The sequence below is a fragment of the Serratia sp. ASV30 genome (genome assembly GCF_016428815.1).
In the GTDB taxonomy this organism is placed as follows: Bacteria; Pseudomonadota; Gammaproteobacteria; order Enterobacterales; family Enterobacteriaceae; genus Chania; species Chania fonticola_C.
In genome coordinates, this window is record NZ_JAELTL010000003.1 from 115343 (window position 1) to 155830 (window position 40488).

Sequence of the window (40488 nt, forward strand, 5' to 3'; positions counted from 1 at the left end):
CAGCAGCGTGATGCAGCCCTGTACCGCAATGGCGAACGGCACCGCCACGCCAATGGCCACCTTGGGATCGGCCTTGGTGAGGATGGCAAACGCCGTGCCGACCACCCCGCCGATCACCACGTTAGGCGGCTGCGCACCGGCCAATGGCACCATGCCCATCCACACTAGTTCCAACGTCCCGCCTACCAGCAAGCCGGTAGTGACATCCCCCAGGATCAGGCCAACCAGCGGCCCCATCACTACCGGGCGGTGGAAGTGGGTCAGGCCGTCAAACAGGTCGACCCCGGCCAGCCCCGCCAGTAATGCAATCAATAACGCGTCAGTTAACATGCTTCCCCCTGCGCTCAAGCGAGCAGTTTGCCTATCGCTTCACCGGCTTCATCCGGCACTCGGCGCACCTCGCAGGCTACGCCCAACGCCGCCAGCTCACGAAAGGCGGCAATATCATCGTCATCCACCGAGACCGTTTTGTGGATTTGCCGTTTTCCTGCGGCGAAGTGCATATTGCCAACGTTGACAAAAGTGATGGGCACTCCGCCCTGCACCAGTTTCAATACGTCCTGCGGCGTTTTGCACACCAGAAAAATCTTTTGCCGATCCGCCGCCTTATGGATCACGTCGATGGTTTTTTGCAGGGTGAAGTACCGAGTCTGCACGCCTTCCGCCACCACCATGTCCATCAGGTTTTGCTGTACCGGATCGGCGGCGGCGTCATCGTTGGCCACTACCACCAGATTGGCTCCCAGCGTGTTGGTCCAGGTCACCCCTACCTGGCCATGCACCAGGCGATTATCGATACGGGTCATCAGAATATTGGGCATATCAGCGCACCTCCGGGTAACAGGCTGAGTGGTAGTCGTCGAGCACCTGGGTAATTTTGTGGATCACCCAATCTTGCGGATCCTGGCTCAGCTCGCCGGCATTCAAGGCCCGTGCCTGATCGGGTAAATACTGGCTGAGTAAGGCCAGCGGGATTGGATTGCTCCGTAGATTGTCCATCAGCGCATCCACGGCCTGCTGGACCTGTGGCTGCGGCCAGTAATAGCGCACACGATCGCTCAGGCTGTAGTGCCGATCCAGATACTGTTGATGCGGGCTGCCGTGATAATAGCGGCTCCACTGCTGCGGCTGTTCGCGCATCACCTGTTCAAGCGTGGCGCACAGCTGGGCCGAACGATGCTCCCCTAACCATTCACGTTCGATACGATCGAGGGCAAACAGCGCCTCACGCAGCGCAAAAGTGAGCGCCGGGCCAACTTTCAGAATGGCGAAATGGTCACGCACCAGCTGCGAATAAGCCTTCGGTGCCTGGTAGTCGGTCGAGTGGGCCTCATACAGCAACCCCGGTTGGCGTTCGATAAAGCGGCTCAACGCCTGCGCCGCCTGCGGTTGGTAATGTTCGACGCTGTGATGGTCGAACTCGACGCCAGGTTGCACCACCAAGGCGATCACTCGTGACCACGCGCTGCTCAGTTCTGCCTGCTGCCAGGCATGACGGTGCGCCTCTAACGTGACGGAGACTGCCTGTGGCGTAGTCACCTGGATGCCTTGCAGCGTTTCCTGCGCACCGCCCGGCACTGGCACTTCGGTTCCGATCACATACACCGGAGCTTCACCACCCGCTTGCTGCCAGGCTCGTTCCGCCACTGCGCACAGGCGCGCCGCACGCTGCGCCACCACTTCATCTCCCAACGGGGTGGGATCGTCAGAGCAGGACATGGAGCAGTCGAGATGGATTTTGCGAAATCCGGCGCGCACATAGTCGTCAATCAGGGTTTCGGATAGCGCCATCGCCTCTTGTGCCGGGCGCTCTTGCCAGGCGTTAGGGCCAAGATGATCGCCCCCCAGCCAAATAGCGCTCCTTGGCAACCCGATGTCATCCGCCATCTGCCACAGCGCATCACGAAACTGTGCGGCGGTCTGGCCGGTGTAGCCGCCAAACTGGTTAACCTGGTTTGACGTCGCCTCGATCAATACCGGCGTGCCACGTGCCTTTGCTTGCCGCAAGGCGGCCTGCAATACCCAAGGATGCGCGGAGCAAACGGAAAATATCCCCACCGGCTGGCCGGCCTTGTGCTGTGCTACCAGTTGTAACCACTGCTGCATGAATCCCCCATGATGGCACCCTATTCGCGATCGGCTATCACCACATCTACGCCTAAATCGCTGAGCGCCTGCTGATAATCTTGTGGAAGACGGCTATCTGTGATCAGCCGATGAATTTGCCCGACTTCGCGGATCATGCAAAAGCTCTTGCGACCAAACTTGCTGGCATCCGCTACCGCGATAATTTCGCGCGCCACCTCGCACATCACACGATTGAGGTGTGCCTCACCGGGATGAGGCGTAGTGATCCCCGCAACCAGATCGAAACCGTCGACGCCCAGAAACAGTTTGTCGAAGCGGTACTGGCGCAATTGCTGCTCGGCAGCCGGGCCATAGAGCGAATAGGAGTTCTGCCGGACGCTTCCCCCCAACACCATCACTTCCACCCCGTCGTAGCCTGAAAGCTCATAGGCAATGTTCAGCGCATTGGTCATCACCACCAGATCGCGGCGCGGTTTCAACCAGGGCACGATCTGGGCCGTGGTGGAACCGGAGTCCAGGATCAGCGCATCACCGTCCCGCACGTAGCTTGCCGCTCGGCAGGCAATCTGTGATTTCACATCTCGGTTCAAGCGCCCCTTGTCGTGTAATGGGCGATCGAAGGCAAACTGCTGGTTGAGCATCGCCCCACCATAGGCACGCAGCGCACAGCCTTTGCGTTCCAGAAAGCGCAGATCGTTGCGGATCGTCACCGTGGAAACGGCAAACTGTTTGCTGAGCTGTTCCACCCGCACGCTTCCGTGCTCGCAGAGCAGATCGATAATGTGTTCACGTCGTTTAGCGGTGTTCACTGGCATGAGCAATAGGTCCTCAGGTTTCCGGTTATGGCCGGGAGATGATGGCTTTCGCTCTACTGCGGCGGTATTACAACAAAGCGAAAGCAATGAAATTGTGATCGGGGTTACAGGGCAGTTTTAGCAGCAAATGGGGGTAAAAAGCTTTCGGATCGAAATGAAATGAAACTATTTTCTCGGCGGGCGCGAGAAAAGTGAAATCTGCCGCAGGCCGATAGGGCGGCAGGTTAAGAGTATGTGAAAAATAGCACAGTGAAAGCGGCTTTGGCGGGCAGCAGCGAAAAGGCTTTTCTTTCCTTAGGTGATCAACTTCACAAAACTGTTAATTGGTTCAGTTTAGCCAACCGACACCCAGGTGGGTCACCAGACCGACAATCACCAAAATCACGATCACGGCGATGGTGTAAAGCACGATACGGCGGGGGCTGTAGAAAGAAGACATAGCGATTCCTCACAATAAGTTTACTGCCGTTACTATCCGTTATGGCGGGCAATGCTGCCAGCAATAATTTCCCTCGCGTTGATCAAAGCCACCTGGAGAGTGCCAAGTGCGGTTTCCTTAACCTCTTGTCAGGCGAGGCGATCTTTCCTAAACTGGCGCGTAGATACCGGCAGCCCTGCCAGTACGTAAGCGTTAACGTCAATCAACGCATCTCGTCACGCAGTAATGATTGGCTGCATGCCTGATGCGAGGATCCCATGCCCCAACCCGAACCATCCGCACATTGTGTTGTTAAACGCAGCCGTTTGACGCGTTTCTTATTGCTGGCCGGCATCATGCTGGTGGCAGCTAACCTGCGCGCCCCTTTAACCAGCGTAGGCCCGTTACTGGAACAGATCCAGCACCAACTGATGCTTTCTGCCACCGCCGCCGGGTTACTCAATTCCCTGCCGCTGATCCTGTTTGCGGTGTTATCGCCATTAACGCCGTCGCTGGCCAAACACATTGGGATTGAACGCACACTCGGGCTGGCGCTAATGCTGCTGGTCGCCGGGATCGTGCTACGTTCACAACCGTGGGATGGCATGCTGTGGCTGGGAACGGTGTTGATCGGCGCTGCCATCGCCTTTGCCAACGTGGTGCTACCAACGCTGGTAAAACGCGATTTTCCTCATCGGGCTGCGGTGATGATCAGTACCTATGCAGCCGTGATGTCACTGGTGGCCGCTATCGCCTCCGGCATGGCGGTGCCGTTAGCGGCATTCAACGATAACGGCTGGCGTTTTTCACTGCTGTGCTGGAGCCTGCCGGCGTTTATCGCGCTGGCGATCTGGCTACCCCAACTGAAGCGCAAACCCATCCCGGTTCCCCGAACCGGCACGCCGGTGGCTGCAGAAACCTTTCGCTCTCCCTGGAGCAGCGCCCTGGGTTGGCAGGTGGCCTTGTTCATGGGGCTGCAATCCATCACCTTCTACACCATTATCGGTTGGTTCAGCGCCTTTGCCGCCAGCCACGGCACCTCACCGCAGCAGGCGGGGTTCGAGCTGTTTGTTTATCAGATCGTGGCGATCGCCGCCAACTTTGTGATGGTGTTTGCACTACCACGCGCTCGCGACCAGCGGGGGATCGCACTGGTCAGTTCGCTGTTGATCTTTATTGGCGTCGGCGGATTGCTGTTGCTGCCTGCCCACTCGCTTATCTGGCTGATATTTGCCGGGCTGGGGGCGGGGAGTTCACTGGTGCTGGCGCTGTCCTTCTTTGGCTTGCGCAGCCAGCACCATCACCAGGCAACGGTGCTGTCAGGGATGGCACAATCCATCGGCTATCTGCTGGCCGCGCTGGGGCCGACCTTGTTTGGCCTGGTGCATGATTTGACCCAAGGCTGGACGGTGCCGTTGACGATTTTGCTCGGGTTAACGCTGCTACAGCTGCTGTTCGGCATCTTGGCCGGGCGTCGCAAGATTATCGGCTGAACCAGGCATGGCATGATCTTCTCCCAGCCAAAGATCCTCGATAAAGCGCTGTTGCCGCTCATTGAGTTGCCAGGATGGCGGAAATCTTAGCGTTTCCGCTAGTGGAACCTCTGTGGTGGGAATGAGTGATTGATTGTCCATCGGCGCGTTCCTGCTCCCCTGGCTACCCTGTTGCCAATTGAAATCGGTACCACGAGCGCAATGCCATGTACCGTTTTCCCCTAGACACAGAGTAAATCATTGGCGGCGATTTTGATTATCGGTATAAACAATCACTCCACAAGCCTAGGCCTATGGGACGACAGATATTCCTCAACCGACTCGTCATGTCGGGGCGAATATTAGCGCCCCGACAAATTCAGCAATTCAATCAAGCTGGCTAACGGAGTCCCGGCTCGCCTGGTGGCGCTCATCCCCAATCAGTTCGCTCAGATGCCCATCTCGCATTTGCAGCAGGCGATCGGCATGTTCAAAGTAATGGTCGTCATGGCTGATAGCAAACACGGTTTTTCCCATTTCGCGCAGTTGGGGCAGTAACTCACGGTAGAAAGTACGGCGGAACTGGGGATCCTGATCCGCCGCCCACTCATCCAGCAGTAAAATATCCCGCTTTTCAGCCACCGCTAACAACAGGGCCAGGCGCTTGCGCTGCCCTTGCGACAGTTGTGGATTGGTGACGCGCGTACCGTCGAACTCCAATTTGCTTTTCATCTTCAGGCGCTGCAACCAGGTTTCCACCAGTTCGGCGTCCGGTTGTTCTCCTTGCGGCCCCAACAGATGGTGAAACTGGTGGAAATCCGTAAAGATGGCAGAGAACAGGCGGCGATAATCTTCACGATCGGCAACCGTAATCGGTTGACCATCCAGCAGGATCTGCCCACTAACGGGCACATACAGCCCAGTGAGCAGCATGGCCAGCGTCGATTTACCGCTACCGTTGCCGCCAATCAGGAACACCAGTTCGCCACGCCGTAACGTCAAATTGATCGGCCCAACCGCAAACCCTGATTGCTGTTCACCCGCCGCATAGTGGAATGCAACGTCGCGTAGTTCCAGCGTTTGCCACGCGCGAGCCTTTGGAGCCGGAAATGCCGGATCATAGTCCGCCAGTTTGAGCGTCTTCACTTTATTGAAGGCCACTTCGGCCGCAATCAGCGTCGGGAATGCCCCAACCGCCTGTAATAAGGGGGTACGCAGGAACAATAAGGTCAGGGAATAGGTCGCCGCCACCGTGGTATTCGCCCAGCCCAGGCTGTTTGCCATATAGAACACCAGGCCGATGGCGCCCAACATCATGATATTCGACCAGTTCACGGCGCTAAGGTGGAAGGTATCTGCACGGATAATATGATAACGGTAGTCACCGGCATCGGGCTGGTAAGCCTGCTGGAATAGCATTTTTGCCCGATCGCGGTTCAGCGCCAACTCTTTACGCCCATCGATCGCCGCTTGATAATGCAGATAGAGCCGCTCTTCCGCTTCGCGCACGCTGCTCAGGTGGCTATAAACCCGCGAGACCAGATACCAACTCCCCAAAATGGTGACCGTCACCCATATCGCTGTCACGCCCAACATGGCAGGCGACAACCAGCCCAGATAGGCAGCCGATCCCAAGGTCAGGATCACCCCCTGAACCAACTCCGGTAGGCGGACAAAAGCAATGGTGATATTGCGAATATCGCTCGACAGGCTAGCCAGCAGTGAGGCACTACCCAACTGTTCCAACCGTTCAATATGGGTATCCAATATTCGCTTCACCAGTTGACCACGCAGCCGGTAAACAAAATAGTGCCCCAACGAGGTCAACGCCAACTGAGAGCCGAGCGTAACCGCCATCAATAGGGCCAACAGGCCGAGAAACTGCGGCAACACCACTAGCGGGTTACCCGCCGCGCCCATCAGTTGCACGTTAATAAATGCAATGATGCCAATCCCCAACGCCGCACTGGCCATGGTTAACGCCATTACCGCCAGAAACGGCCAGCGATACTGCTGGAACACCACCCGTAACAACTCCATCAGAAACCCTATTCAAAAATCATGCACTGGCGGGCATTGTAGTTGGCGAAAGCGTGATATCAATAACAATTCTCATTTTGTTGGGTGAGCAGATGATGCCCCTGGCCTGGCCGTGCAGGCCAAACGCGGGGCGATGACTAAAGAAAATAGAGGGCTAGCAGCTGCTTATCGGGCTAAAAAACATTATTAACGCAATAATAAAAATCTCAAAAATAGGCATAAACCCAAAGATGTTCAAGTCGCTTTAGATAAACAGCTAACCGGTTAGATTAGATAAATCATTTCTAAATATACGGTTTCCAAACCTATCCAACAGGGCTTCCTGATGATCAAGTGAGTTGATTTTTTCTTAATAAATAACCGTTAACCCCCCTTCAACCCTAGTAATAAGATAATGCTGTAGGATTAACCCCGCAGTAACACTGCTATTTTGTTTGCTGATAAGGGTATTCAATGTTTAAATGAATATACCATCCGTCATATTTGCTTTATTTAACTTAGGGATAAGAGAATGACAAAACGCAAATATCTCAGCCATATTGAAATTGAGAGAATGATCTCCGCCGTCCCGGACGGCGTCAACGGTTGCCGCGATCGTTGTATGCTGTTGATGTGCTTTATTCATGGATTACGCGTCAGCGAACTACGGGGACTGCGGCTGGAGGATATTGACCTGGCTACCAACCGCTTACACGTATCCCGCCTAAAGAACGGTTTTTCGGTCCAGCATCCTATTCAAATCCGTGAGCGCATCGCGCTGAGCCGCTGGCTGGCAAAGCGCCCGGGCTACCTGGAACCTGATAGCCCCTGGTTGTTTCTTTCTCGCCACGGTGGGCAAATTTCACGCCAACAGCTTTACCGATTAATAAAGTCCTACGGTGAATTAGCCGGTATCGACGTCCAGGTCCATCCCCATATGCTACGCCATTCCTGCGGCTATGCCCTGGCAGATAGAGGGATAGACACCAGACTCATTCAAGATTACCTGGGCCATCGCAACATTCAAAATACCGTTATTTATACTGCCAGCAATGTTGAACGCTTTCGGGTAATACATATTTAACCCAACGCAGGCCACCGATTAACACTGGCACCGCATTTTTTACTTCGCGGGTGTAGCTAGCTGTGTAACAGCCAATATTCTAACGTTATATATCATAGTCGATCACGATGGGATATCAGGGGCTGACCTTTATTGCCATAAGCCAAGCTTGGCGGCACGATCATCGTGATACTGCCGTGATTTGGCCGCTTGGAGATCGCCGGTCAGAATATCCATGGATAGCGGCTCAGTAACTGGATGATCGAGGTACCGTTCCGTCAGCTCTGCGGTATGCCCCGCCATACTTGATGACAGCACGGCGGGGCATCAAGCGATTTCCAGCCATCAATCACAGGCAAACTGCTGGCTAATGTTTTTTCTCAACGAGAACAGTTCGCTGTCGTTTTTAACCTGTAGTTTGCGCATGGCATTACATTTGTGCGCGCTGATGGTCTTGATGCTGCGTTGTTGCAGTTCAGCAATTTCCCGCAGGCTCATCCCGTTGAACAAGAACGACAGAACATCATTTTCGCAGCGGGTCAGATGATGCAGGCTTGAAACATCTTCAGGATCGCTACGCGCCAGGTAAGAGCCGATCAATGGACTCAATACGCGCTCACCGTTAAATACCCGGTGAAAGAACTCTCCGACCAGTGGCAATTCATCCCCACGGGACACCACGCTGATATTGGCCACATCAAGCAGCTTGCACAGATCCTCGCCTGTCTGGCTGCGGGTGTAAACAATGACCCGTAACTCAGGCTGCTGCGCACACAAATTCAGTAGAACTTCACGGCACTGCGCGATGGTTTCATTCAGGCCATTGAGTTCGGTGATGAGAATATCGACAGGTTGGTACAGCAACCTTTCGGCAACCGCAGCCATGCTGGTTTCCTGCACGATAATCTCATTGGCGACGTTAAGCGTGCCAATAAAGCAAGACAGCCCAGTAAGTGTGAGTGGGCTGCGATCCATTAATGCCAAGCCAAGCGGCTTTTGTGACAACGGTTGCATAGACGACTCCTGTATAAATATCTCGTTGATTCCATCCAGAGAATAAGTGCATAGCGATATCAAAGGTTAGCGGGCAAACACCGGGCCGGTCTTTGCCATCCACTTGCCTTGCAAATAAAGTTCACCATCATTCTGAAAGCCCAGCTTGTGCATCGCATTACGCTTGTGGGTGCTAACGGTGCGGACATCACGGTGCATCATCAACGCCGCGGTGGTCACGCTTTTGCCTGAAAACAGGTGTGTCAGCACATCCAGTTCACGGGACGTCAAGGCTTTGCCAATAGCAGACTGACTGCTCAACAATTGCCGCACCTTATGGCTATAGCTGCGACACCCCGACAAGACCTGCTTTACGCATTGCGCCAGCGCAACTCCAGGCTCCTGTTTGAGCACCAGCCCTTTGATGCCTGACGCGGTCAGCAATTGCAGCACCCGAGGATCGTCAAGAGCGGTACACACAATCATCGCCGTGGCTGGCCAATGCTCCAGGCACTGTGCAATCAGCCTTAAACCATCCAGAACCGACTCTTCTTCACCACACAGTTCCATAATCAACAGCCGGGCCGGGCGGTGGCGCATCAATCCAGGGATTTGCTCCAGATTACTGACCCGCTGTACCTCGTCCGTCAGGCCACAGGACTGGGCCAAAATATTACGCATTCCAAGTGCAGTGATGGGGCAAGATTCCATTACAATCACACCGTCCCCTTTTAACCCATTAGGGCTGGGGGAATGCGCACTCCCTCTCTGATAAGTATGAACCATTGTCATATTGAACCTCCCATTTCTGCTAAATACCCTTTTTTACTTCCTTGATAAATTGGTGTGCAAAAATGTCATTCCCTCTCATATATATGAGGGTTATCTCTTCTTATTTTTATTGATCAAACAACACATTGAAAATATAGCCAGCTATCAAAAATTAATAAGCCCCAGGCAATTAACTCAACAGACACAGGTAAAGCTAAAGGGCCATAAAAAAATGGGGCCAGGTTTTCTTATGGCTAGAGGGTATTACTGGTGATTACTGATAGGTAAGAGCTACCTGCACAACCCCCTCAATACTGCCTGGGGTTGCCCCACCGTTAGTGCTAAAAGCGCGCGCCTTCAGCGGGAAGCTCGCCTTGTTGGTGGAGTGATCGACAAGCACGGTCATATCACTGCCGCTGCCCAACCGGCGATTAGCTCCTGATGTACTCCCATCAACCATTTCAATCTGCACAGCACCGGCAGGATTGACCGCGGCGTTCTTATACAAATCCGCGCTTTCATCCGCTGCCGTACCGGTGAATGTCGCAGTAACGTCAGTGGTTGAAACAGGGCAATCACTCAGATCCAGGCTGAAACTCTCCCAATCGCTCCCCGCCCCCGCGGTCAGAGTATGTGCCTTAACTTCCCCCAGATCGACATTGACATCGCCCCCCACGGCATCGACCGTACACGGCGAAGCTTTAACCGTACCGGTAATCTTTATGCGTGCATCGACCGCCGAAGCCGAGCAACTGATCCCCATACCACCGAGAGCCAGGCACAATGCAGTCGTTTTAAAAATTGCTTTCATATCCATAATAAATATCCTTCTCCATTTTAATTAAACTTATTTTCGCAGAAAGTCCGAGCTTTCCGATGCAAACGGGATTATTCCATTTTTACCGTAATAGTCGCGGTTGCCTCAAAGTCTCCAACTTTCGGTGCTTTGCCGGTCGTGCTGATAGGGTAGATGTTCAATGTCGTCTGACTATCACTATCGATATTACCCAAGCCATTCATTTCCATAGACAGTTTGTCCCCAGGCGAAATAACCTGGGTATTTCCGCCACGTTTTTCTTCAATTCTGATCGCAATATCATCATTATCCGACGTCACCGAACCATTAGTGGTGGTGGTCTTCAGGGCAGTAGGATCATGAGGATTCACCTCCCCCTCAAACAGCAAGCTGATTTTTGCGCGTGTCGATAGGTTGGTGCACTCCAGATACAGGGTTTCTTCATGTATCTGGACGGTACTTGGCTTTTGGCCTTTATCTTTAAAATCGGTGGACATAATGCTGCCAAAGGGCACGGTAATCATTGGGTTTTTAAGTTCGCATTTTTGCGGCACGGTGATCTTACCGCTCATGCTCACTGACGCCGTTGGCCTGTTCCCCCGGCCTACATTGGGATCCGAATTAATATAGACATCCAACAAGGGAGAATGGGTTATTGTCGAGGTGCCAATGACCGCCTGTCTGAAATAGAGATGAACCAAGCCTTGTGCACCACTATCATAGAGTACGCCCTTACAATCCTGAGGCCGGTTAAAAAAACCGTTCCCCCTCCATCCGTTGCCGGGGAAAGGCACAGGGAAATATTTATTGACGGCACCGGCAATATACACGTCCATAGCTGCAGAAAAATCATCGCTACCGCTCAATGAATAGAACTGCCTGCTACCATCCCCATCCGGCAGAGGCGCCCCCCTAGGGACAGCCATAATAAACGACTCTTTCATCCGAGTTTCACTACCGCAGTCGCAGTTGACCAGATACCCGTCCCCCTCGTTCTGCCACACATTTTCGGCCTTATTCACCTCATAAAAAGTCTTGCCAGCCGTGTTCTTATCCGGATGGTCGAACAGCTGATTAAAGGTAAAGTGATAACCCATAGTCGAACCTGCAGGTTCGCACTGCCCGATGGCTGCCTGCGCCGACGGCAGGATCCCCAACCCTAAGGCGATAACTCCCCCGATTGCTGAATAATGCACTAACGATTTCCATTTATTCATCATTAAAGCCTTTATAAACATTGGCCATTCATCAGACGGATCCCGGCGCTATCTTTTTGCTCCGGCACACTGTAAGACACTTGGCATTGTTGCGACGCGGCGTTGCCCCATTTGACCAGCAACTTGCCACTACCAGCCATCCCTGAGAGGAATACCTGACCACCGTCACCGACGATGCTGCCGTTATCTCCCCCATTGCTATCGGTTACGGTGGCACCGAACGGTACTGGCGCACCGCCCTGCCTCAACAGGGTCATCAATACCCGTTGACCGATATTAGGTTTGAACTCGGCACGCACTATGGCACCACGGGTTGGGATCACCGTCTGACTGGTTATCGTCATATCGACATCATCCGGCAGAGTAGTGGTGTTTATCGCAATATTGTTTTTGCGATATACCGTGGCATAAGGCACTACGGCATAGCCACGCCAGTCGGTAGTCACCCCTGATTGGTTGGCTATATTGACACCCTTGGCTCCCGGTGCTTTCACCAGCACCGCCGTCTCATTCATCTGTTGCGAGAGTGTCAAACCGTCTTCGTGCAAGAGGATCCCGCCCTGTACCCCGTAGTTGAGGCGTTGATCGGAACGGTTATAGCCATACCCCACATTGACTCTGCCCAAGCCGCCACGATAGCCAAGGCTGCTATTGCCGTAAGCCCCGACTCCCTGGCTGGTGTAGCCCTGGCTGACGTTATAGCTCAGGTTATTACTGGGTAATGCGGTACCATTAAGGCCGACTGAGTTACTGGTGTTACCTTTGCGGCTGGTATTCAGGTTGTAACTTGCATAGCTGTCAGACAGCCTTCCGCCCAATGGCATGCTGATATTGAAGGCGAGAATATGGTCGTCGTAGTTGACGCGTTCGCCGCTGCTGTCATAACCATCTCTGCTGAAGGTATAGTTCAGGCCATAGCTGATGCTGTTCCAGCTATTGTTATAGCCAACGCTTACCGACTGGTTACGGCGCCGATCGTTCCAGTAATCCTCGTTGTACAGACTGAGCGACAGTGAACCTGCACCTTCCCATAGCGCCTGGCTCATCGACAGTTCAGCACGACTCTTCTTGTGATTCTGACTTTGTGAAGTTTTGCCGCCGGTATAGGTATTTAACGTTTCCTGCAGGGTATAGAACCCCGCCGTCGAGTAACGATAGCTGGCCAAGGTGAAGCTGGTACCCGTTTCGACAAAGTTCTTGCCGTAACGCATACGCCACGACTGGCCACGCTCTTTGGCAGCAAATTCAGGTTTAGACCAAGCCTGGGTAACATCGGTAGAAAACGCGCCGATAACCCCCATGTTTTGCCCCCAGCCGAAAGCCAGTGCCTGATATTTGCTGGCGGCCTGCACGCCGCCGTAGAGGGTGGCGCCCCTCGGCAAGCCGTAGATCGCCGTGCCTTGAGTAAACAGCGTATCATCCACGTTACTGTTGGATGAACGATATTGGCCGCTGGTCAGGCTATATTTGAAACGCCCTTGCCGCTGTAACACCGGGACGGAAGCAAACGGCACCACTAGCCTTTGCTCGCTGCCATCGCTCTCTTTAATGCTCACTTGCAGATCGCCGCTGCCCGCCGTCGGGTAGAGATCGCTGATTTCAAAGGCCCCTGGCGGCACATAGCTCTGATAAATGACATAGCCGTTCTGGCGAACGGTGACCTGAGCGTTACTGCGGGCAATACCGCGTACCGTCGGCGCATAACCCCTCAAACTCTCTGGCAGCATGTCATCATCCGAGGCTAACTGACCACCACGAAAAGGCACGCTGTCAAACACCTCACTTTGAGAGGAGCTGTCACCCAGTATCAACTGGCTCTTCAGCGCCACGATGTCGCGTTGTAAATAGGTATTGATGGAATCCCAGTGGCTTTCGCCATCAGAGTCACGATTCCAGGTTGAGTAGTTACGCAGACGCCAGGCGCCGAGGTTGACCCCTGAACGCAGGTTGAGATAATAGCTATTGCTGTCCGAGCTGTTACTGCTTCGTGCCCAGCTGTTGGCACCGCTAAAGTTATAGTTAACCAACAGCGCCGGTATTCCCTGATCCCATTGGTCTGGCGAAACATAGCCACGCACGGTCGAGTTCAATGCCGCCTGGGGAATACTGATATCCAGCCGCTGTTGATTAAAACGGAACGAGGCCGATGCCTGAGGAATGATCTGCGCCAGATTAACGCACTGCCCAGAGGCCGGAATAGCGGGGAAGGAAGCGATCTTCACGCCCATTGCCTCCAGCATATCGCTGCTTAAGCAAGGCTGCAGGCTGTCCTCACCTGCCGGGCTCCGCTGCAGGGAGAAATCAAGATCCTGGGTATCGATCATCCCCCCATTCAGATAGATATCAACCCGGTACGTACCTGGGGCTTGAGTCCGACCATCTTCAAAAACCGTCAGATCGGCCCCTCTCTGAGACGGATTATCAAGCTCCAGCAGTGCCGGGTTAAAGTAATCGCGGGCCTGTGCGCTACCGGACATTCCCATTAACATGGCAACCTGACATGAGATCAACCACGCCAACGGGGTACGGTTAAATCCGCGCGAGCCTATACGCTTCGGGTTTTTCATCCATTTAACTCCATTTATCAGCCGCGCCAGTAAATTCCGGCAAGCCGCGTCCCTTCCCTGAACTACCTGTGCAGGGATTAGCTGTATTTAATCTGGTGAATGCCTTATATATTCCCGATGAACGGTTTAGTAATACCGCCGTAATCGTTAATAACTTCCCAGCTCAATGCCCCACCAGAGCTACCGTCGGGTAACTCGAAGCGTGCACTGGATTTCGGCGCAACCATGCTGACATTTTTCAGCGGACTACCATTAACCTTGACTGAGAACAGAGTGATAAAGTAGGGCGATGCATTGGTCACCTGAACCGCGTTACCGCTACGCTGCCAGGTCAATGTCTTGGCAGCATCCTCTAACGTACCGGGTAACCCCTGAGGGCGATAAATCAGCTTGATACGCGTCTTGACCGCAATTTGTAAACTGTTTTCCTGCTTCTTGGCTGAAGGAATAGATTTGATGTTCAGCCAATAGAGAGATTCTTTATCGGTCGGCAAATTCCCCCCGGCACGCACTACGCGTAGGATATTATTCTGCTCACCATCCAAACGGAATAAAGGGGGGGTAATGATAAATGGCGCCTTGGAGGTGTCCCCTTCGTTTGTATCAACCCAGGATTGGATGAGATAGGGCACCTTATCCGGGTTATTGATCCCCAGGGAGGCTTCTTTTTTACCACCGTCATAAACCAGGCGCGTTCCGCCGACAATAATGCCCGCCTGTACCTGCGCACCAAAGGTTAGTAACAGCGCTGCGACTATTGTGCTCCGCCAGACTTTCATTTCTTATTCACCACTTCGCCCATTGAGAGAAAGGCCAGGGGGTGACTTTCGCTCCCCTGACCAGCCTTATACCGCCCGTATCAGCCGAGCGGATAAAACTTACTGATAGATAATGGTAAAGTTGCTCACTGCATTAGCCTTGCCAGCAGTTACGGTGGCTGAAGTCGCGTAGTAACGTGCAACAAACCCGAGCACGTTATCATCGGTGCTGCTCAGCGGGTAAACGCTTGAATCCGTGTGCAGGTTAATCACTTTGTTGTTGTTGTCAGCAATCTGAACACCAACACCCGTGGCCACACCCGGCTCTTCGGTCAGCGCCAGAACGGCATCGTTACCTGCGACCTGGATACCATCAAAACGCACTGTCGCCGCTGTAACCGTATCTGGGCAGTTTTGCAGGATCAGGGAGAAATCCTTAGAGGCAGCAGTTACGCCAGCGCCACCTTTGAATGCGCCGACATACACTTTACCCAAAGTAACGGTCTGGTTTTCTGAGTCAGAATGCACGGTACAAGCTTGATCGATGATCTCACCAGAGAAGTTTACTTTGCCGTCTGCAGCGAACGCAGCGGTAGAGAACGCGGAGGCAGCCAGTACAGCCACGGCGAGCAGATTCTTGTTCATATACTACTTTTCCTTTTAAATAATGCACTTCGAATGCGCGCATTTGTTTATTTTTGACATAACCCTATGTCATTCCTTTTTATTTAGTTCATCGACTGAAAGCCGCCTCCGCAAATAGCGATAGGGCAGTAATACCTTTCCAGCCAAACGATTCATTTTGAACTAAAGTGACTCCTTTGGTTTAACGTGCCAAGGATGGCCTTATAACAAACAATGTTCAGATCAATGCTCTGACAAGTTGAATAATAAAAGAATTATTAACTGGATATAAAACAGGCAGGTTTTGCACTTGGCTTTTTATAGGTGTTTAAGTAAGAAAACACTTAAGGCTGGATGGGATTTTTTTAGGGCAGCAATTATTTAAATCGTTGTTATTTAATGCATTTATCAATCAAGATGGATTATTGAATAGTTAGTGTTGACATTATTTTTGAGTATCCTTAGAGTATGTTGCAATTTAGTTCAAAGTGACTCATTAGACATATTTCCTCATACTTCAATCACCATACTTCCTTAAACCTTCTGGCATTACTTGCCGTATATAACACCGTATTCTGAATATTCCTATGGCCAAGAAAATCCTGAATCAAACGCGTATCAATTCCCCGGTCCGCCAAGGCAAAACCGCAGCCATGACGCAGCATATGAGGATGTGCATTGACCTCCAGATTGGCCGCCTCACTGTAATTACGAATTAGCCAATAAATACGTTGACGTGATAAACGAGATCCCCGGTTAGAAAGAAACAACCACTCGCTATCCGCACCACGATAATGTTTTCTCTTGGCCATCCAACGCTGTAAACACTTCCGCTCGCGCACATACAAAGGATGAACCGTTGAGAAGCCGTTTTTCAATCGATGAATATAAATATTGCCACCTTCAAGATCGATATCTGATAGCCGCCAGCTATTGATTTCACTCACGCGGCAACCATGGATAAAACACATATAAATCAAACAGTAGTCACGTTCTGGATTCTTGCCTTTCAGCGTTGCCTCTAGCAGTTTTTCCACTTCGGAAGGCGTTAAATGTTTACGACTGGTCATAATACCTCTTTGACTTTTCACCAAAAGTATGTGGATTTTTCCTCCCTTTTATTTCCACAACAACGCTCAGGAGCATTAGCCCCCAACCTTCGGATAACATCCTGGATCCTAAGTGGAGTATAGCCGATAAGTAATCACGAAACAGCCTGGTCATGGAACAATGCTAATTGCTTATGATCTAACGCAACTTAGCCAACAATGAGATTAAAATCAGTAGTTCAGTTCAGCTGTAGGTTAATAAAGCATCAAGGTTAAATTATGCAACATAATAACAACAGGATGAATTTAATAAATACAAAATATAAACACCCAGATGAAAAATTGAATAACACCCATCTCCAACAGCCAAATGGGACGTTGAGTAGAGAGGCTTCCTACAGCGGTTCCATTAGAGAATAATCCCAAAATAAAAACATATAAAATAAATGTCAAACATAAGCCAAAACTATACAAAGAGGCATATCTATCGGAAAATACGTATATGAGTGGGTTGAAAATCAAACGGACCTGAATATATTCGCGGGAATGTACGGCAATAAAAAAGGGCACCGATAGACAGTGCCCCAACATAATACAGGAGGTATTAACGCGTTCAGACGGTAAAACCTCCGTCAAGGATCAGGCTCTGGCCCGTCATATAACGGCTGTCATCACCGATAAGAAACGCGGTGGTACGCGCCACCTCGCTGGCTTTGCCCAGGCGGCGCAGAGGAATCTGCTTGCGCAGCGCCTTCAGCGCCTCCGGCGGAATGGCCTGCGTCATCTCGCTTTCGATAATCCCGGGCAGCAGGCAGTTTACCCGGATACCAAAACGGGCCACTTCCAGCGCCAGAGATTTCCCCATGCCGATCATCGCCGCCTTACTGGCCCCATAGGCCGTTTGCCCGGTGTTGCCCTTGATGCCCGTCACCGAAGACATCAGCACCATCGCCCCCTCCCCCTGCGCCATCATGGCGGGCAGCAGGTGGTGGTTCCAGTAGAATATGGCGTTCAGGTTGGTGTCGATCACCTGCCGCCAGCGCTCACCGGTTTGCTGGATATGCAAATCATCCAGCGTGATCCCGGCGTTATGGATCACCGCAAAAGGTGCACCGAGGCGTGCCAGCAACGGCGGAGCCACAACGTTCACCGCCTGCTCGTCACTGCCGTCACAGACGCAGCTTTCCACCCAACCCGGCAAACCCGAGCAGGCTTCAATCACCGCCGTGCTGGCTGACTGAGCGTGACGGCAGGTGAACACCACGTTCCATTGCTTGGCCAGTTCTTCCACCAATGCGCGGCCAATCCCCCGGCTCCCACCGGTCACCAACACCCATTGTTTAGTCATGGGATTACTTTTGCGCATCGGCCAGGTTTTGACAGAGCTCACCCAGCGTCATAGTCGGCTGATTGATGAACATTTCTGCGGTGAGCGTTGCCCCGAACTCGCGTTTGGCCAATACCATCAGCTCCACATAGTCCAGGCTGTCCAGCTTCAACTGATGCAGGGGCATCTCTGGTGCCAGATCGGCCCTCTCGAGATCTTTGGCATCACAAATCATTTCCGTGACGGTATCGTAAACCTGTTGGTAGTTTTCCATGGTTATATCCCTATGTTAATGATCGGCCATTGGCCATATTTTCAAGGTGATGGAAGTCGCGAGCAGCGGATGCCACTGCGTTCTGGCCTCGATCACCGTGCGTAACACCAATCCACTGCTTTTGTTTCCGATGATCAGCATCGGCTGAATGCAGTAGTACAGCCGATCTTCGGGTGCAAAAAGCGTTTCTGGGTTGAATAATCGGGCGCTGAAGTGAGTCTCATGATGTGTCTGTACCACTGGGCTCAGGGCAAACACCTCAATCAGCGTGGTGGCCTGCAGCTCCGGCAGCGCCGTCGTCAGCGCCGCCAAGGTTTCCGGGGATTTCACCAGCAGTTGGAACAGCAGGGCGTCAAAGAAACTCCACGCCTGGGTGATCTCCGATGCCTGCCCCGGGAACGGCTGGCAGAGTGCCATCACCTCGTTAACGGTCAGCGCATGCTCGTGATCGCAAGCCACCAAGTCTAGTGATCTGGCCGGGGCCAGCTTGCTGCTGAAGCAGCTTTCCTGCGTGGCGCAATCCCGCAATTCACCGGTGATCTGCTTGCCGTTACCCGCTATCTGCAAGTGATACGGCGTCTGGCACAGCACCGGTCGGCGCATGCGGGTGCTGAAAACATAAAAGTCATGCTCCAACGGAGTCGCAAGCAACACCGCACTCAGATGACGTTTCATATCCAGCATCGCACGCATCCCATGGACGCTCAGTTGATCGGCTCCCATTTTACGTACGTGTTGCAGATCAAAGTGGATCGGGTTGTAGTCGCCGGAAAAGGCGGCCCACTCCTCGGCATCGCCCAAGGTGTAGTTGAAGATCATGCTCATGCCCGCCCGATAACCAACGCCGCGTTAGCGCCGCCGAAGCCGAAGCTCAGATTCAAGATGTTCTGTAGCCGTGCCGGGCGATGCCCTTCGCTGACGTAGTCCAGATCGCACTCCGGATCGGCATTTTTCAGGTGACAGGTGGCGGGCATCAGTTGATGCTGTAACGCTTGCAGGCAGATGATGGATTCAAAGCTGCCGGCCGCCGCAATCAGATGCCCGGAGTAAGACTTGGTGCTGGAAAGCGGCGTGCTGTAGGCCGCCTCACCGAAGGCCAGCTTGATCGCCTGGGTTTCATTCAGATCGTTGAGGGGCGTAGAGGTGCCGTGCGCATTGATATAGTCAATCTCCTCCGCCGTCACCCCGGCCTGCCGCAAGGCGTGCTGGATGGTTGTCACCCGGGCAATCTTGTCTTCCGCCGGGGCGGTAAAGTCGAAGGCATCAGAGTAATTGCCGTAGCCCTTGATTTCCCCCAGGATGGTTGCCCCACGTGCCAGTGCGGCTTCGCGCTCTTCCAGGCACAACACGGCAGCACCTTCGGAAAGGACAAAGCCGTTGCGATCGAGGCTGAATGGGCAACAGGCCTTGCTGATGTCGTCCTGCTCACTCGTCAAAGCACGCAGCACATCGATATTCCAGACGGCAGTGTCGCTGCTTAACGATTCCCCTGCCCCAGCCAGCATCATCGAGGCACGGCCACTGCGGATCACCTCAAACGCATCGCCAATGGCGATCGTTCCGGTGGCGCAGGCCGCAATCGGGCTATTCTGATAGCCGCGCAGGCCCCAGAACAGGCTACAGGCGGCCGTCGCGACATTCGGCATGGACAGGAAACAGCCAAAGGGTGAACCCAGTCCTGCACGCAAAAAATCCTCATGATTGTTTTGTATTTCATCCTGGCCCGCCCAGCCGCTGCCGATGATGGTGCCGCACTCCAGCAGATCGTAATAGGCCGCCGGGCTTTCCCCATGGAAAGCCATCTCCATTGCTTCGCGGGCCGCCCCCAAGGCTAACCGGGCAAAGCGTGGCAAACGGCGGCGGATCGCGGCAGGCACCCCTTTCAAGTCAGGTTCGTCGTCTATCACCCCCAAAAAATGCGACTGGATCCCCACGGCAGATTTATCGTAATAGCGATAACCCAAGCGGTAATCCATCATCGCCGCCCAGCTTTGCTCGGTATCCATCCCTAATGGCGTGACCGCACCATAGCCTGTAACCACCACGCGACGTGGCAAAACATCTCTATTCATGATCTCATCCTGTTATATCACCGTCTTTTTCCACACCGCCGCCCAACGCCAGCCACAGCTTCATGGTGGCATTGAGGTAGTTGTACTGCAGATCTGACAAATTGCTTTCAATGGTCAATAACGCATCCTCGGCCTCCAGCAAGGTCTGGAAAGAGACCGCACCGGCCTGATACTGGCTGTTGGCCAGCGCCAAACGCTGCTGACCAAGCCGCAGGTTGCGTTGTTGATTGATTTTTTGCTGTTGATAGCTAAGCCGTTGCGACATGGCGTTATCCACGTCGGCCAACGCGTTGTAGACCTGGCTGCGGAAAGTGATCGCCGCCTGCTTGACGTCCAAATCGGCTATTTCGATGGTCAGTTGCACGGTATTCCAGTTCAGGAAGGGTAAAGCAACACTGCTCCCCAAGCTTCTGCTCGGGTTACTGAACCACTGCTGAAAAATCGTGCTGCCCGCATTGAGTGAAGCACTCAGCGAAAGCGTAGGATAGAAGTTCAAGCGCTCCACATCCGACCCTGCCAGCGCAGCACGCAAGTTCTTTTCTGCCGCCTGCACATCAGGCCGACGAGCAATGACGACTACCGGCAAAGCGCTCGCTACCGGCACTTCCTGATTGATATCCAGGGAAGGGCGTTCGGCCTGACGATCGGTGGGCGAACGGTTGAACAGGATCGCCAGCGCATTACGGTTCTCTTCCCGCTGTTGTTGCAGCGTGCGGTAAGTGTTCTCACGATTAATCAGCGATTGCTGCGCCTGTTGCAGGTCGAGTTGCCCGGCGGCACCGGCGTCATAACGGGATTGCACCATCGCCAGCGTCTGCTGGCCAATTTCCAGCCCCGCCTGCTGTTGCTTGATTTGCTGATTAAGGTTGGCGATCTGCCAATAATACTGCGCCGTATTGCCGATGAGCGTCAGCGCGGTGTTTTGCCGATCCTGTTCCTTGGCCTCAGCCTGCCACTGCGCCTGCTCCCTGGTTCGCGCCAGTTTGCCCCACAAATCCAATTCATAGCTTAGCTCCAGCCCGCTGTTGTAAGACTCTGTGGAGTTCGTATTCTGTCGCAGGTTCTTGCTATTACTGACCCCGCCGTTTGCCGTCGCGGTTGGCGTCAAGTTGGTATTCTTCAGCCCGGTCGCCAACCTCGCCTGCTGGAGTTGCAGCCCGGCAATGGCCAGATCGTTGTTGCTGGTCAGCACCCGCCCAATCAGCACGGAGAGCTGCGGATCGTCGAAGTTATCCCACCAATGCTCGGTGTGTTGCAGAAAATCGCTCCCGGTCTGCTGCATCCGCCACTCGGCAGGTACTGACAGCATTGGCCGCTGATAGTCGCTTTTCGTCAACGAGCCACAACCGCTCAGCAGCAGGGGCAACAGTAGTAGAGGGAGTTTGCTCTTCATCATTCGCGCGCCAACGCCTCCGTGGGATGCAGACGCGCCGCGTTGCGCGCCGGGAAAAAACCAAAACCCAGGCCGATCAACGCCGAGAACCCACAGGCCAGCACCAGCGGCGGCCAGGTAAAAATCATGGTGAACTCCTGCGTCACCAGGGAGAAAATCACCCCGGCCAGCCCGGAGCCAATAATGCCGATCAACCCGCCCAACGAGCAGATCACCATCGCCTCAATCAGGAACTGACGCATGATGTCTGCGGGCCGCGCACCGACCGAAAGGCGTATGCCGATCTCATGGGTGCGTTCGGTGACCGACACCAGCATGATGTTCATCACGCCAACCCCACCCACCAGCAGAGAAATCCCGGCAATGGCGGTGATCAGCAGCGTCATGGAATCCGAGGCTTTACGGATGGCCTTGGTCATCTGGTCATTGGTCTGGGTGAAAAAGTCGCGCCGGCCGTGCATCTGTTCCAACAGCCGTTCGACGCGCCCCTGTGCTTCGATAAGCGAAGTCCCTTCGTGCACACGCAGCATAATCGACTCGATCGGCATATCGCCGGACATGCGCTCCAGCACCGCGGTATAAGGCATCCAGGCACCCAACATCATGCCGCTGTATTTACCGCCTTTACGTTCGGCAACGCCGATCACCCGGTAAGGCGTACCCGCAAGCTGAACGATCCCGCCCTCAGCCACTTCATCCGGCTCAAACAGTGTGTCGCGTAATTCCGGATCGATGATCACCACCGGCTCACGCTCATCCAGATCGCGCCGGGTAAAGCCGTTGCCGGAAAGGAAATTCAGGCCCTGCACACGAAAATAGGCGTTGCTGATACCGGAAATCGAAGCCATCGCCTCTTTGCCACCGCGCACTGCGGCCACGGTATTGCTGACCACCGGCGACACGCTGTCGACATAAGGCTGGTGCTCCAACAGCTCAACATCAGCCACCGTCAGCGAGCGGGCGAGGTCCGGACGCGGTTTATCCCACCCCAGGCCGGGGCGAACATCTAACGTGCTGGTGCCCAATTGGCTAATTTCATTGAGTATATTTTGCCGAGCGCCCTCACCCACCGCCATTGACGACACCACGGAAGAGACGCCGATAATGATGCCCAACATCGACAAAAAGGCCCTTGCTCGGTGCCCCAGCAACGCACGCCAGGCCATCTTGACCGCCTCTTGCACGCTCGGCCAAAACGGGTTGCGCCCGGTAGCCGCGGCAACCGGCAGCGCAGGTTTGGTTTCCTGTAGGACTAGCACCTCATTACGCTGGTCGGCCACGATCTCGCCGTCGCTGATTTCGATGATGCGCTGCGCCTGATTGGCCACGTCCCGATCGTGGGTGACGATAATGATGGTATGCCCCGAACGGTGCAGCGAGTGCAGGATCCCCATCAGTTCCTGGCCACTGGCACGGTCGAGCGCACCGGTCGGCTCATCGGCCAGAATAATTTCCGCCCCGTTCATCAACGCCCGCGCAATACTGACGCGCTGCTGTTGCCCACCGGAGAGTTGTGCCGGTTTGTAATCCATCCGGTGCTGCAACCCAAGCCGGGTGAGCAGGTATTCGGCCCGCGTCTCGCGTTCTGCCGCAGGCATCGCGGTATACAGGGCGGGAACGGCGACGTTTTCGGCAGCACTCAGATAAGGCATCAGGTGATAACGCTGGAAAATAAACCCGATGTACTGGCTGCGTAACTGGGCCAACTGCTCACTGCTGGCGAGTTGGGTGGAGATACCTTTGATCTGCATCTCGCCCTGTGTGGGCTTGTCCAGGCAGCCGATGATATTCATCAGCGTGGATTTCCCCGAGCCGGACGCGCCGATAATCGCCACCATTTCGCCACGCTGAATGGAGAGGGTGATATTTTTCAGTACCGCCACGGTCTGCAACCCGGAGACAAAATGCCGAGAGATGCCGCGCAGTGCGATCAAGGGAGCGGATGACTTAACCATTGCTAGCACTCCCGGCTGAATGCTGCACCAACACTACGCGATCGCCCTCTTTCAGCCCCTCTTTCACTTCGGCAAACTGGCGGTCGTTCAGACCGATGCGGATCCAGCGTGATTCAAGCTGTTTACCGTTCATCACCTGTACCTGATAACGATCTTTACCCTGCTGTTCACCAAAGGCGGCCACCGGCACGCGCAGGGCATTTTTCACCTGTTCGGTGATAATAAAGACCTGGGCGGTCATCGAGGTGCGCAACAGACGTTTGCTGTTGGCAATGGCAAACACGCCGCTGTAATACACCGCCGAGGCTTGCTGATTGGCAGAACCTGACGAGTTGCCTTCCTGCAAGGCTTCGTTCGGGGCTTCCTGGATCGAACCCATCACGCTGTCGTAGCGCTGTTTTGGATCGGCAACAACGTAGAACCACAGCGGTTGCCCCACGCGCACCTTCAGGATATCGGTCTCCGAAATACGGGTGTGCACCGTCATGGTGTCCACATCCGCCAACACCAGAATGGTCGGCACGGTTTGTGACGACACGATGGTCTGCCCTTCTTTAGTGACGATCCCCAGCACTTCACCGTCGATCGGCGCGACGATGCGGGTGAAGCCCAGATTGGCTTTCGCGGTTTGCTGCTCCATCTGCGCCTGAACGATCTGCGCATCGTTGACCTTCAACTGGGCAAGCTGGGTTTGGTACTGCGCCTGCGCCTTCTCCAGATCGCTTTTCACGCCTGAACCATCGCGATCCAGCTTCATCTGACGCTTCAACTCCTGCTGATACTGCTTGAGCGTTGCCTGGGTGACCTGTTTCTGCGCCTGAGCGCTTTGCAAGGCAGCCTCCGATTTACGCAACTCATTCTGTTGCAAGGTCGGATCGATTTCCGCCAGCAGTTGCCCTCGGGTGACGCGATCGCCCTGCTTCACATACAGCTTTTGCAATTGTCCGTTAACCTGCGCACCGACGCTGACCTGCAGAGCCGGTTTGAGGATACCGGTGGCCAACACGGTTTTCTCGATATCGCCACGGGCGATCTCTTCGATGTCATAGGTATTATTCTGCGTAGGCCCAACGATGAACCAGGCGATCGTGCCGATCAACACCACCTGACACAGCAAGGCAATCGGCACTAGCCTGCGTTTATCCATGCCAAACATTTGCAACTTCATTAACTCATCGCCGTGGTTAACGCCGCTGGCGCTTCAAGCTCCGTGGCAACGCTCACCACATGGCCGTTACTCACGCGGTATACCCGATCGAACATCGGTAATACGCTTTCGCTGTGCGTCACGGTGATCAACGTTTTATGCTGCTCGCGGCAATGTGCCAGCAAGGTGGTCATCACCTGGTGCGCCGTTTCCTCATCCAGGTTGGCCGTAGGCTCATCGAGCACCAACACCGGACGATCGCTGTACATAGCTCGCGCCAGCAGCAGACGCTGGCGTTGCCCAAGAGATAGCCCTGCATGGCTTTCGCGGATCAGGGCATTCAACCCCCCCGGCAGTTTTTCTATCACCAAGCTCAGATTCAGCCCTGCAAGGGAGCGCTCGACCTGCCGATGTTTGCGCTCATCAAACCTCTCATCAAACAGGGTGATATTTTGCAGCACCGAGGCATTGAACAAGATGTCCTCCTGGCTTTGCAGGAAGAACAACGCGTGCACCTGCTGATAATCGAGCGGCTGGCCATCGACAATCACCTGCCCCTGCTGGGGTGTCATCAGGCCGGTCATCACCTTCAGCAAGGTGCTTTTTCCTGCACCCGACTCACCCACAATGGCAATGCTTTTCCCCGGTTTGAGCGACAGGGAAAGGTCGTGCAATACCGGTTGCTGGGCGTCATAGGCAAAGGCGATATTTTTATAACGTAACTGCGAAGTGAATTTAGGGATGGGGGCAGGTAGCGCATCCTCCGCCCTATCCTGTTCAGACCGCGACGGGAACAAGTCTCTGGCGCGGGTATCAATCACGTGCAGTTGGTTCTTTTGCAGGACGGAGTAGAAAATCTTGGTGATATAAGAGGTGAAGATTTCACGCACAAAACTGTAGGCAAAGAACTCACCCAGCGTGATAGTGCCGTTTTTCAGCAACGGCAGCGCCAGCAACATAAAGAACACCATCTCCAGGCTACCGATCAACTGATACAGACTGCTTTTGACCTGCTCGTACATCTTCTGCTGTTGGCGACAGGTAAACAGCGCCAGAGCAAACTTGGCGAACATCCCTTTACGCTGGCTGTCCAACCCGGCGGACTTGATGGTGGAGAATCCTTGAATACTCTCCAGGATAAAGTCGCTCTGCTCGGCGGTTTTTACCTGCAACTGCTGGGTGTAGAAACGGTCACGATAGATGGCCCAAACGCTGACCAACCCCATCAGGGTGACCCCCACACCAGACACCATGGCCAGCAGCGGGCTCATGTAGCACATCACCGCCAGTGCGATAGCGCCGATGATCCAATCGGTACGCAGGCCGTTATCCAGTTCGATTTTAGTCCCCGACGCCATCTGCCAGTTGGAAAAACGGCTGAAGACTTCGCCCGGTGCGCGTTTATCAAAGAAGTTCAGCGAATTGCTGAGCAAGCGCGAGAATCCAGCCACGCTGTTGATCACCACAAAGCGTTTGATAAAGCGCTCGGTGATCCAACGCACGCCGAAGGCCAGCGTGGTCGAAACGACAAATGCCAACAGGAAGTAGAAGTAAGGGAAGTCGGTTTCACCTACGCTGGAAAAAACCTGATTGATGGCGCTGCTGACCATCGTCGGCATGATAAACAGCGTTAAAGAGATCAGAAACGCCAGTATCATCAGCCGGTAAATACCGGGGATACGCGCGGTTTCTTTCAGGCTCATGGTATCGGACGCACTGAGGCGTTTACTGGGCTTAACATTGGCCAACGCCTGAGGGTCAGGCTGGGCTTCACTGTCCAGTACCAACGCATAACCGCTGATTTCCATTTTTAGCGCATCAATAGGCAACAGTTGCTGGCCAATGCCTGGGTTCATCACGCAAACGTGATTACCTTTACGGTAGGCCAACACCACATAATGGCTCGCCCCATAATGCAAAATGGCGGGCAGCGGTATTTCCGCCAGTTCACCGTGCTCGAAGGCAACGGGATAGGCGGGCATCGCCAGCTCAGCCATGATGTCGCACAGTGTGGCCAACGAGGTGCCGTGCTGCGAGGCAGGATAGCGCTCACGCAGGCTTTCCAATGGCGCACTGATGCCCTGCGTTTCCGCCATCATGGCGATGCAGGCCAGTCCACATTCATTCGTTTCGCCTTGAAACACCAGCGCCGGGATTATCTTTTCCATGATCTGACTTCTTCAATTTCCAGGTTATTCATTGATAAAAAATAACGAATGTGAGTGCCATAACAGCCAATCTTCAGGGTGCCTGACGATCGACGTTTCAATCAGTTCCGGCAGTTTGGCTTTCAGGTTGCAGGCCGCTATCGGCGGATAGATGTGGATCTTTATTCCCTGATCGTAATACAGGTAATAAGAGACCACCTGCGCAGACAAGGCTCTGGCGATTCGAATAACGCCGCTGTGCAGGTTGGCCGGGCGATCAAACAGGCGACAACGGAGCTTCGCCGTTTTTGCCTCATTGGTATTGACGGTGTAATCCGGCGAGATATCGGGGAAAATCATGATATTGCATTGATGATCGGCCGCCGCCATAATCGCGCTCGTCAAATTACCAGCAATCGCCCGGTTATCGTCATGGATAGAGCAGTAAGACAGGTTAATTCCCGCTTGCTGTCGCGTTCTTTCCTGATAGACCTCTGCACTGGCAGAAACCACTACCGTTGCCTGCCCCGGAAAAACCCCGGCCCCTACCATGCCAGCCAGCACGTCAGAGACCATATGCAGCGGTGCAAGCACCACCGGTTGCCCTGCTCTGTGCAAGGGCTCAACTACCGCGTTGAGCTGCACCTGACAGTGCTCCAACTGGGCCAGGAGCTGGGCATTACCGGCATAGGCAGCGGCCAGATCCAGCAAGCGACGCCGCTGACTGATCTTGGCAAAATCCACCTTGCGGCCATCGTTAATCAGGCATTGCTTATTGGCTGCGGCCACAAAAGCACGCCTGCGTTCCCCCCGGTTACTCAACCGCAGCCAGCGGCTAAGCGCCGCCAGCCCAAGAAACCAACGATAATCACCATGCCGCAGCAACCAGCAAACGGTCTTGTTCTGTGCTCTGCGCAACGGCAAAAAACTCCGCGCGACTTTTGCCAAGGCATCTCTCCATGCCAGGTAAACCCACACGGCAAAGAAACGCATTATTGCTCCAGCGGTTTATCATGCTGCAGCAGCGACAGCAGGTGATCGGCAAACTCAGGGAAATCGCGATCCTGCAGGGCCAGCCACTTCTTGCTGACGATAAAGGTTGGGGTCGCGTTGATTTTGTAGTGATCGGACACGGTGGTCATATAGCGCAGCAACTCTGCGACCTGCGGAGTTTGACTGGCAGCGTGATAAGCCGCGAGGTCGATACCGTTCTCCGCCAACCAGCTATCACGGTGTTGAGGATGACTCAGATCGCTTTTTTGTTTGATGACGGCGTTATAGGCACTTTCACGGTGCTGCGGTTCAATGCCCATCACCGTCAGGGTGGCAAATAATGGGGCGAAACTTGCCAGGCCATTGCTCTGTGCATTATTGAGATGCAGGCGGACCAGTTTTGTACCTACTGGCATACGCGCTTCCAGCTTGGCAATATTCTCTTCGTTTATGGCACAGTAGTGGCAGCCGTAAGAGAATATCTCGACGATGGTATTACTCTCGTTGATCGGGCTATTTTTGATCTCGTCATCGCTGACGGCAACCAGAGCTTGCTGTTCGATGCCCTGATTCAATACAAAATAGTGGAAATAGGCCGTCGTGATCAACGAGGAAATAACGATAATCGCCAAGGTGTAAATGAGAAGCAGCAGGGGTCTTTTGAACATAAACCGTACATCCTAAAAAAGGCACACCAATGAGATCTTATAACGGAGGGATAGCCATTTTTATTTAGCACGTAGCGCCGTTGGCAAGCCAACAGCCATTACATCCCTGTCCATCAATAAGCACCATTTTCAAACAGGCCGATGCAAAAATCCTATCGCACCAGCCCAAACTTATATCCTGAAACTCAGGAAGAGCTTACGGTCGACCAGCCGGGCAGTTGGCAGGATCAACAGAGGAGCTAGTCTGACTCACAATTCGGCCATTCTTATCCAGGCAAGTTCTGACTACATAGCAAGCACCACCAGCGCCACCCACATACTCAACAGCACAGACTCTTTTACATTTACCACCAACAATTGCACCTGCATCTAAGGTATTAACTTTTTTCACAGTATCGTCCTTTTTATAAAAGTGAAACAAAAACAGCCCGAGTAACATCTATCATCAGTGATAGAGTAATCCTGCGCTTGATATAAAGGCACGATTAACCATACCTTTATTAAAGCGCAAGAAATTAGGTCAAACTGAATTATTTCGTTCTTTCAAAAGAGTTATGACCCAAGGATAGCCCGACGTTTAAATCAGATCAATAATAATTTTTGTGGCAATTGACACATTACAAAAAAATCATAACACCGCTAATACAGGATGTTTCTCGTTAAACGATAAGATTGAATACAATAAAAAATACGCCACTAGATATACCGTAAAAAATAACAATAGTTAATAAAGGATAATTCCCTGAGCGTAAAATCAGCCCCACCTCAAGAACGAAAGATATTAAAGAAAATCTAAACGGTATTACGAGGTAATAATCGGAAGGAGAAAGCGGAGCAACTTGCAATGTTGATAACGCGAGGTGTACGGCAATGGGCTTTTTATCATAGCCAACACAATAATGCGGAAAATGATTCAGATCATAACCAGGAATCATCTTAATCCGTACCATCATCGGCATCCTGCCACCGCGGGTACTCATTATCTTAGTCGGGAAATCATTAGCGTTGATAGATTAGCCATAGCCAAAAACCGGGCCGACGGCATCAACTGAAGATAATTTACTCACATTGGCAAACGGCATACTAAGCTTGAAGAGTCTACGAGTGGTTGAAACTGAAGGAAACAATATGGGTTGCGCACGTCCGCTAGTGGGTAAGGGGAATAGCGCCGGGAGTGCGTGAAATCCGAAGTGGTTGTGTCCTACGGTCACAGTAGCAAGATTAAGTTCTCGCAGCAGCGTGAACAAAGGCCGGAGCTGGCCTAGACGAGCGGTAAGACGTGATGCATATGGTCAACGAGTTAACTCATCGCTCCCCCTAAAATCCGATCCTAAGAGATTGCATCGTGAATATAAAACTGGTTGCCGTTGTGCTTTGCACACTTTTTCTTACTGCCTGTGACAGAGAGACGCCGAAAGAACCCGCAAGCGTCCGTCCGGTGAACATTTTTGAGGTTAGCAACAGTGCCCAGCAAGGAGTACGCATCTTCCCTGCCAGGATTATCGCAGGTGACCGTACCGACCTGGCCTTCAAGCGCCCAGGGCAACTGCAGCAATTGCTGGTGCGCGAAGGGGAACGAGTCAACCAGGGGCAAGTGATTGCCGAACTAAACAGCAATGACGCACGGCTACGGTTACGTGACCGGCAAGCCACGTTCGATCTGGCACAGGCTCAATTCAATCGTTTCGCCACCCTGAGTGCCCGCAATGTTATTCCCCGTGCCGAACTGGACGTTCATCGCGCAGCGCGTGATTCGGCCCAGGCCGCCTTGAAGTTGGCCAGGGAAGAGGTGAGCGATATGCAAATCCGTGCCCCCTTTACCGGTGTGATTGCCACGCTCACTGCCCGCAACTATCAAGTGATCCCGGCAGGCCAACCGATAGCGACCCTGAACTCGCTGGATTCGCTGGATGTAGTATTCAGCATCCCTGAAAATCTGTTCATTGTGATTGATGAAAACAATGCACAGTACCAACCTATTGTTCTGTTGAACAACTTACCGGGCCGCGAGTTTACCGCCCGCTATAAAGAACACACCACCAATACCACCGCAGGCTCATTGACTTATCAAATGACCCTGACCATGCCGCGCCCACAAGATCTGCCAATGCTCTCGGGGATGAGCGGCAGCGTGAAAATCAACCTCGGTAATCTGGCCGGGGCTTCGCAGAAGGCCAATGTCATTGTGCCCGTCGAGGCGGTATTTAACCCGGATAACAGCCCACGCAATCAACCCCACGTGTGGGTGATCAAGGAACGTGATGGCAAACTGTTTGTGGAATCTCGTCAGGTTGAAACCGGGCAACTGACCGCTAACGGAATACAGATCGTCTCCGGTCTGGCCGATGGTGAACGGATCGTCGCCGCCGGTACTCGCGAACTGCGCCCCAATCAGGAAGTGCGCGCCTGGGTCCGTGAGCGAGGTCTGTAATGAAACTGACAGAGAATTTTATCAACAACGGCACCCGAATCTGGCTGGCGATCCTGTTGCTAGGTATTGGCGGTGTGCTGGCGTTTCTCAACATCGGCAGGCTGGAGGATCCGGCCTTTACCATCAAGACTGCGGTGGTGGTCACCCGCTATGACGGCGCTTCGGCCCAGCAGGTGGAGGAAGAAGTCACCCTGCCGCTGGAAAATGCCATTCAGCAGCTGCCTTATATTGATAACGTCACCTCCATCTCCAGCGTGGGGCTGTCGCAGATCACCATAAATATCCGTGCTGAATACGGTGCCGCCGAACTGCCACAAATCTGGGATGTGTTGCGCCGGCGCATTGGCGATGCCGCGATACGGTTACCGCCCGGTGCCAGCCCTCCGATAGTGAACGATGACTTTGGCGATGTGTACGGCTTCTTCTTCTCGCTATATGGCGACGGCTTTAGCAATCAGGAGCTGCGCAACTTTGCCGAGCTGCTACGCCGTGAGTTAGTGGTGGTGCCGGGCGTGGGTAAGGTGGGGATTGTCGGGGTGATCCCGGAAGAGGTGCAGATTGAGATTTCCCGCGCCCAGATGACCGCCGCCAATATTATCCCACAGCGGCTTTACGATCTGTTGAGCCGGCAGAACGTGGTATCCAACGCCGGGGATTTGTTGGTGGGCAGCGAGTCGATCAGGCTGCATCCCACCGGGGAATTTGCCAGCGTGCAAGAGTTGGGTAACTTGCTGATTAGCGAGCCGGGTAGCCCGCGCAGCGTTTACCTGCGCGACATCGCCACCATCAGCCAGGGCGTAACCCACTCCCCCAATAATATCTACCGTGCCAACGGGCGGCCTGCGCTCTCCATCGGCGTATCCTTTGCCCCGAATGTGAACGTGATTGTGGTGGGCGAGGCGGTCAAGGCCCGGTTGGCCCAACTGCAAGCCGAACGCCCCGCCGGGATGGATATCAGCGTTTTCTACGATCAGTCCCATGAAGTAGAAGGCGCGGTGAACGGCTTTATCATGAACTTCTTGCTGGCGCTGCTGATCGTGGTCGGCACCCTGCTGATCTTTATGGGGGTGCGTAGCGGGCTGGTGATCGCCGCCTCGCTGGCGCTGAACGTGCTTGGCACCCTGCTGATCATGAAGCTGTTCAACATTGAGCTGCAGCGCGTTTCGCTCGGGGCGCTGGTGATCGCCTTAAGTATGTTGGTAGATAACGCCATTGTGATCGTCGAGGGCGTGCTGGTTGGGCGGCAACAGGGTGAGAAGACCCTGCAGGCCATTAATAACGTGGTCAAACGCACCATGTTCCCGCTACTGGGGGCGACGGTGATTGCCATTCTGGCGTTTGCACCGATCGGCTTATCCAACGATGCCACCGGGGAATACTGTAAGTCACTGTTCCAGGTGCTGCTGATCTCCCTGATGCTGAGCTGGTTCACCGCCTTGACCCTGACGCCGGTATTCACCAAATGGGCGTTTGAAAAACAGAAAATGGCCGAGCCAAAGCCCGATGAGCCGGTCAAATCGCCTTATGATGGTTGGCTGTTCCGCGTCTATCGCAATCTATTGGGCAAACTGCTGCGCCAGCGCACCATTACGTTGGGGGTGCTGGCCGCGTTGATGGTCGTCTCGGTGATCGGCTTTGGCAACGTGCGCCAAAGCTTCTTCCCGCCGTCCAATACGCCGATCTTCTTCGTCGATCTCTGGCTGCCCTACGGCACCGATATCGCCTACACCGAAAAGATTGCTGCCCAAATCGAACAGCATATCCAGGCGCAAGACGGTGTCAGCGATACCATGGTCACCATCGGCCAGGGTGCGATGCGCTTTATGCTCACCTACAACGCGCAGCGGCAATATTCCAATTATGCACAGATAATGGTACGAGCCAAACAGCTCAACCAGATCCCCGGTATGATCGGCCAAATAGAGGGCTACGTACGCAACAATTACCCCCAGGTGAACGCCCAGGCCAAACGCATCATGTTCGGCCCTTCGAATAACAGTTCCATCGAGGCGCGCTTTATCGGGCCGGATCCGAACGTGCTGCGAACGCTGGCGGCCAAGGCAGAAACCATCGCCAGCGCCGACCCCAATGCCGACGGCGTTATGCACGACTGGCAACAGCGCAGCAAGGTCATTCGCCCGCAGTTCTCGGATTATCTTGGCCGTGAATTAGGGGTGGATAAACGCGAAATCGACAGTGCGCTGCGCATGAGTTTTGGCGGGATCACCGTCGGCCTATACCGTGATGGAACCCGGTTAATGCCGATTGTGTTAAGAACGCCGGACTCGGAGCGGTTGAATGCCGAACGGTTGAACGACGTGATGATCTGGAGCCAGGCGCGGCAGGCGTTTATTCCTATCGACAACGTGGTCAACGGCTTTACTACCGAGTGGGAAGATCCGCTGATCATGCGCCGGGATCGCAAACGCACCCTGACGGTTCAGGCCGATCCTAGCTCCCAGAGCGGTGAAACCTCTGCCGAACTGTTGCAACGCATCAAACCGGGTATCGATGCCATCCCATTACCGCGTGGCTATGAACTGAATTGGGGCGGCGACTATGAAAGTACCAAGGAAGCCCAGGCCGGGTTGTTCACCAGCCTGCCGGTGGCCTTTGTGATCATGTTCATCATCACCGTGCTGATGTTCAGCTCGCTGAAAAATGCCGTCGCGATCTGGCTGACCATTCCACTGGCCTTGATTGGGGTAACCGTAGGCTTCCTGCTAACCGGTATTCCGTTTGGCTTTATGGCGCTGATTGGCCTGTTGAGTTTAAGCGGCATGTTGATCCGTAACGGCATTGTATTGGTAGAGGAGATCGGGTTACAGCGACAGGAAAAACCGATCCTGGAGGCCATCATTGACGCTTCTACCTCGCGTTTGCGCCCTATCCTGCTGACGGCCTTTACCACCGTACTCGGCCTGGCCCCACTGCTTAGCGATGCTTTCTTCCAGAGCATGGCGGTGGTGATCATGTTCGGCCTGGGCTTCGCTACCGTGCTGACGTTGTTGGTGCTGCCGGTGATCTACAGCTGTATGAACTCCGATAAGCAAAAGGTCACACCGCAAACCGAGAGCTAAGACTTAAGTAAGGGCACTGCATAAGCCCGGTTGAATATTTGTATTCGATCGGGCTATTGCAAACGCGGGCATTGGTTTACTGTGTAGCCAGTTCAAAACCAAACACGGAGAAGTGCAAAGTGATTAAAGAAACAATCTTGGGATGTTCGCTGCTGTTGGTCTCTGCCACAGCGTTGGCCGGGGGTTGTGACAGCCCGCGTACCCCTTATGACGTGACCTACTGCGCGGCATTGGAGATGGTGCAGTTGGATCAAGAGATCAATGTGCAATACAAAAAGGTGATGGGGCTACTGACTCAGCCGCAAAAGCAGACGCTGAAGCAGTCGCAGATCGAATGGCTGAAAAATCGGGACAGTCAATGTAGCGACGACTCCATGATCAATGTCGCTTGCTCAAACAAGACCATGCAAAGCCGTATCGATTTTCTGAAAAGCGTAGAGCGGGAATGCAAGAGTACCGGCTGTGACAGCAAAAAACTGGCTCAACAGCAGTAATAGGATCGGGGCGCCGACGCTGCGCCCCGACTAAAAAATCACTATTTGGTTAACGCGATAATGCCCAATGTCAGGCCAGCCACCGCTGCCGCCCCGCCTGCAATCGCCCCTGCGGTTTCCCAGTTATCCTGGGTGGTGCCTTTCATACAGGTATTGGTATGAACCAGACGGCCTTGGTCATCATAGACCGGTACGCAAGGCGACTCGGTAGCACACCCAGACAGTAAAACGGCCAGCAGGCCCGCTGCAATAAACTTACTCATACTCACACCTCGGCGTTCAACAGCCAAAAAAACATCAAATGAATGAAAATCGCGCCACTGTACCACCGATACCTATAGCGATGGATCCGGAATAGTCGCAAAATGTGTGAGGGTGAAACAATTAAGACCGCCAGGATCGCTGTTTCTGCTTGATCATCTGGATTGGCTGAAATCGCTTAAGTTAAGGCTTGCAGGTATTTTTTCGCCGCATGTCATCGATCAACGCTTCTGCTTGCGATTTTGACAGCTTACCGAATACTTTCTGCATACTCTCACAGGTGGGTAACTCACTTGATGTATTCGCAGAGGGGGGATTATAGAAGCTCACAATCCCGGCACCGAGCACCATCAACACAGGAATGGCAAACTGGAACAGCTTAAGTTTGCTGTAGGGCACCTTCCACCGACGCGTTGCATCATAGCCCTCAAGGGATACCAAGCTGCCATAAGGTATGAGGCAAGCCGAGGTTCGTTGCATGCCGTAATCTTTTTCTGCCCGCTCCCACAGATTAGCCGGGATCACCAGGAATCTCAGCGTATCGTCGATCGCACCTTGAAAGAATAACCGGAACACATAGCGGCTTCTCATCAGCCTTTGCAATCTTTCCAAATCGGCGTCAAACATTTCACTGCCCGCTTCGGAACAGTTAAACAGGTGCTCTCGCCCCGCAAAGCAAACGGTTGCAACTTCATAATCATCGTCAATCTCGACGGTCAAAACGTCAGGCCCCAAATACTCCGCCAAGTATTCGAGAAATACGCCCATACCCTCCGTCCAATCCAGCGCGATGTCAAACACGCTGCTGAAAACATCAAGATAATCATCCTCAGGACCACAACCACTGAGAATGTCCGGGTGACGCGCAATAAGCGATGCTTGCACCTGGCTCACTTTGGTTTGCTTAGGATCCTCAAAGAGCGAACTGAACTCTTCCCAGGTTGGCCTATTCATTGGGAAACCTCCTTGTCGCTTTTCCAGCTCCTCACTCTATCAGCACAATGGCCGAGGGAGCCAAGCAAAATCAGTACGCTCGACTTCAATCTGGGGGATCAAGACGATTTATTGTTTATAGCCGAAATGTTAGCATTACCGGGCGGCATATGATGCTGCTGCACTACCTCTCGTATTATCGCGGCTGCTGAACCCCGATAACACCGATGAGGCATTAACATGACTGACATACGTGGCCGGGCCTGGCGCCTGGTTAATAACAAACGCAACAAACACCGTGAGATGGGGGATTTTCAACCCAAGTTCACCAAAGAGAAGCGGTGGAAAATGCTCTACACCCGCTCACATAAAATAACGCGAGCGAGTCAATTAGGCATAGAGTATCCGCAGATATCCCTCGCCGTAGCCCGGCGTAACGCACTCGATGAGATCGAATAACCATGAATGTGCTGTTTGTCTGCAGCCGTAATCAATGGCGCAGCCCTACCGCAGAACGTATATGGCAACGGACTCCCGGCCTGACCGCAAGGTCGGCCGGGACCAGCCGTCATGCTATTAAAACGGTGACGCCGGAGTTATTGCGCTGGGCAGATATGATTTTTGTCATGGAGCAAAAACACAAAAACCGGCTGGTGGCCGAGTATCGCCGCCTGTTGGAACACAAGCCGCTGCACGTTCTCGATATACCTGATGACTACCAATATATGGATCCCGAACTTATCACTCTACTAGAGCAATCTACTGAGCCATTCCTGTTGCCTTTCATCCTGAAATAATCTTCTAGGGGACATGTCCCCGTAAGTGGTGGATGCCAGTAAACGCTCTCTGCTCATCCAGATTAACCTTTCCTGAATTCCAGATTCAACGTACGAATAATCAATAGGATAACGTCATCGTAACGGTATCTTTATAGCTCCCCGCCGGCACATTCTGTTGTGATGGATCGGTAGCATAGAAGACTCTCAATTTTTGCTCTTTGCCATTGCCCTCCCCCGCGGCTTGATTTGCATCCCATACCTGAGTATGTAATTCATCTTTATACATCTGGTAACGTAAAAAAGTATCCGAGGTCTGCGATTTCATCTGGTGCCAACCAATGCTGTCGTTCCCCCCCTGAAAGCTAATGGTATAGGGCGTCGTGTTAGTACAACGCAGGGTAATATCTTGCGTTTGCGTCAGTTCCGATGAAAAGGCGCCATCAAAATGCACATCGGGGGTATTGATAATGCGGCAGTCGTCTTTCAGCGTTGCCGTCAAGGTAACCGTCGGGTTGTTATCGGCGGTCAAGTCAAGATCAGGGATGAGGGTGCGGCCAGAAGCCACCTGCCCGTTGAGACGAAGAGTAATGTTATCAGAGTAAGCTCCTGGTATGGGAGGCGATAAGGCAATCTTTTTCGGATCGGTGGTGATATGCACATGCGCAACGTAATCATACGGTCCACTGGGGATAGGCCATATACGACCTTTACCGCATGTGCCCTTTGTTGCACAATCATCAGGCATTTCTCCATCGGTGACTTTCTGAAAAATCTGCGGCATCAGAGAAGGAACAGATGCATCCGTTCCCCAATTGTAGGTTATTTTTTTATTCACCGTATCGACGCAAAGCAGATTGGACCCATGATTACCAAGGCAAAAGACAAAGGGCAATAAACTTTGGTTCGCCTGATTTGCCGACATGGCCAGAAAAGAAGTCGCGCTATTATGCTGCTGCTCTACCACTAACCCGATATGCTGAGCATCTTTGGTGGTGATATCGGGAGCCTGATCGCACCAGACATGAACCGCTTGGCTGTAATCCTGTGGGGTATCGGCCAGATCCAACGGAGAAACTGCCCCACCCGCAGTGAAATCGACTACTTCATCTGTCCAACTAATATCACAGATCTTAGACCAGTTTATGGTAATAGCCCAAGTCGAAGGCACAAAAGTCAGGCTAAGTGCCAGCAAAAGAAAATGCAGGGTTATTGTGCGCATGTCGCTACCTCAATGCCGTGTTTATTTTCTGCTGAAAGCTGGAAGGAACACCGTTTTTGTCCATCCGAAACCAGCGTGTAAGCCTCGGTCACCCGCGGCCTTTTCATTGAAACCAAGTCACCATTACCCAACAGCGCGACGGTATGGTGATGTTGATCCTGGATCTCGCTTCCTGATGTGAAAGTCACTCCACGTGGCGGAACAAGACGCAGCAATACTTGGTCATTCAAGTTTTGTAGGGAAAACTTCGCGCTGTAACCCGAGTTTTCCGGCACAAAGAAACTCTTTCTCACGTCAGTGACATTGACATCTTCAGGCAAATAGGAAGGATCGATCGTGACCAGATTTTTTTCATAGGGGACGACGTCACTGATAAAACCAATCCCCTGATTATTCGTTTTGCCTTTCAAGGCTCCATCCAGGTAATACGGGACCCCCTCTACGCCATAGGTGTCCACTTTGACAAACGCATTTCCCACCGTTTTGGTGAAAAAGACGCTTTTATCCATAAACACCACACTCCCCTGCAGCCCAGCCCATGGCGTCAGATCCCGGTAACCATATGCCCCACCACTGGCGCTGAACGCTGGCGTTTTCCAAGTGGCAGACATATCGCGATAGCCCATGTCGGCATTTCTCTCGCGGCTATAATTCAGATCCCAATCAACCCCTAGCTCTGAACCGGAGTTATGCGTCAGTGAAACGACATTCGTACTGGCGTTACTGTTGCTCTGCATATTTTGTACACCGATTCGGGTATTACTGCCGAAAGGAAGTGATATCCCTAGCATAAAGTTATCCGCCCGGTCCTCAGAGAAGGCTTTACTGTAGGAAATCGACAGACTGAAAAGGTTGGCGACAAGGGTACTGTAAGACAGATTGGCTATTTTATGCGTAATGCCAATATCATCGCGCTGATATATAAGCCCAGCCCCCAGGACGCCAGGCGAAGCGCCAAGTGCATAAGAAGCAAAGATCTGATCCGAGGCTAATGCACTACCGTAATCAGAATCAAAACTGTCCAAATCCCGGTAGCCGCCGCTTGAGCGGATGTGACTGATGTTAATATTGGCGCGCTGAAATTGTTTGCTGTAACCAAGGTATTCTCTGGCACCTCGCCGCGAGTATTGCGCATCACTCATGGTAACCGTGGCATCAAGACGGCCCCAGCTATTCATATTGAACTGGACTCCGCCCCCCATCATCTTCAACCCGTCCGCGCCCTCAATATGGGAAAGTGCGGTGAGGCGGTCGGTCATACCATAGCGATAAGTACCACTGAGGGCGATATTCTTGTATTGATCATCCTGCCAACCATAATTGTAGCGCAGCGCTCCAACTGAAAAATTGAAGTCGCTTAATCCAGGACGCAGCATGTCAGTCTGGATACTGTAAGGAATACGGCTAGAGACCTGCCGACCATTCGCATCGGTGGTCACTACCGTCATAGTTCCATCACCATTAATAAAAGGGATATTGTTGATAACATAAGCGCCAGGATCGACATGAGAACTGGCCGAACGATAGCCATTCACAAAAAAGTCTAGCGAAGAGGGCGTCGAAGCAGTGCCTCTCAGACGCAGAGAGGGATAAGTGACAATATCGGGGCGTAGCGTGTAGTCCCGACGGAGCTGAATTCCCCCCATGTAGACACCACCAAAACCATTGCCCGAATCGGTTTGAATGTCACCAAGTATCAGTTTTTGTGCACTGTTGCGATTATTGAAAACCCAACTGGTATTCAGCCGCTTGAATCGGGAATAGCCGTGCCCTCCTTGATGGAGATCGATATACTGCCCGGAAAGATTCACGTAGCCAAAGTGATTAAAGTAGCGCCCGTTCATCCAGGAAGAGAAATAACTACTGTTACGAGGGTGCTCATCATAAATATCGTAATCAAAAACAAAGCCTGGAGTTACATTCTCAGCGTAATAGGGGGAATTCCAGCGATCCGGGATTTTAACGAGCTGTAATGGTACCCAATCTGGAGGGATATCAATCGCCAACTCCAGCGTTTTGGCATTATAAATGGCGGTGACACCGCTGATTTTGCTGATGTCCACATAGTGATCTTTTACCTGATAGCCTGCATAACGAATGTGTAGGCTGTCCAGAGTCTCTGTAGGCAGAGCAATCACACTCCCATTCATGATGACCCGCTCAGGAGAGGGCAAATGTTTCCCATTTTCGCTAATATTGACCATGAAAATATGGTCCTGCCTTGCGTTGTTCTGGGCGGGAATAGTGTCAACGTAGGTTGCTGCATGAACCATCGCCGTCGGTATTATGATTAGCAGAGATACCGTAATCTTATTCATTATCATTTCGCTCTCGCTCTCAGCCAGGCGCAGGGAAAATTGCTGCTACTTATCTGGATGGATGAATTTCCAAAGCGCTTGCAGCAGCTGGAATTAAATGATCATGAGGGAGTACGAACGCCATTTTGGCATTTGGCAAAACATAGCTGACGGGAATATCCTGGTGATAGCATGCTTTTTTTCCACATTTAAAATCAATGGAGGTGATTTTTACGTGCGTCTTATCCTGTCTCTTATACACATCTCCGAGCCCACGAGACAGGAGGTATCATCTCGGATGCCGTCTTCTGCTTGAAAATAGGGGGGGGGGGGGGGGGGGGGGGGGGGGGGGGGGGGGGGGGGGGGGG

At 53.1% G+C, this 40488-nt stretch carries 36 protein-coding genes (1 of these 36 running past the window's edge); 7 read left to right on the plus strand and 29 right to left on the minus strand.

All coding sequences use genetic code 11. The features are described from left to right. The 4 genes in view from agaW to agaR are tightly spaced (at most 20 nt apart) and all read right to left on the minus strand, a layout consistent with a single transcriptional unit that may run on beyond the window. A protein-coding gene (agaW, locus tag JHD74_RS02070; RefSeq protein ID WP_021179850.1) for a PTS N-acetylgalactosamine transporter subunit IIC crosses the window boundary here: on the minus strand, positions 1-330 show its beginning. It extends 450 nt beyond the left edge of the window; the window shows 330 of its 780 coding nt (coding positions 1-330); the start codon lies at positions 328-330; its stop codon lies off the left edge, out of view. A gap of 14 nt (positions 331-344) precedes the next feature. Then, positions 345-821: a PTS N-acetylgalactosamine transporter subunit IIB gene (gene agaV, locus JHD74_RS02075; protein ID WP_024529457.1), complete on the minus strand. Its 477-nt coding sequence runs from the start codon at positions 819-821 to the stop codon at positions 345-347. 1 nt (position 822) lies between these two features. Beyond that, on the minus strand, positions 823-2106 hold the full coding sequence (locus JHD74_RS02080; protein WP_024529456.1) for a D-tagatose-bisphosphate aldolase, class II, non-catalytic subunit: 1284 nt from the start codon (positions 2104-2106) through the stop codon (positions 823-825). Positions 2107-2126: 20 nt separating this feature from the next. Then, complete coding sequence (gene agaR, locus JHD74_RS02085) at positions 2127-2903, minus strand: transcriptional repressor AgaR (protein ID WP_037375671.1); 777 nt, start codon at positions 2901-2903, stop codon at positions 2127-2129. Positions 2904-3599: 696 nt separating this feature from the next. On the opposite strand from agaR, the gene JHD74_RS02090 reads away from it, so the two are divergent. Continuing rightward, the gene (locus JHD74_RS02090) at positions 3600-4814 is read left to right on the plus strand and encodes an MFS transporter (RefSeq protein WP_199061460.1); all 1215 of its coding nucleotides are present in this window, start codon (positions 3600-3602) and stop codon (positions 4812-4814) included. Between the two features lie 366 nt (positions 4815-5180). Here JHD74_RS02090 and JHD74_RS02095 read toward each other — a convergent pair whose 3' ends face one another. Then, positions 5181-6833 carry a multidrug ABC transporter permease/ATP-binding protein gene (locus tag JHD74_RS02095; protein WP_199061462.1) on the minus strand — a complete coding sequence of 551 codons (1653 nt, stop codon included), beginning with the start codon at positions 6831-6833 and terminating at the stop codon, positions 5181-5183. A gap of 511 nt (positions 6834-7344) precedes the next feature. On the opposite strand from JHD74_RS02095, the gene JHD74_RS02100 reads away from it, so the two are divergent. Further along, on the plus strand, positions 7345-7896 hold the full coding sequence (locus tag JHD74_RS02100; RefSeq protein WP_024529452.1) for a tyrosine-type DNA invertase: 552 nt from the start codon (positions 7345-7347) through the stop codon (positions 7894-7896). 129 nt (positions 7897-8025) lie between these two features. Here the strand turns inward: JHD74_RS02100 and JHD74_RS02105 are convergent, their stop codons facing one another. The 20 genes from JHD74_RS02105 to JHD74_RS02205 all read right to left on the minus strand — a co-directional run bounded on the left by JHD74_RS02105 (position 8026) and on the right by JHD74_RS02205 (position 29579). After that, positions 8026-8193: a hypothetical protein gene (locus tag JHD74_RS02105; protein ID WP_161629493.1), complete on the minus strand. Its 168-nt coding sequence runs from the start codon at positions 8191-8193 to the stop codon at positions 8026-8028. A 27-nt stretch (positions 8194-8220) separates the two neighbouring features. Further along, a complete protein-coding gene (locus tag JHD74_RS02110; protein WP_074031376.1) occupies positions 8221-8889 on the minus strand; it encodes a response regulator transcription factor in 669 nt (222 codons plus the stop codon). Positions 8890-8955: 66 nt separating this feature from the next. Then, on the minus strand, positions 8956-9549 hold the full coding sequence (locus JHD74_RS02115) for a response regulator transcription factor (RefSeq protein WP_233169409.1): 594 nt from the start codon (positions 9547-9549) through the stop codon (positions 8956-8958). A gap of 364 nt (positions 9550-9913) precedes the next feature. Further along, on the minus strand, positions 9914-10456 hold the full coding sequence (locus tag JHD74_RS02120; RefSeq protein ID WP_199061464.1) for a fimbrial protein: 543 nt from the start codon (positions 10454-10456) through the stop codon (positions 9914-9916). A 71-nt stretch (positions 10457-10527) separates the two neighbouring features. Further along, positions 10528-11673, minus strand: a complete 1146-nt coding sequence (locus JHD74_RS02125; RefSeq protein ID WP_024529448.1) for a fimbrial protein — start codon at positions 11671-11673, stop codon at positions 10528-10530. Further along, the gene (locus JHD74_RS02130; protein WP_199061466.1) at positions 11664-14219 is read right to left on the minus strand and encodes a fimbria/pilus outer membrane usher protein; all 2556 of its coding nucleotides are present in this window, start codon (positions 14217-14219) and stop codon (positions 11664-11666) included. Before JHD74_RS02130 ends, JHD74_RS02125 begins: the two co-directional genes overlap by 10 nt. A gap of 104 nt (positions 14220-14323) precedes the next feature. Next, the gene (locus tag JHD74_RS02135) at positions 14324-14998 is read right to left on the minus strand and encodes a molecular chaperone (RefSeq protein WP_199061468.1); all 675 of its coding nucleotides are present in this window, start codon (positions 14996-14998) and stop codon (positions 14324-14326) included. Between the two features lie 99 nt (positions 14999-15097). Further along, a complete protein-coding gene (locus JHD74_RS02140) occupies positions 15098-15622 on the minus strand; it encodes a fimbrial protein (protein ID WP_074031379.1) in 525 nt (174 codons plus the stop codon). Positions 15623-16122: 500 nt separating this feature from the next. Continuing rightward, positions 16123-16671, minus strand: a complete 549-nt coding sequence (locus tag JHD74_RS02145) for a tyrosine-type DNA invertase (protein WP_021179836.1) — start codon at positions 16669-16671, stop codon at positions 16123-16125. Positions 16672-17263: 592 nt separating this feature from the next. Continuing rightward, entirely contained in the window at positions 17264-17998 is a 735-nt protein-coding gene (locus JHD74_RS02150; RefSeq protein ID WP_199061471.1) for an SDR family NAD(P)-dependent oxidoreductase, read from the minus strand. 4 nt (positions 17999-18002) lie between these two features. Further along, the gene (locus JHD74_RS02155) at positions 18003-18251 is read right to left on the minus strand and encodes an acyl carrier protein (RefSeq protein WP_199061473.1); all 249 of its coding nucleotides are present in this window, start codon (positions 18249-18251) and stop codon (positions 18003-18005) included. Positions 18252-18266: 15 nt separating this feature from the next. Continuing rightward, positions 18267-19076, minus strand: coding sequence for a MaoC/PaaZ C-terminal domain-containing protein (locus JHD74_RS02160; protein ID WP_199061475.1), 810 nt, complete (start codon positions 19074-19076; stop codon positions 18267-18269). After that, positions 19073-20323 carry a beta-ketoacyl synthase gene (locus tag JHD74_RS02165; RefSeq protein WP_199061478.1) on the minus strand — a complete coding sequence of 417 codons (1251 nt, stop codon included), beginning with the start codon at positions 20321-20323 and terminating at the stop codon, positions 19073-19075. The genes JHD74_RS02160 and JHD74_RS02165 overlap by 4 nt, the downstream gene beginning before the upstream one ends. Positions 20324-20327: 4 nt before the next feature. Continuing rightward, complete coding sequence (locus JHD74_RS02170) at positions 20328-21719, minus strand: efflux transporter outer membrane subunit (protein ID WP_370592609.1); 1392 nt, start codon at positions 21717-21719, stop codon at positions 20328-20330. Further along, positions 21716-23671 carry an ABC transporter permease gene (locus JHD74_RS02175; protein WP_199061480.1) on the minus strand — a complete coding sequence of 652 codons (1956 nt, stop codon included), beginning with the start codon at positions 23669-23671 and terminating at the stop codon, positions 21716-21718. The genes JHD74_RS02170 and JHD74_RS02175 overlap by 4 nt, the downstream gene beginning before the upstream one ends. Then, on the minus strand, positions 23664-24839 hold the full coding sequence (locus tag JHD74_RS02180; protein ID WP_074029762.1) for an efflux RND transporter periplasmic adaptor subunit: 1176 nt from the start codon (positions 24837-24839) through the stop codon (positions 23664-23666). Before JHD74_RS02180 ends, JHD74_RS02175 begins: the two co-directional genes overlap by 8 nt. Next, positions 24839-26986, minus strand: coding sequence for a peptidase domain-containing ABC transporter (locus tag JHD74_RS02185; protein WP_199061489.1), 2148 nt, complete (start codon positions 26984-26986; stop codon positions 24839-24841). Before JHD74_RS02185 ends, JHD74_RS02180 begins: the two co-directional genes overlap by 1 nt. A 24-nt stretch (positions 26987-27010) precedes the next feature. Next, entirely contained in the window at positions 27011-27958 is a 948-nt protein-coding gene (locus tag JHD74_RS02190) for an ABC transporter (RefSeq protein ID WP_199061492.1), read from the minus strand. Continuing rightward, positions 27958-28626 (minus strand): DsbA family protein, encoded by a 669-nt coding sequence (locus JHD74_RS02195; RefSeq protein ID WP_024531047.1) that lies wholly within the window; start codon positions 28624-28626, stop codon positions 27958-27960. Before JHD74_RS02195 ends, JHD74_RS02190 begins: the two co-directional genes overlap by 1 nt. 659 nt (positions 28627-29285) lie before the next feature. After that, entirely contained in the window at positions 29286-29579 is a 294-nt protein-coding gene (locus JHD74_RS02205; RefSeq protein ID WP_199061494.1) for a hypothetical protein, read from the minus strand. Positions 29580-29971: 392 nt separating this feature from the next. Here JHD74_RS02205 and JHD74_RS02210 point away from each other — a divergent pair, with 392 nt between their 5' ends. The 3 genes from JHD74_RS02210 to JHD74_RS02220 all read left to right on the plus strand — a co-directional run bounded on the left by JHD74_RS02210 (position 29972) and on the right by JHD74_RS02220 (position 34631). Further along, positions 29972-31057, plus strand: coding sequence for an efflux RND transporter periplasmic adaptor subunit (locus JHD74_RS02210; protein ID WP_024531045.1), 1086 nt, complete (start codon positions 29972-29974; stop codon positions 31055-31057). Then, positions 31057-34137: an efflux RND transporter permease subunit gene (locus JHD74_RS02215; protein WP_074029757.1), complete on the plus strand. Its 3081-nt coding sequence runs from the start codon at positions 31057-31059 to the stop codon at positions 34135-34137. Before JHD74_RS02210 ends, JHD74_RS02215 begins: the two co-directional genes overlap by 1 nt. A gap of 119 nt (positions 34138-34256) precedes the next feature. Continuing rightward, the gene (locus tag JHD74_RS02220) at positions 34257-34631 is read left to right on the plus strand and encodes a lysozyme inhibitor LprI family protein (RefSeq protein ID WP_024484999.1); all 375 of its coding nucleotides are present in this window, start codon (positions 34257-34259) and stop codon (positions 34629-34631) included. A gap of 41 nt (positions 34632-34672) precedes the next feature. Here JHD74_RS02220 and JHD74_RS02225 read toward each other — a convergent pair whose 3' ends face one another. After that, positions 34673-34894: a hypothetical protein gene (locus tag JHD74_RS02225; RefSeq protein WP_021179822.1), complete on the minus strand. Its 222-nt coding sequence runs from the start codon at positions 34892-34894 to the stop codon at positions 34673-34675. A gap of 181 nt (positions 34895-35075) precedes the next feature. Continuing rightward, the gene (locus JHD74_RS02230) at positions 35076-35846 is read right to left on the minus strand and encodes a hypothetical protein (RefSeq protein WP_199061498.1); all 771 of its coding nucleotides are present in this window, start codon (positions 35844-35846) and stop codon (positions 35076-35078) included. A 219-nt stretch (positions 35847-36065) separates the two neighbouring features. Here JHD74_RS02230 and JHD74_RS02235 point away from each other — a divergent pair, with 219 nt between their 5' ends. Beyond that, positions 36066-36284 carry a hypothetical protein gene (locus tag JHD74_RS02235; protein WP_199061500.1) on the plus strand — a complete coding sequence of 73 codons (219 nt, stop codon included), beginning with the start codon at positions 36066-36068 and terminating at the stop codon, positions 36282-36284. 2 nt (positions 36285-36286) lie between these two features. Further along, positions 36287-36622, plus strand: a complete 336-nt coding sequence (locus tag JHD74_RS02240) for a low molecular weight protein tyrosine phosphatase family protein (RefSeq protein ID WP_098929884.1) — start codon at positions 36287-36289, stop codon at positions 36620-36622. A 100-nt stretch (positions 36623-36722) separates the two neighbouring features. On the opposite strand, the gene JHD74_RS02245 is transcribed toward JHD74_RS02240, so the two are convergent. After that, positions 36723-37823, minus strand: coding sequence for a spore coat U domain-containing protein (locus JHD74_RS02245; RefSeq protein WP_199061502.1), 1101 nt, complete (start codon positions 37821-37823; stop codon positions 36723-36725). Further along, a complete protein-coding gene (locus JHD74_RS02250) occupies positions 37811-40141 on the minus strand; it encodes a fimbria/pilus outer membrane usher protein (protein ID WP_199061505.1) in 2331 nt (776 codons plus the stop codon). The genes JHD74_RS02245 and JHD74_RS02250 overlap by 13 nt, the downstream gene beginning before the upstream one ends. Positions 40142-40488: the final 347 nt, after the last annotated feature.

Excerpts from the sequence above, each read along its gene's own strand:
- JHD74_RS02115 (WP_233169409.1), bottom strand. The coding sequence starts at position 9,549 with ATGCGTAATATTTTGGCCCAGTCCTGTGGCCTGACGGACGAGGTACAG.
- JHD74_RS02110 (WP_074031376.1), bottom strand. The coding sequence starts at position 8,889 with ATGCAACCGTTGTCACAAAAGCCGCTTGGCTTGGCATTAATGGATCGC.
- JHD74_RS02120 (WP_199061464.1), bottom strand. The coding sequence starts at position 10,456 with ATGGATATGAAAGCAATTTTTAAAACGACTGCATTGTGCCTGGCTCTC.
- JHD74_RS02195 (WP_024531047.1), bottom strand. The coding sequence starts at position 28,626 with ATGTTCAAAAGACCCCTGCTGCTTCTCATTTACACCTTGGCGATTATC.
- JHD74_RS02235 (WP_199061500.1), top strand. The coding sequence starts at position 36,066 with ATGACTGACATACGTGGCCGGGCCTGGCGCCTGGTTAATAACAAACGC.
- agaR (WP_037375671.1), bottom strand. The coding sequence starts at position 2,903 with ATGCCAGTGAACACCGCTAAACGACGTGAACACATTATCGATCTGCTC.
- JHD74_RS02140 (WP_074031379.1), bottom strand. The coding sequence starts at position 15,622 with ATGAACAAGAATCTGCTCGCCGTGGCTGTACTGGCTGCCTCCGCGTTC.
- JHD74_RS02125 (WP_024529448.1), bottom strand. The coding sequence starts at position 11,673 with ATGTTTATAAAGGCTTTAATGATGAATAAATGGAAATCGTTAGTGCAT.
- JHD74_RS02250 (WP_199061505.1), bottom strand. The coding sequence starts at position 40,141 with ATGAATAAGATTACGGTATCTCTGCTAATCATAATACCGACGGCGATG.
- JHD74_RS02135 (WP_199061468.1), bottom strand. The coding sequence starts at position 14,998 with ATGAAAGTCTGGCGGAGCACAATAGTCGCAGCGCTGTTACTAACCTTT.
- JHD74_RS02100 (WP_024529452.1), top strand. The coding sequence starts at position 7,345 with ATGACAAAACGCAAATATCTCAGCCATATTGAAATTGAGAGAATGATC.
- JHD74_RS02180 (WP_074029762.1), bottom strand. The coding sequence starts at position 24,839 with ATGAAGTTGCAAATGTTTGGCATGGATAAACGCAGGCTAGTGCCGATT.
- JHD74_RS02175 (WP_199061480.1), bottom strand. The coding sequence starts at position 23,671 with ATGGTTAAGTCATCCGCTCCCTTGATCGCACTGCGCGGCATCTCTCGG.
- JHD74_RS02150 (WP_199061471.1), bottom strand. The coding sequence starts at position 17,998 with ATGACTAAACAATGGGTGTTGGTGACCGGTGGGAGCCGGGGGATTGGC.
- JHD74_RS02090 (WP_199061460.1), top strand. The coding sequence starts at position 3,600 with ATGCCCCAACCCGAACCATCCGCACATTGTGTTGTTAAACGCAGCCGT.
- JHD74_RS02160 (WP_199061475.1), bottom strand. The coding sequence starts at position 19,076 with ATGAGCATGATCTTCAACTACACCTTGGGCGATGCCGAGGAGTGGGCC.
- JHD74_RS02130 (WP_199061466.1), bottom strand. The coding sequence starts at position 14,219 with ATGAAAAACCCGAAGCGTATAGGCTCGCGCGGATTTAACCGTACCCCG.
- JHD74_RS02225 (WP_021179822.1), bottom strand. The coding sequence starts at position 34,894 with ATGAGTAAGTTTATTGCAGCGGGCCTGCTGGCCGTTTTACTGTCTGGG.
- JHD74_RS02170 (WP_370592609.1), bottom strand. The coding sequence starts at position 21,719 with ATGATGAAGAGCAAACTCCCTCTACTACTGTTGCCCCTGCTGCTGAGC.
- JHD74_RS02190 (WP_199061492.1), bottom strand. The coding sequence starts at position 27,958 with ATGCGTTTCTTTGCCGTGTGGGTTTACCTGGCATGGAGAGATGCCTTG.
- JHD74_RS02240 (WP_098929884.1), top strand. The coding sequence starts at position 36,287 with ATGAATGTGCTGTTTGTCTGCAGCCGTAATCAATGGCGCAGCCCTACC.
- JHD74_RS02185 (WP_199061489.1), bottom strand. The coding sequence starts at position 26,986 with ATGGAAAAGATAATCCCGGCGCTGGTGTTTCAAGGCGAAACGAATGAA.
- JHD74_RS02215 (WP_074029757.1), top strand. The coding sequence starts at position 31,057 with ATGAAACTGACAGAGAATTTTATCAACAACGGCACCCGAATCTGGCTG.
- agaV (WP_024529457.1), bottom strand. The coding sequence starts at position 821 with ATGCCCAATATTCTGATGACCCGTATCGATAATCGCCTGGTGCATGGC.
- JHD74_RS02165 (WP_199061478.1), bottom strand. The coding sequence starts at position 20,323 with ATGAATAGAGATGTTTTGCCACGTCGCGTGGTGGTTACAGGCTATGGT.
- JHD74_RS02205 (WP_199061494.1), bottom strand. The coding sequence starts at position 29,579 with ATGATGGTACGGATTAAGATGATTCCTGGTTATGATCTGAATCATTTT.
- JHD74_RS02230 (WP_199061498.1), bottom strand. The coding sequence starts at position 35,846 with ATGAATAGGCCAACCTGGGAAGAGTTCAGTTCGCTCTTTGAGGATCCT.
- JHD74_RS02155 (WP_199061473.1), bottom strand. The coding sequence starts at position 18,251 with ATGGAAAACTACCAACAGGTTTACGATACCGTCACGGAAATGATTTGT.
- JHD74_RS02095 (WP_199061462.1), bottom strand. The coding sequence starts at position 6,833 with ATGGAGTTGTTACGGGTGGTGTTCCAGCAGTATCGCTGGCCGTTTCTG.
- JHD74_RS02145 (WP_021179836.1), bottom strand. The coding sequence starts at position 16,671 with ATGACCAGTCGTAAACATTTAACGCCTTCCGAAGTGGAAAAACTGCTA.
- JHD74_RS02245 (WP_199061502.1), bottom strand. The coding sequence starts at position 37,823 with ATGCGCACAATAACCCTGCATTTTCTTTTGCTGGCACTTAGCCTGACT.
- JHD74_RS02080 (WP_024529456.1), bottom strand. The coding sequence starts at position 2,106 with ATGCAGCAGTGGTTACAACTGGTAGCACAGCACAAGGCCGGCCAGCCG.